Source organism: Sphingobium sp. (assembly GCF_036170395.1).
Taxonomy (GTDB): domain Bacteria; phylum Pseudomonadota; class Alphaproteobacteria; order Sphingomonadales; family Sphingomonadaceae; genus Sphingobium.
In genome coordinates this window covers 57,672-113,091 of record NZ_JAVHPD010000075.1, presented here as the reverse complement: position 1 = coordinate 113,091, position 55,420 = coordinate 57,672, and the positions used below count along the sequence as shown (strand labels likewise).

56 protein-coding genes (2 of these 56 only partly in view) are annotated in these 55,420 nt (G+C 66.7%); 29 read left to right on the top strand and 27 right to left on the bottom strand.

The features are described from left to right. Positions 1-487, top strand: the 3' portion of a protein-coding gene (locus V2B31_RS18660) for a diacylglycerol/lipid kinase family protein (RefSeq protein WP_328281483.1). The gene continues 482 nt to the left of window position 1, outside the view; only the last 487 of its 969 coding nucleotides appear in the window; its start codon lies off the left edge, out of view; its stop codon occupies positions 485-487. A gap of 411 nt (positions 488-898) precedes the next feature. Here V2B31_RS18660 and dgcA read toward each other — a convergent pair whose 3' ends face one another. Next, complete coding sequence (dgcA, locus tag V2B31_RS18655) at positions 899-1,876, bottom strand: N-acetyl-D-Glu racemase DgcA (RefSeq protein WP_328281499.1); 978 nt, start codon at positions 1,874-1,876, stop codon at positions 899-901. An 82-nt stretch (positions 1,877-1,958) separates the two neighbouring features. On the opposite strand from dgcA, the gene V2B31_RS18650 reads away from it, so the two are divergent. After that, complete coding sequence (locus V2B31_RS18650; RefSeq protein ID WP_328281481.1) at positions 1,959-3,251, top strand: class I SAM-dependent methyltransferase; 1,293 nt, start codon at positions 1,959-1,961, stop codon at positions 3,249-3,251. Between the two features lie 43 nt (positions 3,252-3,294). Further along, a complete protein-coding gene (locus V2B31_RS18645) occupies positions 3,295-5,073 on the top strand; it encodes an ABC transporter transmembrane domain-containing protein (RefSeq protein WP_328281480.1) in 1,779 nt (592 codons plus the stop codon). Between the two features lie 14 nt (positions 5,074-5,087). Here V2B31_RS18645 and V2B31_RS18640 read toward each other — a convergent pair whose 3' ends face one another. The 5 genes from V2B31_RS18640 to V2B31_RS18620 all read right to left on the bottom strand — a co-directional run bounded on the left by V2B31_RS18640 (position 5,088) and on the right by V2B31_RS18620 (position 8,155). Further along, positions 5,088-5,414 (bottom strand): PilZ domain-containing protein, encoded by a 327-nt coding sequence (locus V2B31_RS18640; RefSeq protein ID WP_328281478.1) that lies wholly within the window; start codon positions 5,412-5,414, stop codon positions 5,088-5,090. 210 nt (positions 5,415-5,624) lie between these two features. Then, positions 5,625-6,047 (bottom strand): ExbD/TolR family protein, encoded by a 423-nt coding sequence (locus V2B31_RS18635; protein WP_328281476.1) that lies wholly within the window; start codon positions 6,045-6,047, stop codon positions 5,625-5,627. A gap of 17 nt (positions 6,048-6,064) precedes the next feature. After that, positions 6,065-6,553: an ExbD/TolR family protein gene (locus V2B31_RS18630; RefSeq protein ID WP_328281474.1), complete on the bottom strand. Its 489-nt coding sequence runs from the start codon at positions 6,551-6,553 to the stop codon at positions 6,065-6,067. 123 nt (positions 6,554-6,676) lie between these two features. Continuing rightward, entirely contained in the window at positions 6,677-7,420 is a 744-nt protein-coding gene (locus tag V2B31_RS18625) for a MotA/TolQ/ExbB proton channel family protein (RefSeq protein ID WP_328281472.1), read from the bottom strand. Between the two features lie 72 nt (positions 7,421-7,492). After that, complete coding sequence (locus V2B31_RS18620) at positions 7,493-8,155, bottom strand: energy transducer TonB (RefSeq protein WP_328281470.1); 663 nt, start codon at positions 8,153-8,155, stop codon at positions 7,493-7,495. 265 nt (positions 8,156-8,420) lie between these two features. Between V2B31_RS18620 and V2B31_RS18615 the strand changes: the two genes are divergently transcribed. The 3 genes from V2B31_RS18615 to glpX all read left to right on the top strand — a co-directional run bounded on the left by V2B31_RS18615 (position 8,421) and on the right by glpX (position 11,719). Beyond that, a complete protein-coding gene (locus V2B31_RS18615; RefSeq protein ID WP_422248183.1) occupies positions 8,421-9,281 on the top strand; it encodes a hypothetical protein in 861 nt (286 codons plus the stop codon). Positions 9,282-9,360: 79 nt separating this feature from the next. Next, entirely contained in the window at positions 9,361-10,665 is a 1,305-nt protein-coding gene (locus tag V2B31_RS18610; protein WP_328281466.1) for a homoserine dehydrogenase, read from the top strand. A gap of 70 nt (positions 10,666-10,735) precedes the next feature. Further along, positions 10,736-11,719, top strand: coding sequence for a class II fructose-bisphosphatase (glpX, locus tag V2B31_RS18605; RefSeq protein WP_328281497.1), 984 nt, complete (start codon positions 10,736-10,738; stop codon positions 11,717-11,719). A gap of 11 nt (positions 11,720-11,730) precedes the next feature. On the opposite strand, the gene V2B31_RS18600 is transcribed toward glpX, so the two are convergent. From V2B31_RS18600 to V2B31_RS18580, 5 genes are all read right to left on the bottom strand, one after another. Then, entirely contained in the window at positions 11,731-12,108 is a 378-nt protein-coding gene (locus tag V2B31_RS18600; protein WP_328281464.1) for a MerC domain-containing protein, read from the bottom strand. Positions 12,109-12,187: 79 nt separating this feature from the next. Continuing rightward, positions 12,188-13,966, bottom strand: coding sequence for a sensor domain-containing diguanylate cyclase (locus V2B31_RS18595; RefSeq protein WP_328281462.1), 1,779 nt, complete (start codon positions 13,964-13,966; stop codon positions 12,188-12,190). Positions 13,967-14,053: 87 nt separating this feature from the next. Beyond that, complete coding sequence (gene clpS / locus V2B31_RS18590; RefSeq protein WP_328281460.1) at positions 14,054-14,431, bottom strand: ATP-dependent Clp protease adapter ClpS; 378 nt, start codon at positions 14,429-14,431, stop codon at positions 14,054-14,056. 146 nt (positions 14,432-14,577) lie between these two features. Continuing rightward, positions 14,578-15,435: a phasin family protein gene (locus V2B31_RS18585; protein ID WP_328281458.1), complete on the bottom strand. Its 858-nt coding sequence runs from the start codon at positions 15,433-15,435 to the stop codon at positions 14,578-14,580. Between the two features lie 141 nt (positions 15,436-15,576). After that, complete coding sequence (locus V2B31_RS18580; protein WP_328281456.1) at positions 15,577-17,316, bottom strand: PHA/PHB synthase family protein; 1,740 nt, start codon at positions 17,314-17,316, stop codon at positions 15,577-15,579. A gap of 142 nt (positions 17,317-17,458) precedes the next feature. Here V2B31_RS18580 and V2B31_RS18575 point away from each other — a divergent pair, with 142 nt between their 5' ends. The 3 genes from V2B31_RS18575 to V2B31_RS18565 all read left to right on the top strand — a co-directional run bounded on the left by V2B31_RS18575 (position 17,459) and on the right by V2B31_RS18565 (position 19,813). After that, on the top strand, positions 17,459-18,670 hold the full coding sequence (locus tag V2B31_RS18575; protein WP_328281453.1) for an LL-diaminopimelate aminotransferase: 1,212 nt from the start codon (positions 17,459-17,461) through the stop codon (positions 18,668-18,670). A 124-nt stretch (positions 18,671-18,794) separates the two neighbouring features. Beyond that, complete coding sequence (locus V2B31_RS18570; RefSeq protein ID WP_328281451.1) at positions 18,795-19,274, top strand: DUF2721 domain-containing protein; 480 nt, start codon at positions 18,795-18,797, stop codon at positions 19,272-19,274. After that, positions 19,271-19,813, top strand: coding sequence for a (2Fe-2S)-binding protein (locus tag V2B31_RS18565; protein ID WP_328281449.1), 543 nt, complete (start codon positions 19,271-19,273; stop codon positions 19,811-19,813). Before V2B31_RS18570 ends, V2B31_RS18565 begins: the two co-directional genes overlap by 4 nt. On the opposite strand, the gene V2B31_RS18560 is transcribed toward V2B31_RS18565, so the two are convergent. Together V2B31_RS18560 and V2B31_RS18555 are read right to left on the bottom strand one after the other, a co-directional pair. Next, positions 19,814-22,366: an HWE histidine kinase domain-containing protein gene (locus V2B31_RS18560; protein ID WP_328281447.1), complete on the bottom strand. Its 2,553-nt coding sequence runs from the start codon at positions 22,364-22,366 to the stop codon at positions 19,814-19,816. It abuts the gene before it with no gap. Beyond that, positions 22,359-22,898 (bottom strand): biliverdin-producing heme oxygenase, encoded by a 540-nt coding sequence (locus V2B31_RS18555; protein WP_328281445.1) that lies wholly within the window; start codon positions 22,896-22,898, stop codon positions 22,359-22,361. Before V2B31_RS18555 ends, V2B31_RS18560 begins: the two co-directional genes overlap by 8 nt. Positions 22,899-23,115: 217 nt before the next feature. On the opposite strand from V2B31_RS18555, the gene V2B31_RS18550 reads away from it, so the two are divergent. From V2B31_RS18550 to V2B31_RS18540, 3 genes are all read left to right on the top strand, one after another. Next, on the top strand, positions 23,116-24,081 hold the full coding sequence (locus V2B31_RS18550; RefSeq protein WP_328281443.1) for an RcnB family protein: 966 nt from the start codon (positions 23,116-23,118) through the stop codon (positions 24,079-24,081). Between the two features lie 132 nt (positions 24,082-24,213). Further along, positions 24,214-24,891, top strand: a complete 678-nt coding sequence (locus V2B31_RS18545) for a prolyl hydroxylase family protein (RefSeq protein WP_328281441.1) — start codon at positions 24,214-24,216, stop codon at positions 24,889-24,891. A 146-nt stretch (positions 24,892-25,037) separates the two neighbouring features. After that, positions 25,038-25,508 (top strand): RcnB family protein, encoded by a 471-nt coding sequence (locus V2B31_RS18540; protein ID WP_328281439.1) that lies wholly within the window; start codon positions 25,038-25,040, stop codon positions 25,506-25,508. A 182-nt stretch (positions 25,509-25,690) separates the two neighbouring features. On the opposite strand, the gene V2B31_RS18535 is transcribed toward V2B31_RS18540, so the two are convergent. Continuing rightward, a complete protein-coding gene (locus tag V2B31_RS18535; protein WP_328281437.1) occupies positions 25,691-27,271 on the bottom strand; it encodes a lysine--tRNA ligase in 1,581 nt (526 codons plus the stop codon). Between the two features lie 134 nt (positions 27,272-27,405). On the opposite strand from V2B31_RS18535, the gene V2B31_RS18530 reads away from it, so the two are divergent. Genes V2B31_RS18530 through V2B31_RS18520 form a run of 3 tightly spaced genes read left to right on the top strand, consistent with a single transcriptional unit; the run spans position 27,406 to position 31,100 of the window. Continuing rightward, a complete protein-coding gene (locus tag V2B31_RS18530) occupies positions 27,406-27,765 on the top strand; it encodes a PilZ domain-containing protein (RefSeq protein WP_328281435.1) in 360 nt (119 codons plus the stop codon). Positions 27,766-27,806: 41 nt separating this feature from the next. After that, the gene (locus V2B31_RS18525) at positions 27,807-30,545 is read left to right on the top strand and encodes an ATP-dependent DNA helicase (protein WP_328281433.1); all 2,739 of its coding nucleotides are present in this window, start codon (positions 27,807-27,809) and stop codon (positions 30,543-30,545) included. A 12-nt stretch (positions 30,546-30,557) separates the two neighbouring features. Continuing rightward, positions 30,558-31,100 (top strand): SixA phosphatase family protein, encoded by a 543-nt coding sequence (locus V2B31_RS18520; RefSeq protein WP_328281429.1) that lies wholly within the window; start codon positions 30,558-30,560, stop codon positions 31,098-31,100. On the opposite strand, the gene pip is transcribed toward V2B31_RS18520, so the two are convergent. Further along, a complete protein-coding gene (pip, locus tag V2B31_RS18515; protein ID WP_328281425.1) occupies positions 31,097-32,038 on the bottom strand; it encodes a prolyl aminopeptidase in 942 nt (313 codons plus the stop codon). The genes V2B31_RS18520 and pip overlap by 4 nt on opposite strands. Before the next feature lie 129 nt (positions 32,039-32,167). Between pip and V2B31_RS18510 the strand changes: the two genes are divergently transcribed. From V2B31_RS18510 to V2B31_RS18490, 5 genes are all read left to right on the top strand, one after another. Beyond that, complete coding sequence (locus V2B31_RS18510) at positions 32,168-32,344, top strand: hypothetical protein (RefSeq protein ID WP_328281422.1); 177 nt, start codon at positions 32,168-32,170, stop codon at positions 32,342-32,344. After that, positions 32,341-32,916: a methyltransferase domain-containing protein gene (locus V2B31_RS18505; protein ID WP_328281420.1), complete on the top strand. Its 576-nt coding sequence runs from the start codon at positions 32,341-32,343 to the stop codon at positions 32,914-32,916. The genes V2B31_RS18510 and V2B31_RS18505 overlap by 4 nt, the downstream gene beginning before the upstream one ends. A gap of 133 nt (positions 32,917-33,049) precedes the next feature. Next, positions 33,050-35,830 carry a TonB-dependent receptor gene (locus V2B31_RS18500; protein WP_422247891.1) on the top strand — a complete coding sequence of 927 codons (2,781 nt, stop codon included), beginning with the start codon at positions 33,050-33,052 and terminating at the stop codon, positions 35,828-35,830. A gap of 77 nt (positions 35,831-35,907) precedes the next feature. Continuing rightward, positions 35,908-36,327 carry a response regulator gene (locus V2B31_RS18495; protein WP_328281415.1) on the top strand — a complete coding sequence of 140 codons (420 nt, stop codon included), beginning with the start codon at positions 35,908-35,910 and terminating at the stop codon, positions 36,325-36,327. Positions 36,328-36,464: 137 nt separating this feature from the next. Further along, positions 36,465-37,367 carry a dienelactone hydrolase family protein gene (locus tag V2B31_RS18490; protein WP_328281412.1) on the top strand — a complete coding sequence of 301 codons (903 nt, stop codon included), beginning with the start codon at positions 36,465-36,467 and terminating at the stop codon, positions 37,365-37,367. Between the two features lie 3 nt (positions 37,368-37,370). Here V2B31_RS18490 and V2B31_RS18485 read toward each other — a convergent pair whose 3' ends face one another. After that, positions 37,371-37,901, bottom strand: coding sequence for a peroxiredoxin (locus V2B31_RS18485; protein WP_328281408.1), 531 nt, complete (start codon positions 37,899-37,901; stop codon positions 37,371-37,373). A gap of 28 nt (positions 37,902-37,929) precedes the next feature. Here V2B31_RS18485 and V2B31_RS18480 point away from each other — a divergent pair, with 28 nt between their 5' ends. The 4 genes from V2B31_RS18480 to V2B31_RS18465 all read left to right on the top strand — a co-directional run bounded on the left by V2B31_RS18480 (position 37,930) and on the right by V2B31_RS18465 (position 41,078). Beyond that, on the top strand, positions 37,930-38,502 hold the full coding sequence (locus V2B31_RS18480) for a hypothetical protein (protein WP_328281404.1): 573 nt from the start codon (positions 37,930-37,932) through the stop codon (positions 38,500-38,502). A gap of 46 nt (positions 38,503-38,548) precedes the next feature. After that, entirely contained in the window at positions 38,549-39,613 is a 1,065-nt protein-coding gene (gene recF / locus V2B31_RS18475; RefSeq protein WP_328281401.1) for a DNA replication/repair protein RecF, read from the top strand. A gap of 108 nt (positions 39,614-39,721) precedes the next feature. Further along, positions 39,722-40,255: a CHAP domain-containing protein gene (locus V2B31_RS18470; RefSeq protein ID WP_328281398.1), complete on the top strand. Its 534-nt coding sequence runs from the start codon at positions 39,722-39,724 to the stop codon at positions 40,253-40,255. A 79-nt stretch (positions 40,256-40,334) separates the two neighbouring features. Next, positions 40,335-41,078 (top strand): CHAP domain-containing protein, encoded by a 744-nt coding sequence (locus V2B31_RS18465; protein WP_328281396.1) that lies wholly within the window; start codon positions 40,335-40,337, stop codon positions 41,076-41,078. 189 nt (positions 41,079-41,267) lie between these two features. On the opposite strand, the gene V2B31_RS18460 is transcribed toward V2B31_RS18465, so the two are convergent. The 7 genes from V2B31_RS18460 to V2B31_RS18430 form a co-directional block, all read right to left on the bottom strand. After that, positions 41,268-41,543 (bottom strand): DUF3297 family protein, encoded by a 276-nt coding sequence (locus tag V2B31_RS18460; RefSeq protein ID WP_328281393.1) that lies wholly within the window; start codon positions 41,541-41,543, stop codon positions 41,268-41,270. A 53-nt stretch (positions 41,544-41,596) separates the two neighbouring features. Next, positions 41,597-42,424, bottom strand: a complete 828-nt coding sequence (locus tag V2B31_RS18455; protein WP_328281390.1) for a S1 family peptidase — start codon at positions 42,422-42,424, stop codon at positions 41,597-41,599. A 4-nt stretch (positions 42,425-42,428) separates the two neighbouring features. Further along, a complete protein-coding gene (locus V2B31_RS18450; RefSeq protein WP_328281387.1) occupies positions 42,429-42,851 on the bottom strand; it encodes a DUF350 domain-containing protein in 423 nt (140 codons plus the stop codon). Between the two features lie 93 nt (positions 42,852-42,944). Further along, entirely contained in the window at positions 42,945-43,283 is a 339-nt protein-coding gene (locus tag V2B31_RS18445) for a hypothetical protein (RefSeq protein WP_328281385.1), read from the bottom strand. Between the two features lie 105 nt (positions 43,284-43,388). After that, entirely contained in the window at positions 43,389-44,630 is a 1,242-nt protein-coding gene (locus tag V2B31_RS18440) for a cyclopropane-fatty-acyl-phospholipid synthase family protein (protein WP_328281382.1), read from the bottom strand. Positions 44,631-44,662: 32 nt separating this feature from the next. Further along, entirely contained in the window at positions 44,663-45,409 is a 747-nt protein-coding gene (locus V2B31_RS18435; RefSeq protein ID WP_328281379.1) for a molybdopterin-dependent oxidoreductase, read from the bottom strand. After that, on the bottom strand, positions 45,406-46,125 hold the full coding sequence (locus tag V2B31_RS18430; RefSeq protein WP_328281375.1) for a cytochrome b/b6 domain-containing protein: 720 nt from the start codon (positions 46,123-46,125) through the stop codon (positions 45,406-45,408). Before V2B31_RS18430 ends, V2B31_RS18435 begins: the two co-directional genes overlap by 4 nt. Before the next feature lie 324 nt (positions 46,126-46,449). On the opposite strand from V2B31_RS18430, the gene V2B31_RS18425 reads away from it, so the two are divergent. Continuing rightward, positions 46,450-46,617, top strand: coding sequence for a hypothetical protein (locus V2B31_RS18425; RefSeq protein WP_328281371.1), 168 nt, complete (start codon positions 46,450-46,452; stop codon positions 46,615-46,617). Positions 46,618-46,893: 276 nt separating this feature from the next. Continuing rightward, complete coding sequence (locus V2B31_RS18420; RefSeq protein ID WP_328281368.1) at positions 46,894-47,430, top strand: outer membrane protein; 537 nt, start codon at positions 46,894-46,896, stop codon at positions 47,428-47,430. 53 nt (positions 47,431-47,483) lie between these two features. Here the strand turns inward: V2B31_RS18420 and V2B31_RS18415 are convergent, their stop codons facing one another. The 3 genes from V2B31_RS18415 to V2B31_RS18405 form a co-directional block, all read right to left on the bottom strand. Further along, positions 47,484-47,906 (bottom strand): hypothetical protein, encoded by a 423-nt coding sequence (locus V2B31_RS18415; protein ID WP_328281364.1) that lies wholly within the window; start codon positions 47,904-47,906, stop codon positions 47,484-47,486. Between the two features lie 203 nt (positions 47,907-48,109). Next, the gene (gene rlmN / locus V2B31_RS18410; RefSeq protein ID WP_328281361.1) at positions 48,110-49,375 is read right to left on the bottom strand and encodes a 23S rRNA (adenine(2503)-C(2))-methyltransferase RlmN; all 1,266 of its coding nucleotides are present in this window, start codon (positions 49,373-49,375) and stop codon (positions 48,110-48,112) included. 47 nt (positions 49,376-49,422) lie between these two features. Next, entirely contained in the window at positions 49,423-49,920 is a 498-nt protein-coding gene (locus V2B31_RS18405) for a hypothetical protein (RefSeq protein WP_328281359.1), read from the bottom strand. A 169-nt stretch (positions 49,921-50,089) separates the two neighbouring features. On the opposite strand from V2B31_RS18405, the gene dnaN reads away from it, so the two are divergent. Both dnaN and V2B31_RS18395 read left to right on the top strand, forming a co-directional pair. Next, a complete protein-coding gene (dnaN, locus tag V2B31_RS18400; protein ID WP_328281357.1) occupies positions 50,090-51,202 on the top strand; it encodes a DNA polymerase III subunit beta in 1,113 nt (370 codons plus the stop codon). 117 nt (positions 51,203-51,319) lie between these two features. Then, positions 51,320-53,887, top strand: a complete 2,568-nt coding sequence (locus tag V2B31_RS18395; protein ID WP_328281354.1) for an EAL domain-containing protein — start codon at positions 51,320-51,322, stop codon at positions 53,885-53,887. Positions 53,888-54,130: 243 nt separating this feature from the next. Here the strand turns inward: V2B31_RS18395 and V2B31_RS18390 are convergent, their stop codons facing one another. Further along, positions 54,131-54,874 (bottom strand): TonB-dependent receptor, encoded by a 744-nt coding sequence (locus tag V2B31_RS18390; RefSeq protein WP_328281351.1) that lies wholly within the window; start codon positions 54,872-54,874, stop codon positions 54,131-54,133. Between the two features lie 212 nt (positions 54,875-55,086). On the opposite strand from V2B31_RS18390, the gene V2B31_RS18385 reads away from it, so the two are divergent. Continuing rightward, a protein-coding gene (locus tag V2B31_RS18385; RefSeq protein WP_328281349.1) for a FadR/GntR family transcriptional regulator crosses the window boundary here: on the top strand, positions 55,087-55,420 show its start. The gene runs 431 nt beyond the window's last position; only the first 334 of its 765 coding nucleotides appear in the window; the start codon lies at positions 55,087-55,089; the stop codon falls past the right edge of the window.

Genomic DNA, 55,420 nt, shown 5'->3' with positions numbered 1-55,420 from the left:
TTGCCGCAACCAGATTTATCCGCTCGGCCTCTCCAACGGCATCAGCCATTTTATCACGGCCGTCGCGGTCATCTTCTCGATGCTGTTCGGCATCCGCGCGCGCTTCCTGCCGCCATCGGGCAAGCCGGTGCGCATCTCGCTGATCCGCGACGGACAACTGGTCGGCCGTTTCGCGGTGCTGATCGTGACCACGCTGGAAAAGCTGCTGCTGGGGGTCCAGACCGGCGGCAGCCAGCGCGGCAATATGAAGCTGATGGCGGTGGACCAGAGCCTCCCCGCGCTGCTGCGGCTCGTCTGGGCCAGCGTCTTCAAGCGCGTGGGCAAGGCCAAGATGCAGGGCATCCACCTGGAACAGGGCGACGTCATCCGCATCGAGGGCGACCATAGCAGCGTTATCCTCGACGGCGAACTGTTCGAGGCATCCGAAGGCCGCCCGATCGTGCTGCGCTCGACCGACCCCGTGCCGTTCCTGCGCCTCGCAGCCTGACCCCCCTCCCCATCCTTGCCGTTCTTCGTCACCCCGGACTTGATCCGGGGTCCCGCTGCCTTCGGGGCGGCAGCGAAGAAGCGGGATCCCGGGTCGAGCCCGGGATGACGGATGAATATTCCGACCGCATATCCCGCAACGCTACCCCTTTCCTAATAGGATTTTCTCTGCTCCATCCTGACCGATGCAGCCGTCCGCCACCCCCGCCGGTACCCGACAGGCGCGTCGCTATGACCCGCCCGGCGTGTCACCGGTGCGTCATGGTGACCCGACAGTGACTCACCTGAGCCCCAATAATGACCCACCCGTGACCCGAGCGTTGCCTTGCGGAAGCGTCGCGAGCGCGTTGCAGGCGCGTCGCGGAGGCTTTTGCCCGAAAACGCCTCACGACACTGTATACTTCGCTCGCCGTTACCCAGCAGTGCCCCACAGCGTCCCCGGCGCCAGCATCCCGTCCGCCACCGCCAGCCCACCCGGCCGGTCCTCGGCCAACAGCAACGCGCCGTCAAGGTCGATCCAGTCCGCCCCCTGCGCCACCAATGCGGCCGGCGCGACGCCGAGCGAGGTGCCGAGCATACAGCCCACCATGACCCGGAACCCGCGCCGCCGCGCCTGCGCCCGCAGCGCCAGCGCCTCGGTCAGGCCGCCCGCCTTGTCGAGCTTGATGTTGACCGCATCGAACCCGCCCAGCCGGTCGAGATCGGCGCTTGTATGACAGCTTTCGTCGGCGCACAGCGGCAACGGCGCGCGCACCCCGTCGAGCCGCGCCTCCGCGCCATGGCGCACCGGCTGCTCCACCATCTCGACCCCCAGCGCCGCCAGCGCCGCCGCTTCCGCCGATATGTCCATGTCGTGCCAGCTTTCATTGGCGTCGACGATCAGCCGCGCATTCGGCGCGCCAGCCCGAACCGCCGCGACCCGATCCCGGTCGCCCGCGCCGGTCAGCTTGCATTTCAGCAGCCCGAACCCCCTCGCAGCGGCGGCCCTTGCATCGGCCTCCATCGCTGCCGGCTCGCCCAGGCTGATGGTGAAGGCGGTGGGCAGCGGCGCGGGCGGCTCCAGCCCCGCCAGCCGCCACACCGGCACCCCGGCGCGCTTCGCTTCCAGATCCCACAGCGCGCAGTCGAGCGCATTGCGCGCTGCGCCGCGCGGCATATGAGCCAGCAACGCCTGCCGCTCCAATGGCCCGGCATAGGCGGCGATCGCCGCGACGCATCCCTCCGCGCTCTCGCCCTCATAATAGATGGCCGTGCCTTCGCCCCGCCCTTCATGCACCCCGTCGCCGACGATGCAGACGACCACATCGACATGCGTCTTGGCCCCCCGACTGATGACGAACGCGCCCGCCACCGGCCAGCGTTCAACCGTCGCGGAAATTATGCGGGTCATCGGTCTTACCTGTGTCATGGATTGCGCCCTATGCGCGAAAGCCGATGACGGGCATAGCCTTTCCGATAAGGAGTTTTCCTGCGTGACATCCCGCGAGCTTACCGGTTTTCTCCCGCTCAGCGAAGCCGCGCCAGCGCAAGGCGACCTGCGCCGCAAGGCCGGCGATCTCGCCTGGCGGCTTGCATTCGGCGCAATCGGCTGGCCCTGGCTGCTCGCCAGCCTGTCGGGCGGCCGCCCGGCGGACAAGCGCGCGCTGCTCGACGAACTCGGCCTGCCGCACGACGCGCTGCCCCATTTGGGGAGCTGGAAGGCCGATGTCGGCTTCCTGCGCCACATCGTCCGCGAAATCGCCCGGCTGCGGCCCGCCCATGTGGTCGAGCTGGGCGCAGGCGCGTCCTCGCTGGTCGCGGCGCGCGCGCTGCAATTGCACGGCGGCGGGCGGCTGCACAGTTTCGACCAGCATGGCGGCTTTGTCGATGCGACGCGGCAGTGGCTCGGCGAACATGGGCTGGATGTCGATATCCGCCATGCGCCGCTGACTCAGGAGAGCGGCGACTGGCCCGGCCGCTGGTATGCGGTCGATCATCTGCCTGACCGGATCGACCTCATCATCATCGACGGCCCGCCCTGGAGCGTCCATCCGCTGGTGCGCGGCGCGGCCGACAGCCTGTTTTCGCGCCTGTCGCCTGATGGCGTGGTGCTGCTGGACGATGCCGCCCGGCCCGGCGAGCGGCTCGTCGCGCGGCGCTGGCGGCAGCGCTGGCCGCATATCGATTTCCGCCTGATGCGCGACGGGACGAAGGGCACGCTGGTCGGCCGCCGCCGCGACCCGGCGCTGCCGGTCGCCAACGATGACGACGCGGGGCGGACATGGCGGCATATGGGCCGCGCCGCCGGCATCGCGGCGCTGATCGCCACCGGGTGGATCGCGCGCGGCGCGCTGGGCGAGTTTCCGCAGCCAGCCCAAGCCAACAGCTTCCTCGATGAAGCCGCCGCCTCGCGCCGCGCCGGGCTGCTCAGGCAAAGCATGGCGTCGCAGGTCGAAAGCGCGACGCTCGACCCGCATGAGATCGAGCGGTCGACCGGCATCACCCTTCCCGCCCTCCCCGCCGGCTGGCGCGTGACCGACGTTCAGCTTTTCCCGACGGCGGACAGCAGCGCCATCGCCATCAGCCTGGTGACGCCGCAGGGCGAGCCGCTCTCCTTCTTCGCCGACCGCGCCGAAACCCCGGCCGAGGCGACCCCGCTCATGGCCCGCCGCGCCGGTGAGACAATCGCTTATTGGGAAGATGGAGCGATGGCCTATGCGCTGATCGGCAAAGCGAATGCGCGGCGGGTGATGCAGCTCGCCGGGACGATCGCGCCCGGGGGGTGAACGGCCATTGAGGGGGGACGGAGGGGCTGCTAAGCGGCCGGTCATGGACGATGTTTCCGCAACCCGCGCCGCGCCGCGACCCGCCCTTGGCAGCCTGGCGATGCTGTGGCGGTTCGCCCGCCGTTACCCCGCGCGTATCGCCGCCGCGCTCGGCGCGCTGATCGTCTCGTCGGCGGCGACGCTCGGCATCCCCAGCGGCTTCCGGCTGGTGATCGACCGGGGTTTCATGGGCGGCGGCGACATCAGCCGCTGGTTCGAGTATCTGCTGCTGATCGTAGTCGTGCTCGCCATCGCCTCGGCGCTGCGCTTCTATTTCGTCTCGACGCTGGGGGAGCGCGTCGTCGCCGACATACGCAGCGCCACCCAGGCGAACCTGCTGCGCCAGGCGCCCCGCTTCTTCGAGGAAAACCGCCCCTCCGAAATCGCGTCGCGCATGACCGCCGACACAGCGATCGTTGAAAATGTCGTGGGCTCCACCGTCTCGGTCGCGCTGCGCAATCTGGTGACGGGGATCGGCGGCCTTGCCTATCTCTTTGTCCTCGCCCCCAAGCTCGCTGCGCTGCTGCTGCTCGGCATCCCGATCATCCTCGTTGTGCTGATCGGCCTCGGCCGCCGCGTCCGGCGCCTGTCCCGCGCCAGCCAGGACCGGCTGGCGGATGTCGGCAGCGTCACCAGCGAAGTGCTGGGCGCGATGAAGATCGTCCAGGCGTTCGGCCAGGAAGCGCGCGAGGCGGCGCGCTTCGACGCGACGGTGGAGGCAGGCTTCGCCACCGCCCGCCGCCGTATCCGGCTGCGGGCGATCATGACCGCGGTGGTCATCGCGCTGGTGTTCGGATCGATCACCGCCGTCATGTGGCAGGGCGCGCTCGACGTCGCCGCCGGCCGCCTGTCGGGGGGCAGCATCGCCGCCTTCGTGCTGACTGGCGGCCTTGTCGCCGGCGCATTCGGATCGCTGTCGGAAAGCTGGGGCGACCTGTTGCGTGGCGCGGGCGCGGCGAGCCGGCTCGACGAACTGATGCGGGCGGAACCCGATATCCATCCGCCCGCCGATCCAGTGCCAATTCCGGCCTCGGCCGCCGGGGCGCGGCTGGAGTTCGAGGCGGTGCATTTCCATTATCCGACTCGCCCCGATCAGGCGGCGCTGCACGGCGTCAGCTTTGGGGTGGAGCCGGGCGAGACGGTCGCCATCGTTGGCCCGTCGGGCGCGGGCAAATCGACCATCATCCAGCTGGCGCTGCGCTTCTATGATGCCGATGCCGGCACGGTGCGGCTGAACGGGGTCGCCCTGCCCGATGCTGACCCCGCGGCGCTGCGCGGCATGACCGCGATGGTGCCACAGGACAGCGTGATCTTCGCCGCGTCCGCGCGCGACAATCTGCGCTATGGCTGCTGGGACGCGAGCGACGATCGTATCTGGGAGGCAGCGCGTGCGGCCAATGCGGAAGGCTTCCTCCGCGCCCTGCCTCAGGGGCTCGACACCTATCTCGGCGAAGGCGGCGCGCGCCTCTCCGGCGGGCAGCGCCAGCGCATCGCCATCGCCCGCGCGCTGCTGCGCGACGCCCCGCTGCTGCTGCTGGACGAAGCGACCTCGGCGCTCGATGCCGAGTCCGAGCGGCTGGTGCAGGAAGCGCTCGCCCGGCTGATGCAGGGGCGCACCACCATCGTCATCGCCCACCGGCTGGCGACGGTGCGCGCGGCGGACCGCATATTAGTGATGGACGAAGGCCGCATCGTCGAGCAGGGCGATCATGCCGCGCTGGTGGCGCAGGGCGGCCTCTATGCCCGGCTCGCCAGCCTGCAATTTCAGGATGCCGTCGCCTGAGCGGCACGCGGCGCTCAGCGCACTTTGGCGAGGCTCAGCCGAACGATATGATCGAGGATAGCGGGGTGCAGCGGGCGCTCGAAGGCGCAGCCCGATTCATGCGCCTGCACCCATGTCACGCGCGCGCGCCGGCCTTCAAACCCTGGCAGCATGATCCAGATGTCGCTGCCCACGATCAGTTTCATGAAGCTTTGCAGGCGAAAGCCGCTGATCGACACATCGGTGATGCGGCTGGTGAACCAGCTTTCGCCGGGCCGCCGCACCTTGACCGCGATCTGCACATGGCGCCGCTCGGCCGCCCGCGCTTTCCGGTCATATTCTAGAAGTCGTTCCGCACCCATGGCCTGTCGATCGCGTCGCTTGCGACGGTATGATCGGCCATGGAGGTAAGCAAAAGGTTAAATGCCGCGCCGACCATGCCGTGGGCGCAACGAAAAAGGGCCGCCATGGAAGGCGGCCCGTTGTCTTAGGGCATGATCGGAACGGGTCCGGTCCACAATCCCGGCGAAGCGGGAAGTCTTGGCGCCGGTGCGGCGCGGACCCGTCAGCGATCAGAAATTGCCATATTGTTCGTTGCCGACGAAACCCAGCTTGGTCACGCCCGCGCGCTTGATCTCCGCCAGCACCTCGTCAACGACGACATAGCGGGTCTGCGCGTCCGGCTGGAACTGGAGTTCCGGCTCGACCGGCAGGCGCAGCGACTGCTGCAGATATTGACGCAGGGTCAGAAGGTCGATCGGTGACCCGTTCCAGGTGATGACGCCACCGGCGTCGATCGCGACCTTGTTCTTGACCGGGTCGACGACGCTGTCGGTCGGCGGCGCGTTCTGCGGCAGGTCGATCTTCACCGCATGGGTCTGGATCGGGATGGTGATGATGAACATGATGAGGAGAACGAGCATGACGTCGATCAGCGGCGTCGTGTTCATTTCCACCATCGGTTCGCCGTCATCGCGGCCGGCACTCATTGCCATGGGAGACTACTCCTAGATTAAAGCCGCTGGACGCCCTGGCCCGGCTCCGGCTCGGAGATGAATCCGACCTTGGGGAAACCGGCCCGCTGCATCGTGTAGATGGTGCCGCCGATGCAACGATAGGGGACGTTGATGTCGCCGCGGATATGCACTTCGGGCAGATCCTCGGGCGTCATATTCTCGACCCCGCCCGCCTTCTTGATGTCCGCTTCCAGCTTGGCGACGGCGCGATCGAGCAGTTCGCTCGAATTGACCGGCGTCATGCCCCAGAAGACCGCGCAGCTGCCGTCGCCGGCCGCTGTCACCGAAAGCGACACATTTTCCGGCTTCGTCGTGGTCGGCTCGAACGCCACCTTGGGAAGCTGCAGATCGACCGACTGAACGACGACCGGGACCGCGATGAGAAAGATGATGAGCAACACCAGCATGACGTCGACGAGCGGCGTCGTGTTGATGTCGGACATCGGCTTGTCGTCACCGCCGTCAGAGCCAACACTCATTGCCATTGATATTATCCTAACCTTGGTGTCGATGGCGCCCCGTCATGGGTAGCGCGGGGGCCATGGTCGGCGGGGAACCGGGCGGTCGCAGCCGCCGCCCGGTTCCTTACGCCGGCGTCAAGAGACCGATCAGGCCTTGGTCGGCGCGGCGGCCGGCTTGGCGGCAGGCGCAGCCGGGGCCGGCTTCACGGCGCCGTCCGAGACCAGATAGGCCAGCAGATCGACGGTGAAGCCGTTGAGCTGCTCGGCGATCGCCTTGTTGCGGCGCTGCAGGAAGTTGTAGGCAAGCACCGCAGGAACCGCGACCGCAAGGCCGAGCGCGGTCATGATGAGCGCTTCACCGACCGGGCCGGCGACCGCGTCGATCGATGCCTGCCCTGCCGCACCGATCTTGATGAGCGCGCGATAGATGCCGATAACCGTACCGAACAGACCGATGAACGGCGAGGTCGAACCAACGGTCGCGAGGAAAGCGAGACCGCCGTTCAGCGACGAGTTGATCGCGCCTTCCGAACGGGCGAGCGAGCCGTGCAGCCAGTCATGCGCTTCGACCGGATCCTTCAGCTTGCCATGCTCTTCCTGGGCCTTGATGCCGTCGTCGACGATCTGCTTGTAGGCCGAGTTCTTCTCGAGCTTGGCCGACGCTTCCTTGAGCGAAGCGGCGCGCCAGAAGGTCGCGCGGACCTTCTTGCCCTGGTTGATTACCTTCTGCTGCTCGATCAGCTTGGTGAACAGGATGTAGAAGGTGCCGACCGACATGCCGACCAGGATGATGAAGACGGTCCAGGCGATGGTGCCGCCCTGCTCCAGGGCTTCCATGAGACCATAGGGGTTTTCCGGCTTGGGGGCCGCAGCTGCGAGATACATCAACATGTTCAAGACTTCCCTCTCAATAAGATCGTGCGGGGGGAAGGCGGCGGGGAGCGCCTGCCTTCCCGTTAAGGATTATTCCGGCAGACGCCACGTGATCCGGCCGTTGTACGTGTCCGCCATCGGCTGACCATCGCTGCCGACAGCCGCCTTGAAGCGCGCGCGACGCGGCAGCAGGCGACAGGTCGCTTCATCGAGGTCGGCATGGCCGGTCGATGAGGTGATGGTGCAGTTGGTGACGCGCCCGTCAGGCCCGATTTCCAGGCGGAAACCGGCCGTGCCCGAGCGTTCCTCGCGCTGCGCGCGGCTCGGATAGTCCGCGTCGCTGAGCCAGCTGCCTGGTGCGCCACGCGGCGCGGCGCGCTGCGCGGCCTGGGGCGGCGGCGGGGGCGCGGGCGGCGGCGGCGGGGGAGCGGCGACCGGAACCGGGTTGAACACCGGAGGCGGTGTCCGCACGGTCTGGATCGGCGGGGCCGGAGCCGGCGTCTGGACGATCGGCGGCGGGGCGACGACCGGCGGCGGCTCGACCGGCTGGTCTGGCGGCGGCGGCGGCGGTTCCTCGTCCGGTGGTGGCGGTTCCTCCTTCACGTCGATCACGTTCAACTGTTCCGCCGCCTTTTTGACATATTTCATGCCAAGACCGGTGACGAAGGCATAGCCGAGAACAGCGTGAATCAGGGCGACGATGATGATCGATATCGTGCGACTCGATCCTTGCGAGTGGTCAGCATAGGCCATTCGGCAACGACACTCCTTAACTCATCTTACCAGTGGTTTATACAAATCAGCCAAAAACGACCCTAGCTGGCCGGGCTGTCCCGGTCACCTTTGGCCCCTATCCGTCCATTTGCTACCGCGCAAACTCCTATCGCGGCGCATCGTGGCACGCAAACGCTTTATCGATATCTTCACTTGCGTTTACCAATCGGTGGCGGAAAGACTTGCCTGTGACATGATTGCCACGGGCTGAAACAATAGGACGAAGCAGAAAATGAAACCCTCCATGCGCTTTGCGACCCTTGGCGCGCTGTGCCTCATTTCAGCCGCATATCCCGCGGTTTTCCCTGCTTCGGCGCAACGCAGTGCAATGGTACCGTCATCATCGCCGCTGCCGCAAGCCCTCTCCTATGCCGACCTGGTGGACCTCGCCGAACATGCGCCGCTGGTCGCCAATGTGCGGATTCGCAACATCATCGCGCTCAAGCCCGAGCAGGCGCCCGGCGTCGCGCCCGGGCACCGCCGGCTGTTCATGGAAGCCGATGTGATCGGGTTGATTCGCGGCGAAGGGGGGATCAGCCCGTCCGTGGCCTATCTCTATGACGCCCCGCTCGACGCGCGCGGCAAGCCGCCCAAGCTCAAAAAGGCGCAGCTGATCCTCTTCGCCCACGCCGGCGCGCGGCCGGGCGACATCCAGCTGATCGCCCCCGACGCGCAGATCCCCGCCACCCCGGACAGCGTCGCGCGCGTCAAGGCCGTGCTCTCCAGCCTGGTCGCGCCGGACGCGCCGCCGCGCATATTGGGTCTGGGCGACGCCTTCCATGTCGCCGGCACGATCGCGGGCGAGGGCGAGACGCAGATTTTCCTGCGGACCGAAAATGGCGACCCGGTCTCGCTTTCCATCCTGCGCCGGCCCGGCCAGCCGCCGCGCTGGGCCGTCGCGCTCGGCGAGATCGTGGATGAGGCGGCCCGCCCGCCCGAGCCCGGCAGCCTGCTCTGGTATCGGCTCGCCTGTGCCCTGCCGCCGACTTTGCCGGCAAGTTCGGTCCGTTCCCTGCCAGTGCTGGACGCGGAAGCGGCGCGGGCGGACTATGCTGTGGTGGTCCAGGCGCTCGGCCCGTGCGGGCGCACTCGCAAGGCAGGTTGACGCTGTTTTCCTTGGACAGGGCCGCGCCGCCCGCTATCAGCGCGCTCACCCAGAGAACCGCCAGGGAAGTGAAGCCGCCATGTCCAATCTCCACCGCCATGCCCCGCTGCGCGTTGCGCTTGTCGGTCTGGGAACAGTGGGCGGCGGCGTCATCCGGCTGCTGGAGACCAACGGCGACCTGATCGCCCGCCGCGCCGGCTGCCCGATCCAGATCGTCGCCATTTCGGCGCGCGACCGCAACAAGGATCGTGGCGTCGACCTCACCTCCTATGAATGGGTGGACGACATGACGACGCTGGCGACGCGCGACGATGTCGATGTCGTGGTCGAGCTGATCGGCGGGTCGGACGGGCCAGCGCTGACTCTCGCGCGCCAGTGCCTGACGGTGGGCAAGCCCTTCGTCACGGCGAACAAGGCGATGCTGGCGCATCACGGCCTAGACCTCGCCCGCCTGGCCGAGCAGGGCGGCATCGCGCTCAAATATGAGGCGGCGGTCGCAGGCGGCATCCCGGTCATCAAGGGAATGCGCGAAGGCGCGGCCGCCAACGAGATTTCCCGCGTCTACGGCATCCTCAACGGCACCTGTAACTACATCCTGACCACGATGGAAAAGGAAGGCCGCGACTTTGCCGAGGTGCTGAAGGAAGCACAGGAGCTGGGCTATGCCGAGGCCGATCCGAGCTTCGACATCGACGGGGTGGACGCCGCGCACAAGCTCAGCATTCTCGCCAGCCTCGCCTTCGGCACCGAGCTGGATTTCGGCGCGGTGGCGACCACCGGCATCCGCCATGTCATCGCCGCCGACATCGCCGAAGCGGCCGCATTGGGCTTCCGCATTCGCCTCGTCGGCATGGCGCAAAATGGGCCGGAAGGCTTGTTCCAGCGCGTCCACCCGATGCTGGTGCCCTTCGACCATCCGCTCGCCCATGTCGATGGATCATTGAACGCCGTCGTCGCGGAGGGGAATTTCGTCGGCCGGCTCTTCTTCCAGGGGCGCGGCGCGGGCGATGGACCGACCGCCTCGGCGGTGGTCGCCGACCTGATCGACGTGGCGCGGGACGAATATGGCGACGCCTTCGCCATGCCGGTCGCCGCGCTGCTGCCCCAGCATAGCGCGGACGCCGGCGCGCGGATCGGCCGCGCCTATCTGCGCTTCAAGGTGCAGGACCGCCCCGGCGTGCTGGCGGAGATCGCTGCCGCCACCCGCGACGCGGGCGTTTCGATCGAATCGATGATTCAGCGCGGTGCGAGCCAGGCCGATGGCGTGCTGGTCGCGATCGTGACCCATGCCGGGCAGGAACGATGCGTGCGCGACACGCTCGACCGGCTCGCCGGATCGGACAGCCTGCTCGACACGCCGATGGTGATGCACATTCTCGACTGACCGCCACGCGCCTCGACATGGCGGGGGCAAACGCCTATCCGCTGCCGCATAACGAAGGCAGGGGACGATGATGGTGCAGGCAAGTTCGACGCTCGACCGCGTGCTGGTGCTGGAGATGGTCCGCGTCACCGAAGCGGCCGCCATCGCCGCCTCCCGCTTGATCGGCCGCGGCGACGAAAAGGCCGCCGATGCCGCCGCGGTCGAAGCGATGCGCCTCGCCTTCAACGATCTCTACATGGACGGCACCGTGGTCATCGGCGAGGGCGAGCGCGACGAGGCGCCGATGCTCTATATCGGCGAGAAGGTCGGCAATGCGATCGGCACCGGGCCAAGGATCGACATCGCGCTCGATCCGCTGGAGGGTACGACCATCACCGCCAAGGCCGGGCCGAACGCGCTCGCCGTGCTTGCCATATCAGAGGAAGGCGGGCTGCTGAACGCGCCCGACGTCTATATGGAGAAGCTCGCCATCGGGCCGGGCTATCCCGAAGGAACGATCGACCTCACCCGCTCGGTGCGCGACAATGTGGAGGCGGTTGCGGCGGCGAAGGGCGTCGATCCGCACGACCTCATCGTCTGCGTCCTGGATCGGCCCCGGCACGAGCGGCTGATCGCCGAGTTGCGCGCGATCGGCTGCGGCATCATGCTGATCCCCGATGGCGATGTGGCGGGCGTAATTGCGACCAGCGATCCCGAGACGACGATCGACATCTATATGGGGTCGGGCGGCGCACCCGAAGGGGTGCTCGCCTGCGCGGCGCTGCGCTGCGTCGGCGGACAGTTCAAGGGCAAGCTGCTGTTCCGCAACGATGCCGAAAAGGCGCGCGCCCGCAAATGGGGCATCGCCGACCTCGACAAGATATACGACCTCAAGGAACTGGCGAAGGGCGACTGCATCTTCGCCGCGACGGGCGTGACGGACGGGTCGCTGCTCGACGGGGTGAAGCGGGTGCCCGGCGGTCGGCTGACCACGCACAGCGTCGTCATGCGCGCCAGCACCGGGACGGTGCGCTGGGTCAAGGGCGAGCATCGGCTCGACCATAAGGGCGTCTGAAAGGAGCGGCTTTACCGTCCGGCGCGATGGTTGAGATCGTGGCCCAGCGCCAATATGCCGACGCCGATCAGCGTATAGACGCTTTCCTGCCAGCCATGGTCCATGGTGAGCGCGCCCGCCATGACGCCCAGGCCCAGCGATCCGATCGCCGCCGGCATCATATAGCCATGGACAATCGCCCCGTGTCCGAGCGCTACCGCGCCGAGCAGGATCGCCAGCACCAGTCCCGCCTCATGAAAGAGCGGGCTCTCGAAAATGCCGCCGGCCGACGCCAGCAGGCCAAGGATGACGGCGGTAGCGAAGCAATGGGCGACGCACAGCCCTGACAGCGCGATCGCCATTCGATCGATCCGGCCGGTCATCAGCGCATGGCGGAGCGTAAGCTTCATCGTGGGCGGTACATAGGCCAGCCCATCTGAAGTTACAACATATCATTGCAAATAAAGACAGGCGGCAAGCCTCGCGGGCTCAGGCGGCGAGGCGCAGGCAGTTGCGGCCGCTATGCTTGGCCCGGTAGAGCGCCTTGTCCGCGGCTTCGAGCAGCGCCGAGCGGGTCGATCCGCCATCCAGCGCCACCAGCCCCGCGCTGAAGGTCACGAACACCGCTTCGCCCTCCCCTACTGGAACCGGATCGGCGAGGCGCGCCCGCAACCGCTCGCACAGCGCGCTCGACCGGTCGATGTCGCTATCGACCAGAAGGATGGCAAACTCCTCGCCGCCCAGCCGGCCGATGCTGTCGCCGGTGCGCAGACCCGGCCGCAACCGCTCGACAAAGGCGCTCAGCACGCGGTCGCCGGCGCCATGGCCGTAACGGTCGTTGACCGACTTGAAATGATCGAGGTCGATGAGCAGCAGGCAGGAGCGCGCGCCGGTGCCGGCCCTCTCGATCTCGCGATCCAGCTTCTCGAGGAACGCGCGGCGGCTGTCCGCGCCGGTCAGCGAATCGCGGGCGGCGACCTGCTGAAGGACGCGCTGGCGCGCTTTGTGTTTGGATATGTCCCGCACCGTGCTGACGACCCCGGACGGACGGCCGCGTTCGTCCACCATCGCGCGCGTGACGATCTCGCACCATTCGGTGTCGCTGGAGGATATGAGCGGGCGGAACTCGACCCGGTGCGTGCTGCCTGGCCGGGCGAGCGCGCTGCGATGCGCCAGGATGACGGCGGCGCGATCCTGCGGATCGACCAGATTGGCGGCCGGCTGCCCCACCAGCAGGTCCGGCGCGCAGCCGATCTGCTCATGCGCGGAGGGCGAGGCATAGAGGATCGTGCCGTCGATACTGAGATTGAGCACAATGTCGCCGCTATGCTCGGCGATCGCCCGGAACCGGTTCTCGCTATCGGCCAGCATCTCGAACAGCCGCCGCCGCATGGTGAGTTCGGCCGCGACCGGCATGCAGAGCAGAAAACTGAGCGCAACATAGAATTGGAAGAACTGCACCCGCTGACCCACATTCTCGCCGATCAGCATCAGCGGCCCTTCGCCCGCCATCGTCGCAGCGCCGCCCACCATCGCGAGGATGATGACGGCTGCGGCCGTCCCCATCTGCCCGACACGGAAGGCGATCAGCACCAGCGGGAGGAGCGGCGCGAACAGCAGCGGGTAACGCGCCCAGAAGAAGACATGGACAGCGGCCAGCGAGAAGAACAGCAGCAGCGCTGCTGCCTCCGCCTTGCGTGCAGTCGGGCTTTCGCGCCACCAGCGACCCGCTTCGCCCTGGAGTATCATGATGAGGATGGGCGTGCAGATGAGGCCACCGAGCACATGGCCGCTATACCATTGCAGGAAGGAGGGACCAAAGCCGACCGGCGTCAGCAGCGCGGCCACGCTCGCCGCCAGCACCCCCGCCACGACATTGGCGACGCCGCACAGCGCGACGATGAAGATCAGCAGCGGACGGATCGATCCCGTTACGCGATGATCCGGGACAAAGCGGCGGCAGAGGATCGCGACGATCAGCGCCTCCAATATGTTGATCGCCGCCATCGGGACGGCGGCCAGCGGCCCCATGCCCAGCAGCGCCGTCGCGGCCGCGCTGGCCGGGGCGCAGGCTAGCAGCGCGCGCGGCCAGTGCCGCCGCCGCGATGTCAGCAGTTCGGCCATCAGAAAGGCGTTGGCGCCCCAGATGAACGCCAGCCCGCCCTCAAAGCGCGACACCGCAAGCGCGGCGCAGGCGGCCACGAAATAGATGATCCCGATCGCGATTGGCGACAGGGAAGAGGGATGACGAAGAGCGACCCGCGGCATAGGCGGCGAGTGTTATGCCGCTATCCTTAATATTTGCTCACGATCAGCGCGCTTGCGCGCCACAAGCTCCGCGCGGCCTGCCCGCCTTCAGGCCTTTTCCAGCGTGCATTGCAGCGGATGCTGGTTCTGCCGGGCGAAGTCCATCACCTGATTGACCTTCGTCTCGGCGACTTCATAGCTGAAAATGCCGCATACGCCGACGCCGCGCTGATGGACGTGCAGCATCACCCGAGTCGCTTCCTCCATGTCCATGCGGAAGAAGCTCTGGAGAACATGGACGACGAACTCCATCGGCGTATAGTCGTCGTTCAGCATCAGCACCTTGTAGAGCGAGGGCTTCTTGGTGCGAGTGCGGGTGCGCGTGGCGATGCCGACGCCCGGACCGCCGGGGCTGTCGCCCTGATCGTCCTGATCCCGGTCCGCCATCAGCACGGGCCATCCATATGGGTGCGCTTCATCGGTCATGATGGACGAGAATATGGCGATTCTGCTCGCCAAGGCAAGGGGCCTGCCGCCTCCGCTCGTCGCTGCGCGCGGCCGGCGCAAAAGACGAAGGGCGCCCCTCCTGCCGGAGGGACGCCCCTTGCTATCGTGATCCTGACGGCAGGCGATCAGGCCGCCAGCGACTTCACCTTGTCGGTGACCAGCGTCACGCGCGCGGTGAGCGGCTGGGCGACGTCGCCCGCCAGCTTGACCATCGCTTCGCTATGCTTGGCGGCTTCCTTGGTGAAGTCGTCGAAGCTGGCCGAGAGCATCTGGCTCTGCAGCTGGAAGAATTCGGTCGGGGTCTTGACGGTCGAGAAGCTCTTGAACGAGGCGGTGGCCTTCTCGAAGCTCTTGCGGGTGTAATCGACCGCTTCCTGGCCGAGCACTTCCATGCCCTTGGCGGCGATCTTGCCGGCTTCGACCATCGCTTCGACATTGCCCTTGGCGATGTCGCTCATTTCCTCGATCGCCTTGGTCGACTTTTCGACATGGGCCTTGGTCTTCTCGTTGAAGTCGGCATAGGCGGTTTCAAACTTGGCCTTGGTGTCCTCGGCGAACTTCTTTCCGGTTTCGATCACTTCGTTCATCATCGTGGTTCCTTCTAATGCGGGCAGGGGCACTGCGTCTTCGATTGCCGTTTCCGGCAGGCTTTTGCTGGTTCCGGGAAGCGGTGCTTCCAGTTCGGCTTCAGGTTCGGGCGCCGCGTCCACCGCCGTGGTCGCTGCGATCACCGCCACCTGATCCGTCGGCGGGGGTGGCGGCGGCGTTTCCTTGGGCTCTTCCGGCGCGGGCGCGGGCGCCTTGCGCGACGGATTGGTATCGATCGGCTTCACCGCCGCCTGTACCGGCTTGCGCGCAGGCTTGGGGGCAGCGGGTGGCGTGATCGCGGTTTCCGCAGCTTTGAGCACTTCACTGGCCGACAAGGTCGGAGACGCCGCTTTCGGACGTCCGGGGCCCCTGCCGGTTTTCGGGGTTTCGGCCATCACCTTCCTCCGTTTGTTGCACTGCACAATATAGTAAAGCGCAGCCCGTTACAAGGGATTTTGTGCAGTGCAACAAAAATGCCATAGACGACTGGCCGCAGGCCGCGTGCACTTCATCGCAAGTTGAGGAAAATGCTGTCTTTACCTGCTCTTGACATAGCGGCCTGGCGCATCCTCGATCGCCTTCAGCCGACCGCCGCCCGGCACTCGCGCGCCCTTTACCCGCACGGCGCGCGAATCGATGCTTTCGATCCAGGCGCGCCAGTCGGGCCACCAGCTTCCCTTGGTCTCCTTCGCCGCCGACAGGAACGCCTCCAGCGTCGGCTGCGGCGCGTCGCAGGACCAATATTGATATTTCATCGCCGCGGGTGGATTGACGACGCCGGCGATATGCCCCGATCCGGCGAGCAGAAAGCGGGTCGGCCCGGCGAAATGCTCGGTCAGCTTCCATACGCTTTCCAGCGGCGCGATATGGTCTTCCCGCCCCGCCTGCACATAGGCGGGGGTTTTGACCTGACCAAGGTCGATCGACGTCCCCGCGACGCTGATCGCGCCCGGCACCACCAGCAGATTGTCGCGATAGAGCTGAGTCAGATAATCGCGGTGCCAGCGCGCGGGCAGATTGGTGGTGTCGCCATTCCAGTAGAGCAGGTCGAAAGGCGGGTAATCCTGCCCCAGCAGATAATTATTGACCACATAGTTCCAAATGAGGTCGCGCCCGCGCAACAGGTTGAAGGTCGCGGCCATATAGCGCCCGTCGAGGAAACCGCCGGCCGATAGCTGCTCGACCAGCTTCATCTGTTCATCGTCGACGAACAGCGTCAGGTCGCCCGCCTGGCTGAAATCGACCTGCGCAGTGAAGAAGGTCGCGCTCGCCACCCGGTCGGCCTCGCCCCGCGCGGCGAGCAAGGCCAGCGTCGCGGCAAGAGTGGTGCCCGCAACGCAATAGCCGATCGTATGGACGCTCTCCACGCCCAAGAGGTCGCGCACCGTGTCGATCGCATCGATCTGCCCGTTCAGGATATAATCGTCCCAGACCAGATCCTTCATCGAGGCGTCGGCCGACTTCCAGGACACGAGGAACACGCTCAGCCCCTGATCCACCGCCCATTTGACGAAGCTCTTTTCCGGCGACAGGTCGAGAATATAGAAGCGATTGATCCAGGGCGGGAAGATGAGGAGCGGCGTTGCCAGCACCTCCTCCGTGCTCGGCGCATAATGGATGAGCTGATAGAGCGGCGTCTCATGGATCACCTTGCCGGGCGTCGAGGCGATGTTGCGGCCCAGCTCGAAGGCGGTGCCATCGGTATGGGTGAGCTGGCCCTTCTCCATGTCGGCCAGCATATGGTTGAGCCCCTTCACCAGATTCTCGCCGCCGCTCTCGATCGTCTTCTGCACGACCTGGGGGTTAGTCAGCGGGAAATTACTCGGCGAGATCGCGTCGAGCAGGCCCGTCGTGGCGAAGCGCAGCTTGGCCTTCTGCTTGGGATCGACGCCATCGACCGCATCGGCCATCTTCATGAGATAGTCCGAAAGCAGCAAGTAGCTCTGGCGAATGAGGTCGTAGAAGGGATGCTCGGTCCAGGCGGGATCGGCAAAGCGCCGGTCCTTGCGCGCGGCGGGGCTGTCCGCCGGGGCGGGTTCCGGCCGGTCGCGCAGCAGCCCGCCCGAATCGAGGAAGCGCTGCCACAGCGCCAGCCCTTCGTCGGCGAAGCTGCTCTGGATGCGGGCAACGATCTCCGGGTCGAAGGGCGGCGTCTGGCCAGTGACGCCGGCAGCCTGTTCCAGCATCAATTGCTGGGCACGGCCGATCACCTGCGTCCATTGCTGCATTTCGGTGAGGGTCGGCAGCCGAGGTTCCAGAATGTCGTTCTGTGCCATAGCCACTGTCCTTCTCCTGGCATCGCCATGCGAACCGCTTTTTCTGGCGCGCCATCCAAGGGCGGGTTATAGCCCGAATGTGACGCGCAAGCGGCGCGTAACGCACTATTCCCTACCGCGAGCTTTCAGGAAAGCCCCAATAATGTCCGAAGAATTTTACCGCATGAAGCGCCTGCCGCCCTATGTCATCGCAGAAGTCAATGCGATGCGGGCCGCCGCGCGGGCCGCGGGGGAGGACATTATCGACCTTGGCATGGGCAATCCCGACCTGCCGCCGCCCGACCATGTCATCCAGAAGCTGATAGAGGTGGCGCAGAAGCCGAGCGCGCACGGCTATTCGCAGTCGCGCGGCATTCCGGGACTCCGCAAGGCGCAGGCCAATTATTATGGTCGCCGCTTCGGCGTGGATATCGATCCGGAAACCGAGGTCGTCGTGACGATGGGATCGAAGGAGGGGCTCGCCAGCCTTGCGACGGCGATCACCGAGCCGGGCGACGTGGTGCTGGCCCCCAATCCGAGCTACCCGATCCACACCTTCGGCTTCATCATCGCCGGCGCGACGATCCGGTCGGTGCCGACGACGCCGGACGAGAATTATTTCCGCTCGTTGGATCGCGCCATGGCATTCACCGTACCGCGGCCCTCGATCCTGGTCGTCAACTATCCGTCGAACCCTACGGCGGAGACGGTGGATCTCGCTTTCTACGAGCGGCTGGTCGCCTGGGCGAAGGAGAACAAGGTCTGGATACTCTCCGACCTTGCCTATTCCGAGCTTTATTATGACGGCAACCCGACCCCCTCGATCCTCCAGGTGCCGGGCGCGAAGGATGTCGCGATCGAATTCACCTCGCTGTCCAAGACCTATTCGATGGCCGGCTGGCGCATGGGCTTTGCCGTGGGCAACCGCAAGCTGATCGCGGCAATGACCCGGGTGAAATCCTATCTCGATTATGGCGCGTTCACGCCGATTCAGGCCGCCGCCTGCGCTGCGCTCAACGGACCGCAGGACATTGTCGAGAAGAACCGCCAGCTCTACCACAAGCGCCGCGACGTGCTGGTGGAGAGTTTCGGCCGCGCGGGGTGGGACATTCCGCCGGCGCGCGCCTCGATGTTCTGCTGGGCGCCCTTGCCGCCCGCGCTCAAGGACATGGGGTCGCTGGAATTCTCCAAACAACTCCTGACCCATGCCAAGGTCGCGGTCGCGCCGGGCGTGGGCTATGGCGAGGATGGCGAGGGCTTCGTGCGCATCGCCATGGTCGAAAATGAGCAGCGGCTGCGGCAGGCGGCGCGCAACATCAAGGCGTATCTCAAGTCCATGGGCGTCAATACGCCCTCCTCGAAGGGCGCTGCTTGATTTCTTCGCCTGCGTCTGCCCTTCTGTTCCCCGGCGAAGGCCGGGGTTCAGTTGCAAGGGTGGGACTGGACCCCGGCCTTCGCCGGGGAACAAGCAGAAGAAGCGGCGCTCCTAAGCCATGACCATGATCCCGCTGCCCCAGGTCAGCCAGGTCGCGCAGACCATCCAGCTCGCGCTCGCGCCGGTGTTCCTGCTGGCGGGTATCGGCGCGTTCCTCAATGTCTGCGTCGGCCGGCTCGCGCGGATCATCGATCGCGCGCGGACGGTGGAGGAGCTGGTGCTTTCCACGCGCGGCAAGGAACATGACCGGATGGTCGCCGAAATCCAGGTGCTCGACCGGCGGATGAGCGTGGTGAATGCGTCCATCTTCCTGTCGGTCGCCTCCGCCTGCGCGGTCTGCCTCGTCGTCATCCTGCTGTTCGCCGGCAATCTGCTCGACGCGCACCTCGGAAGCGCGATCGCGATCCTGTTCAGCCTGTCGATGCTGCTGCAGGCGGGCGGCTTTGCGACCTTCATCCTGGAAATCCGGCTGGGGTCGAAGATCATCCATGTCCGCAACGAAGTCCTCTACCACAAGGCCGAGGAGGAAGAGGGGGCGGGATGACGAAGTTCACGGTCAATGACCGGCCGGTCCATTATCGCATGGATCCGGAGACGCCCCTGCTCTGGGCGCTGCGCGATGCGTCGAACCTTACCGGCACCAAATTTGGCTGCGGCACGGGCGATTGCGGCGCGTGCACGGTGGACATCGATGGCGAGGCGGTTCGATCCTGCCAGGTGACGATCGGCAAGACCGAGGGCCGCTTCGTCACCACGATCGAGGCGCTCTCGCCCGATCGCGGCCATCCGCTGCAACAGGCGTTCGCGGCGGACAATGTCTCGCAATGCGGTTATTGCATCCCCGGCATCATCATGGCGGCGTCGGTGCTGCTGCGCCGGACCAATGATCCGTCCGACGAGGATATCGACGGCGCGATCACCAATATCTGCCGCTGCGGCGTCTATCCCCGGCTGCGCGGCGCGATCAAACGCGCGGGGCGGATCATGCGCGGCGAGGAACAGGTGGCCGCCGCCCCGCCGCCCGGCATCACGCCGCAGGACGCCGCGCGCACCGTGCCGGCGCTCGGCCGGCCCAAACCCTAGTCAGCCGTCAATCAGCGGCGCGAGCGCCTGCGCCAGGGTCGCGCCCGAATAGGGCTTCTTGACCAGCGCGATATGCTCGAAGCGCGCCGGCAGCTCCAGCCCATCGCCATAGCCGGTGGCGAAGATGAACGGCACGCCGCGCTCGGCCAGCAGGTCGGCGACCGGCAGGCTGGTCTCGCTGCCAAGGTTGAAGTCCAGCACCGCCAGATCGACCGGCCCCAGCGCGATCGCCTCCCGCGCGCGGCCGACGCTGGCGGCGGTCAGCACCTCCGCGCCCAGATCGCGCAGCGCGTCCTCGCCATCCATGGCGATAATCATATTATCCTCGACCAGCAGCACGTGGCGATCGTTCAGCAGCCCCGGCATCGCTACCGCCACCGCCTTCACCCGCTCGCCCTCGATCAGGTCGGGCAGCACGGCGACGACATGGCGCGACGGGATGCAGAAATGCGCCTCGATCCCCGCCAGCCGATAGTTGATCTCGGCATCGCCCCCCAGATCGTAAGGAATGGACCGCTCGATCACGGTCGATCCGAAACCGCGCCGCGTCGGCGCGACCACCGCCGGGCCGCCGCTCTCGGTCCAGTCGAGCAGCAGACTGCCATCCTCATCCACCCGCCACGCGATCGTCACCGTCCCGCTGTCCGACAGGGCGCCATATTTCGCCGCGTTGGTGAGCATCTCGTGGATCACCAGCGCCATCACCGTGAAGCAGCCGGGGGTAAGCAGCACATTGGGGCCGGACAATTGCACCCGGTCGCGCTTCTCGCCCAGATAGGCGCCCGCCTCCACCTCTATGAGGTCATAGAGCCGCGCCGGGCTCCAGCGGTCGGCCGTGATCTGGTCATGCGCGCGCGCGAGCGCGTGGATCCGGCTTTCGAGCGTGCCGATAAACTCCTCGACCGAACGCGCGCTGTCGCGCGTCTGCGAGAGCAGCCCCCGGATCAGCGACAAGATGTTGCGCACCCGATGGTTGAGTTCGGCGATCAGCAATTCCTGCTTCTCATGCGCGCGCTGCCGCTCCGCATCGACCGAATCGGACAGGCGCAGCACCACTTCGAGCAAAGCCGTGCGCAGCGCCTCCGCCACGCGCAGTTCGGCCGGCGAGAAGGGCACGGCAGTGCCCTTCACCAGCTGCGACCAGGCAGCGAAGCTCTTGCGCGGGCTGAGGCGCGGACCGTCCGGCCCCTCCTCCACATGCTTGTCCTGCTGCCCCGCCCAGCGCACCGCGCGCAGCTGCTCGGCGCGGAACAGCAGCACATAGTCGCGCGGCCGGCGCGACAGCGGAATAGCCAGCACGCCCGCCGCGCGATCGGCATAGGCGGCGGCGTCAGGCAGGATGCCGCTCAGGCAATCGGTGGTGTAGACTTGGCTCGCCGCGACCCGGTTCATCATGTTGACGATGGCGGCGAAGGCGGTCTCGTCGGGCGTCAGGCCCGACAGCGTCATCTGCCCGTCGATATAGACGCCCACGCCATCGGCCGGGATGGTGTCGAAGATGATGTCGCCCAGCCAGCCGGCATTGTGCAGCAATTCGCTGTCCTGCGCCACGGCGGCGAGCAGCCGATCGGCGACCTGCCGCGCCTTCCCTTCATAGTCGGCGGTTTCGGCGCGCTCGCGGCTTTCGAGCATCATCGAGAAGATCTGGCCGAACAGTTCGGCGGCGCTGCGCTGCGCGAAGGTCGGCAGGCGCGGGGCATAATGGTGGCAGGCGAACAGCCCCCAGAGCTTCCCCTGCACGATGATCGAGATGGAGAGCGACGCGCCTACGCCCATGTTGCGCAGATATTCGATATGGATCGGCGACACCGCGCGCGTCAGGCACAGCGACATGTCGAGCGCCGCCCCGGCTGGATCAAGCTGCGGCACCACCGGCACCGGCGGCGCATCGACATCGGCGATCACCCGGAAGATGTTGCGGAGGTAGAGCGCGCGCGCCTGCTGCGGAATGTCGGACGCGGGATAATGGAGGCCGAAGAAACTCTCGATCCCCGGCCGCAGCGCTTCGGCGACCACCTCGCCATCGCCGCCCTGGGCGAAGCGATAGACCATCACCCGGTCGAACCCGGTCAGCGCGCGCACCTGCCGGGCGCCGTCGCGCAGGAAAGCCGCCATGCTGTCGGTCTGCGCCAGCCGCGAGACCATCGAGCGGACGGTGCTGCTCGCCTCCATCTCGTCCTGGCTGGCGCGCTCGGCCTCGATCACCACCAGCGCGCCGGAGAAATGGACCGCCACGTCGAACAGCGGGCCGCCCTCCAACAGCTGGAGCGAGAAGAGCCGCTCCACGGCATCCGGCCCGCGCAGCAGGGTGATGCGGTTGCGCAGCGAATGCAGCGCCTCGTTGGACATGATCGCTGCGATCGGCTTGCCCAGCAGCGCTTCGGGCGGCAGGCCGATATAGTCGGCGCTATTGGCCGACACGCGCGCCACCAGCCAGTCGGCGGTCAGCGCGATCAGGAAGCCGAAGGGCTGGATCGTCCCCAGCACATGGATCGGCTCGCGATCGCAATTGGTGAGATCGACCGCAAAGCCGCTGCCGTCATCCTCAGCCATGGACGGTCTCCATCCCGGCTTCGCCGGCTAACGCGAACAGGGCGAAGGCCGCGCGCGCACCCTGCACGGCTTGGTCAAGCCAATGTCCGTCGCCCGCGGCCGCCGCTTTGTCCATCTCGCGCTGGAACTGCGCCCATTCCCCTTTGCCATGCGCGGCGGACAGATAGGCTTTGGGCAGCCCTTCGCCCACCCGACGCGCCAGCATCGCGCCTCCCAGGCGCGATCCTTCAAGCGCATAGCGCAGCCCCCAGACGAAGCCCGGCGCGGTGGACAGGGCGACCGGCAAGGCGGGCGGAAAAGGCGCGCCGAGCGCCGCCAGATCATCCCGCAACAGCGGCAGGCGCGGCGCAGCCGGGGCGGCCAAAGCCTCCAGCGCGCCAACGGCACGGGCATGCGCGGTCAGGAACGCGCGATAGTCCGACGCCGAATCGAGGTTGTAGCGCCCATAGACCGCATCCACCCGCTCATGGTCGTCTGTCGTCGCTTCGCGCAGGGCCTGGCGAATCCGGCCAGCATCGGGGGCTGTTCTCACGCGATGGTCCTACGGGCAACGCAACGGCAGCGCTCTGATCTACATCAAGGATTCAGGCTTGAACCGGCGGCAATCCGTCATTCGGTCCGTTTTTCGGGGAAGAGGAAGGGGAAAAGCTTTCGGAAGGCTGACGGGCAGGTTCAGCCGAACGACATCGCCGCCATCGTAGAAGATGGGCATAAGGGAGCGATCGGCTCTCGACCGAAGGACGACGACGATGATCTTGAGGAAGATGATGCTGGCGGGGCTGATGACCGCGACCGTGCTGGGCGGGATCGCCCCAGCCTATGCCCAGAGCGATCCGGGTCAAAATGGCTGGCGCGGCGAACGCGCGCGCGGCGGCGAACGCGCCGCTGGTGGCGAGCGGGGCGACCGTGGCGCACGCTGGCGCAATGATGCCGCCGCACAGCCGCGCGCGCAGGCGCCGGCGCAACGCTGGCAGCGCACCCCCGACCGGCCCGCCGGCGGCATGGCGCCGCCGCGCCCCGACCCCAACTGGCGCGGCGACCCGATGCTGCCGCAGAATCGCGCGGTCGAAGAGCAGGTGCGCCAGCGTCAGGAACAACGTCAGGACCAGCGGCGCGACTGGCGGCAGGACCGGCGCGACTGGCGCGCGGATCGGCAGGACGACCGCCGCGACTGGCGCAGCGAGCGCGCCGACGGACGCCGGGACTGGCGCGAGGATCGCCGGGATGACCGGCAGGACTGGCGCAACACTGATCGTCGCTGGGACGATCAGCGTGGCCGCCAGCGCGACTGGAGCGACAATCGCCGCTGGGACGGGCGCGGCGCGGAGGGACGCAACTGGAATGGGCGCAACTGGAATGACGGCCGCCGCTTCGACGATCGCACCCGCTGGAGCACGCAGCGCCGTTGGGACAATCGCTGGCGGCAGGACCGGCGCTATGACTGGAACAGCTATCGCAGATCCTATGGCGACCGCTACCGCATCGGCCGCTATTATGCCCCGCGCGGCTGGGATTATGGCTATCGGCGCTTTTCGACCGGGATTTTCCTGAACAGCCTGCTCTTCTCCAACAGCTACTGGATCAACGATCCCTATCAATATCGCCTGCCGCCCTCCTACGGCACGCTGCGCTGGGTCCGCTATTATGACGACGCGCTGCTGGTCGATATCCGCGACGGCTATGTGGTCGATGTGATCCACGACTTCTTTTGGTGAGCGGTGCCGGCCATGCGCGAGAGCGCATCAAAGAATCTCCCTCCCTGAACTGGCCTTCAGGAGTGACTGGCCCCGGAGCGGCGACGCTTCGGGGTCTTTTCATGCAAGCAGCCTTCGTGGCAGGAGGGCGGCATGACCGATCTTCCCGATGATGGCGGCATCGCCTCCCCCGCCCGCGCCGCGATCGGCGAGGGCGTGCGCGCGCGGCTTGACCGCAACCCGATGGTGAGCCGCATCGATGCGCCCCATCTCGATATCTACGGCCGCCAGAATTTCCTGAGCACGGAGGAATGCGCCGGGCTGCGCGCCCTGATCGACGCGAGCGCCAAACCCTCCTCGCTCTTTTCGGGCAGCGCCAACGCCGACTATCGCACCAGCCATAGCGGCAATCTCAGCCCCTGGAATCCGCTGGTGGAGGCGGTGACTACCCGCATCTGCGCGCTTACCGGCCTGCCGCCCGCCCATGGCGAGACCTTGCAGGGGCAACGCTATACGGCGGGGCAGGAATATAAGGTCCATTGCGACTATTTTCCGGTGACAGCCGATTATTGGCAGGCGATGCGTCCGACGGGCGGGCAGCGCACCTGGACCGCGATGATCTATCTGTCGCAGGTCGAAGCGGGCGGGGAGACGCATTTTCCCCATTGCGAATTCATGGTGCCGCCGGTGGAGGGGATGATCCTCATCTGGAACAATATGGACCGCGACGGCGCACCCAACCGCTTCAGCCTGCACGCCGCCCGACCGGTCGAGCGCGGCGTCAAATATGTCGTCACCAAATGGTTTCGCGAACGGCCTTGGACGGCCTGACCGCGCGGCCCGGCGCGATACAATTTGCGACATAAATGACTGGAATCTGACTGCCGCATTCCCGATCGGTTCAGCGGACCGGGCGCATAGATGCTCTCGTGGCGATGCTCCGAAAAGGCGTCGCCGCCCAAATCGGGAGATGAGACATGCGTAAATTTGTCATTCTGGGCCTGCTGGCCGCCACCCTCGCCCCCAGCATCGCTTCGGCGCAATCCTATGGCGAAGTCCGCCGCAGCCAACGCGACCTGCGCGAAGAGCAGCGCGAGCTGCGCCAGGCGCAGCGCTATGGCGACCGTCGCGACATTCGCGAGGAGCGCCGCGATGTGGCCGACGCGCGCCGCGAAGTGCGCGAGGACTGGCGCGACTATCGCCGCACCCATCGCGACGTCTATCGCGGCGGCCGCTGGAACGCGCCGTTCCGCTACAATCAGTGGAACACCGGCGCGCGGCTCCGCCCGGTCTATTACCAGCCGCGCTATTATGTCGCCGACCCCTATCGCTATCGCCTGCCCCGTCCGGGCTGGAACCAGCGCTGGGTGCGCCACTATAATGACGTGCTGCTGGTGGATACGCGCAGCGGCCGCGTGATCGCGGCACATCGCGGCTTCTTCTGGTAAGCAAAAAGCGGCTCCGGCGCTGCACCGCCGGGGCCGCTTGACTATTGACTACCCCACTTGGCCGCGCCGCCCGTCTCCGGGCGCACGCGGCCGATAGCGCGCGCGAGGCGCGCCACCAGTCCGAAAGGGGGGTGGACCGCTGCCATAACGTGCGGCACGCTTCTTTGTTCCGTCGCGCCGCGTCAGGCGGCGAGCGCCTGCGCGATCAGCCGGCGGCTATTCTCGATCCCGTAGAGCGCGATGAAGCTGCCCATCCGCGGCCCTTGGTCAGCGCCCAGCAGCGTCTGGTAGAGCGCCTTGAACCAGTCGCGCAGCTCCGCAAAGCCGAACGCCTCGTCCTTGCCGATGGCATAGACGATATTCTGGATGTCCTCGGCTGACGCATCGGCGGGCAGCGCCGCCAGCTCCGCGTCCAGTCGCCGGAGCGCCGCCGCCTCGTTCGCGTCCGGCGCACGGCGCTGAAGCGTCGGCGCGACGAAATCGCGATGATAGGCGAGGGCGTGGCCGATCAGCGCATCGAGTTCGGGATAGGTCTCCGCGCTCGCGCCCGGCACATAATTTTGGAGATAGCCCCACACCTGGTCGCGGGTCGCGTCGCCCATCACGCCCACAAGGTTCAGCAGCAGCCCGAACGTCACCGGCAGTTCGCCCTGCGGCAGCTTGCCGTCATGGATATGGTGGACGGGATTGCCGAGCTGCTGCTCGACGGCCTGCTTGGGATAGTTCACGCGGAACTGCCAATATTCGTCCACGGCGCGCGGGATGACGCCCATGTGCAGCTGCTTCGCCTTCTTCGGCTCGCGATAGGCGTAGAAGGCCAGACTCTCCTGCGGACCATAGGTCAGCCATTGTTCGAGGCTGAGGCCGTTGCCCTTGGACTTGGAGATTTTCTCGCCCTTTTCATCGAGAAACATCTCGTAATTGAAGCCCTCGGGCGGACGGCCGCCCAGCGCGCGGCAGATCTTCGACGATTGCGTCACCGAATCGATCAGATCCTTGCCCGCCATCTCATAATCGACGCCGAGCGCATACCAGCGCATCGCCCAGTCGACCTTCCATTGCAGCTTCGCCCCGCCCGACAGGATCGACTGCTCGATCGCCTCGCCCTCATCCTCGAAGCGAACAATGCCGGCTTCGGCGTCGATCACCACGACCGGCACCTGAAGCACGATGCCGCTCCTGGGGCTGATCGGCAGGACGGGCGAATAGGTCGCCTGCCGCTCCTTACGCAGCGTCGGCAGCATGATGTCCATGATCGCCTGATAACGGCGCAGCACCTGCCGTAACGCCTCGTCGAAGGCGCCGGCGCGGTACTGCTCGGTCGCCGACACGAACTCATAATCGAACCCGAAACGGTCGAGAAATTCGCGCAGCATGGCGTTATTATGGTGCGCGAAACTCTCATGCGTCCCGAACGGATCGGGCACCTGCGTCAGCGGCTTGCCCAGATGCTCAGCCAGCATCGCCTGGTTGGGCACATTGTCCGGCACCTTGCGCAGCCCGTCCATATCGTCGCTGAACGCCACCAGCCGCGTCGGCACGTCCGACAGCGCATGGAAGGCGTTGCGGACCATTGTCGTCCGCAGCACTTCGTTGAAGGTGCCGATATGCGGCAGGCCCGAGGGACCATAGCCGGTCTCGAACAGGATATGTCCCTTGTCAGGCGCACCATCTGGATAGCGCTTGAGCAGCTTGCGCGCCTCTTCATAGGGCCAGGCCTTGGATGCGAGAGCGGCGTTGCGGAGCGTGTCGGTGACAGTCATGATGGCAAGCCCCCTAACCCCGGATCGGCCGAAAGAAAACGGCTTTTGCCCCCGTTCATATTGATGACAATCATTCGCAAGGTAGGAATTCATTAACCCTATCCGCTGATAATGAGCGAACGAAGGGACTGACCATGCAGATCAAACGCAGCCGGGAGCGCATTACCGTCGACATCCCGATCGTGGTGACGACAGTATTGGACAGCCTGGAAGGCGCGATCGTCGACCTCAGCGAAGGCGGCGCGCAGGTCGTCGGCTGCTCGCTGCCGCCCAAGTCGCAATGCCAGCTCGACTTCGACGGCTATGTCACCTTCGGCACGGTGCAATGGTCCGAGGAGGACCGGATGGGCATCCGTTTCCCCTATGAGCTGAGCGACGGCCCGTTGTTCGAGCGGCTGGAAATGGCCCGCGCCGCCAAGCGCGCGCCCGCCGCTTTCCATCCCCGCTTCGGGGCTGCCGCCGGCGCGGGAGGATTTGGCCGCCGCACCGCCTGAAATCGGTTTCCCTTTTGTTCCCATTACTCTAACCGGGACGGGTGATCGACCCCGCCGACCTGCCCGCGCTCCACGCCAGCCATGGCGGCATCTGGCTCCGCGAGGGTGATCGCACCCATGGCCTTGCCAAGGGGCAGGCGATCGGCCGCGCGGCTGAAACCCCGGTGCTGCTGCTGAACGCGCCGCTGACCGGCCAGCGGCTCGGCTATCCTGAACTCAACGGCCTCGACCTGCTCGAACTCTGGGCTTTCATCCACCCCGCGCGCTTTCTGGTGCCGACGCCCAAAGGGCTGGCGGAAGCGCTCGGCCTGCCAGCGCCGACGCAGGAGGGCGACATTCCCGCGCTGCTGCAACAGGCGACGGCGGCTTTGCTCGCGCGGCTGGAGGCGGCGGACTGGGCGGAGCGGGAAGGCGCCTGGACCGCCGCCCATTCGCTCCACCGCCTGCGCTGGGCCTGGTCGCCGCTCGTCGCGCCCCGCATCGCCCGCCCGCGCGAGGCGGAGCGCTGGCTCTTCACCAAATTGCCCGAATGGGAGGAGGCGCAGCCCCGCCCCGCCCCGCGCACTGTTTCTCTGACCGAACCGCAGGTGCTCGCCCGGCTCGACAGCCTGACCGGCGTGGGCGCGGAGCCGCGCCCCGGCCAACGCGCCTATGCCGCCGCGGCGTCCGCCGCCTTCCGCCCGCGCGCCTATCGCGACCAGCCCAACATGCTGCTCGCCGAAGCCGGCACCGGCATCGGCAAGACGCTGGGTTATCTCGCCCCCGCCTCGCTCTGGGCAGGGGAGGCGCAGGGGACGGTGTGGGTCTCCACCTATACCAAGGCGCTGCAACGTCAGCTCGATCGCGAATCGCTGCGCCTCTTCCCCGATCCCGCGCTGGCCGCAAAGCGGGTGGTGGTGCGCAAGGGACGCGAAAATTACCTCTGCCTCCTCAATCTGGAGGATGCGCTGCAAGGCGGCTTTACCGGCCGCGCCGCTATATTGGCGCAGCTTGTCGCGCGCTGGGCCGCCTTCACCAAGGATGGCGACATGGTGGGCGGCGACCTGCCCGGATGGCTGCCGACCCTGTTCCGCCGCAACGGCTCGACCGCGCTCACCGACCGGCGCGGCGAGTGCATCTATGCAGGCTGCCCGCATTATCGCAAATGCTTCATCGAACGCTCGGCGCGGGCGAGCGCGGACGCCGACATCGTCATCGCCAACCACGCCCTCGTCATGATTAACGCCGCGCGCGGGCGGGAGACCGGCCAGCGGCCGCAGCGCATCATCTTCGACGAAGGCCATCATCTGTTCGATGCCGCCGATTCGACCTTCTCGGTCGCCCTGTCGGGGCAGGAAGCGATCGAGCTGCGGCGCTGGATCATGGGGCCGGAGGGCGGATCGCGCGGGCGGCGGCGGGGTCTTGCCGCGCGCCTCTCCGACCTTGCCAGCTATGACGAGGAAGGCGGCCAGGCGATCCGCGCGGCGATCGACGCGGCGCAGGCGCTGCCCGCCGACGAATGGCTCAAGCGCGTGGTCGCTGGCGAGCCGTTCGGGCCGCTGGAGGCGCTGCTCGCGGCCGTGCGCGGCACCGTCTATGCCCGCGCCGCCGACGCGGGCGAGGCGGATGCAGGCTACGGCCTCGAAACCGAACTCGCCGAACCCGACGGCGCGCTGGTCGAGGCGGCGCAGGAAGCCGCCCTCGCCCTCGACGCGCTCATCAAGCCGCTGGTCCGCCTCGCCCGCCGGTTGGAGGCGGTGATCGAGGATGCGCCCGACTGGCTCGACGGCGCGGCGCGGGCGCGGATCGAGGGGGCGCTCGCCTCGCTCGGCTGGCGGCGCGATCTGATCGCGGCCTGGCTGGCCTTGCTGGCGCGCATCGGCGGGCCGGCCGATCCCGACTATGTCGACTGGATGACGGTCGATCGGGTCGAGGGCCGCGAATATGACATCGGTATCCACCGCCACTGGCTCGACCCCACCCGCCCGCTTGCCGAAACCGTGCTGAAGCCGGCACAGGGCGTCATCGTCACCTCCGCGACGCTGAAGGGCGGCGGCGAGTGGGACAATGCGGAGTCGCGCAGCGGCGCCGCGCACCTCCCCCACGGCGCGGAGCGTTTCGAGGCGGCGAGCCCCTTCGACTATCCCGGCCGCGCCGAAGTGCTGATCGTCACCGACATCAAGCGGGGCGACATCGCCGCGCTGTCGGGCGCTTATGCCCGTCTGATCGAAGCGGCCGGCGGCGGCACGCTCGGCCTCTTTACCGCGATCCGCCGCCTGCGCGCGGTCCATGCGCGTATCGCCGACCGCCTCGCCCGCGCCGGCTTGCCGCTCTACGCCCAGCATGTCGATCCGATGGACACCGGCACTTTGGTCGACATTTTCCGCGATGATCCGCGCGCCTCGCTGCTCGGCACCGATGCCTTGCGCGACGGCGTGGACGTGCCCGGCCATTCGCTGCGGCTGGTGGTGATGGAGGGCGTGCCCTGGTCCAAGCCCACGGTGCTCCACGCCGCGCGGCGGCTGGCGGGCGGCGGCAATGCCTATGACGATCGCCTCATCCGCGCCCGCCTCGCCCAGGCGTTCGGCCGCCTGATCCGCCGGGCGGAAGATCGCGGTCAGTTCGTCATCCTCTCCGCCGCGATGCCGAGCCGACTGCTGAGCGCTTTCCCCCCCGGAACCACGGTCCGCCGCCTCACCCTCGATGAAGCGATCATCGCCGTCAGCGGCCAGGCGCAGCATCTCGCTCTTGGCGCGGCCCCCGCTTTGGGGCATCAGGGTCACGAATCCGGCCTGCCGTGACGGGAGAGACTAGTGAAGCGCCTGACCCTGTTGCGCCACGCCAAATCGGATTGGGACGATCCGGTGCCGCGCGACTTCGATCGGCCGCTCAACAAGCGCGGGGAGAAAGCGGCCAGACTGATGGGGGAATATGCCGCCAAGCGCGGCATGCGCTTCGACCTGCTCGTCGCCTCGCCCGCCGTGCGGGTGGTGCAGACGCTGGAGACGTTTTTCGAGGGCTATGGCGAGACACTGGAGGCGCGCTGGGACCGGCGCATCTATCTCGCCTCCGCGCCGACCCTGTGCGACGTCGTGCGCGACCTTCCCGACAGCGCGAACAATGTGCTGATGGCGGGGCATAATCCGGGCTTCGAGGAACTGATCCTGGAGTTGGTGCCCGACGATGGCGCAAGCCCCCTGCGCGACGACGTGGAAACCAAGTTCCCGACCGCCAGCCTCGCCGTCCTCGACCTTCCCATCGACCGCTGGGCCGACGCCCGCGCCAGCATCGCCACGCTGACCAGCTTCACCCGCCCCCGCGACCTCGACCCTGCGCTGGGGCCGAGCGCGCGCTAACCGGCGAACCCATCCGTCGCGCGAATGAGCGCGTCCAATATGCCCGGCTCATTATAGGCATGGCCCGCGCCCTCGATCATCTCGAACCGCGCCTGCGGCCAGGCGCGATGCAGCGCCCAGGCGGTTTCGGCCGGGCAGGCCATGTCATAGCGGCCCTGCACGATCACGCCGGGAATATCCGCAAGCCGCCCGGCGTCGCGCAGCAACTGCCCGTCCTCCAGCCAGCCGCCATGGGTGAAATAATGATTTTCGATCCGCGCGAAGGCGAGCGCGAAATCGTCCGCGTCATGGGTCGCCGACAGCGCGGGATCGGGCAGCAGCCGGATCGTCTCGCCCTCCCACACGCTCCACGCCCGCGCCGCCGCAAGCTGTGCCGCCCGATCCTCGCCGGTCAGGATGCGACGATAGGCAGCGACCAGATCGTGGCGCTGCTCCGGCGAGATCGGAGCAACGAACCGCTCCCATTTGTCGGGATAGATGCGGCTCGCACCCTCCTGATAATACCAGTCGATCTCCCCCCTGCGCACCGTGAAGATGCCGCGCAGCACCAGTTCGCTCACCCGCTCGACATGCGCTTGCGCATAGGCGAGCGCCAGCGTCGAACCCCAGCTGCCGCCGAACACCAGCCATTTCTCCACCCCCATCATCTCGCGCAGCCGCTCGATATCGGCGACGAGGTGCCAGGTCGTGTTCGCCTCCAGCGAGGCGTGGGGCGTCGATCGCCCGCAGCCGCGCTGGTCGAACAGCAGCAGGTCATAGCGCGCCGGATCGAACAGCCGGCGATGATCGGGCGAAATTCCCCCGCCCGGTCCGCCGTGCAGGAACACCGCCGGCTTCGCGCCAGGCGTCCCGACCCGCTCCCAATAGACATGGTGGCCATCCCCGACATCGAGATGGCCGGCGGCATAGGGCAGGATCAGGGGATAGAGGGTCCGCATGGGCTCCATATCTATCCCGCGCGGCGGCTTTCGACCAGCGACTTGGGGGCTCGATGATCGACGCGCTTCGCGCTTGAGCCGGCCCGCTCTCCAACGCATCATCGCGCGCGACAGGAGGAGTCTTCACCCATGCGCATCATGATCGCCCTCGCCGCCCTGATCGCCCTCGCGCCCCCCGCACTCGCCGCCGCGCCCGATTATGCCGCAGCGGTCGCCGACGCCAAGCGCCCAGCCGACGCCGCGCCTTGGACGAAAGCCGCAAGCCCGCCGAAACACTCGCATTCCTTGGCCTCAAGCCCGGCATGAAGGCCGCCGACATCATGACCGGATCGGGCTATTGGGCGGAGATCATGGCCGATGTGGTCGGCGCCAAGGGCAAGGTGACGGCGTTCGAGCCGAACCAATTCTACACCGCGCCCGAGGAGCAGGCGAAGTGGAAAGCGCTGACCGAGCGGCGGCCGGAGGTCAACTGGGTCCGCTACCCGTTCGAGGCGTTCAGCGCGCCTGCGAACAGCTTCGACTTCACGATCATCAATTTGAGCTATCACGATCTCTACTGGCAGTCGGAGCAATATCGCATCCCCCGCAGCGATCCCGCCGCTTTCGTGAAAACCCTCTATGCGGCGACCAAGCCCGGCGGCATCGTGGGGATCATCGACCATGTCGGCATCGGCAGCGACACGCGCGCGCTGGTCGACAAACTCCATCGCATCGACCCTGCCGTGGTGAAGGCCGATTTCGCCGCCGCCGGCTTCGTGCTGGAGGCGGAAAGCCCGCTGCTCGCCAACCCGGCTGACGATCATGTCAAGCTGGTGTTCGACCCGGCGGTGCGCGGCAAGACCGACCGCTTCCTCTACCGCTTCCGCAAGCCGCGCTGACGCGGCGGCGCCCACGGTCCATCCCCGGTTCAGCCGCCCCCGTTACCATTTGCGACAAATTTGGCCGGTTCCTGCCGGATGTTTGCGACAGATGCGCGCTAAATCTCCAGGGACAAGGGTTCCAATCCGTCCCATGGGGGTATTCGTGCGTCGTTCCGCAAGCGTCATCCTGTTGCCTTTTCTCGCCAGCGCCGCCCCCGCCGCGCTGATGGCGCAGGAGCCGCCGCGCGGGGCGGCCGCGCCCCAGGCAGGCGAGGAGGAAGGCGAGGAAATCATCGTCACCGGCCAACCGCAGCGCGGCGCGGTGATGGGCGAGGTCGAGCCGGAGCAACAACTCTCCGCCGCCGATGTGCGCGCGCTCGGCGTCACCTCGATCGCAGAGCTGGTGACCGAATTGTCGCCGCAGACCAACGGCACGCCGATCATCCTGCTCAACGGCAAGCGCATATCGAGCTTCGCCGAAATCCGCGACATCCCTTCCGAAGCGGTGGCGCGGATCGACATTTTGCCCGAGCAGGTCGCGCTCTCCTACGGCTATGCGCCGACGCAGAAGGTGATGAACGTCGTGCTGCGCCAGCGCTTCCGCGCCGAAACGGGCGAGCTGGAACTGGGCACGACGACGCAGGGCGGCCGCGAGACGGGCGAGGCGGAGGCCGGGCTGCTCCGCATCCGCGGCGACAATCGCTTCACCCTCAATCTTCAATATGAGCGCGCCGCGAACCTGCTGGAAAGCGAGCGCGGCATCGTCAACGATGGCAGCGGCCGCATCACGGCGGCGGCGCGCGGGCAGGAGATCGACCCGGCCCTGTCCGCCCTCGCCGGCGCACCGCTGACGCAGGTCGGCGTGCCCGCCATCGCCGCGACCCGCGCGCCGACCCTTGCCGACTTCGTGCCCGGCGCGGGCGCGACCGATAGCGTCGACCTCACCCCCTATCGCACGCTCAGCCCCGCGACCGAGAATTTTTCCGCCAATGCAACGCTCGCCCGGGCACTCGGCGGCGTGTCGGCCAGCCTCAACGGCCGGCTGGAACGCAGCGAGAGCGACAGCCTCCAGGGGCTGACCCGCGCGCAATATGACCTGCCGGCGGGCAGCCCCTTCTCCCCCTTCGCCAATGATGTGACGGTCAACCGCTATCTGGCGCAGGGCGGCGCACTGGCGCAGCAGGTGCGCGGCACCACCGCGCATGTCGGGCTGACGCTGAACGGCGGCCTCGGCGGCAAGTGGCAATGGTCCTTCACCGCCAATGGCGACCTGTCGGTCACGCGCACCCGCACCGACCGGGGCGTCGCGAGCGATCCGGTCCAAGGCGCGATCGACGCCGGCGACCCCTCGGTCAATCCGTTCGGCGCCCTGCCCGACACGCTGCTGGCGACCCGCACGACCGACCGCGCTCGGGCGAAAAGCCAGGCGCTTCAGGGCGACCTGCTGCTCAGCGGCCCGCTCTTTACCCTGCCGGCGGGCGCGGTCATGACCTCGGTGCGGGTCGGCGCGTCCGCCAACGGCTTCGATAGCTGGTCGATCCGCTCGGGTGTAGAACGAGAAGCCGACTACAGCCGCGAGATTGCGAGCGGGCAGATCAGCCTCGACCTCCCGATCACCAGCCGGTCGAAGGGGGTGCTCGGCGCAGTCGGCGACATCGGCATCAACCTCAACGCCGCCGCGCAGCATTATTCCGACTTCGGCACCCTCTCGACGCTCGGCTACGGTCTGCGCTGGCAGCCGGTGAAGGCGGTGCAGATCCTCGCCTCCGCCAATCAGGATCGCGCCGCCCCCACCGGCACGCAGATCACCGACCCGCTGATCGCCACGCCCAACGTGCCCATATTCGACTATGCGACCGGCCAGACCGCGCTGGTGACCCAGCTGTCGGGCGGCAACAGCGCCCTTCGGGAAAGCGTGCGCGACCAGTTTCGCCTGAGCGCGCGGGTCAAGCCGTTCGACAAGCCCGACCTGACGCTGACCGCCACCTATCTCAACAGCCGCACCCGCAATCCGATCGCAGCCTTCCCCACGCCCACGCCGGCGCTCGAAGCGGCCTTCCCCCAGCGCTTCCTGCGCGACGCGGACGGCAACCTGCTTCAGATCGACGCACGCCCGCTCAATTTCCTGCGCGCGCAAAGCGAGCAGCTGCGCTGGGGCTTCGACCTGTCGATCCCCTTGAAGTCGCACATCCAGAAGGTGATCGAAGCGTGGCGCGCATCCGGGTCGAAGCCCGAGGAGCGCCCCAAGGAGCTGGACGACATCCGCGCCGCCTTCGCCCGCAACCGCCCCGAAGGCCGGGAGGGAGGACCGCTGCCCGGCGAAGGGCCGCCGCGCGAGGGCGCGCGCGAAGGACGACCCGGCGGCGGCTATCGCGGGCCGGGCGGCGGCTTTGGCGGCGGAGGGGGCGGCCGTGGCGGCGGGCGGCTGGTCGTCAGCCTCTATCACACCTGGCATTTCGCCGAGAATATCCTGATCGCGCCCGGCCTTGCCCCGCTCGACCTGCTGGATGGCGACGCGACCGGATCGTCGGGCGGCCAGCCCCGCCACGAAATCCAGGCGCGGCTCGGCTACACCAACAACGGCCTCGGGGCGCGGCTCGGCGTCAACTGGGAAAACGGCACCCATGTCGATGGCGCGCTCGGCGGCGCGTCGCGCCTCAACTTCAGCAGCCTCGCCACCGCCAATCTGCGCCTGTTCGCCAATTTCGGGCAGATGCCCTCGCTGGTGAAGGACATGCCCTTCCTGCGCGGCGCGCGCCTGTCGATCGGCATCGACAATCTCTTCAACCAGCGGCGCGAGGTCACCGACGCGACCGGCGCGACGCCGATCCGCTATCAGCCCGGCTACCTCGACCCGCAAGGGCGCACCATCTCGATAAGTTTCCGCAAGCTGTTCTCCCCCAATTTCGGCGGACGCCGCCCGCGTGGTTAAATCGTCATTAGCTACGTCTAAAGCTTCTCGTTCCCCTGCCGTTATGATGCTTCGTGATGGCCTGGGGAGTGAAAGCCATGAAGCCTGTCAGAATAGTGGTGGTCGATGATTCGCTGACCATCCGTGCGATGATCGAGACGCTGCTGGAGCGCGACCGTCGCGTCGAGGTTGTGGGCATCGCCCGCGACGGCGCGGAGGCGCTGGAAATGATCCGGCTGGAAAAGCCCGATGTGGTGACGCTCGACATCGCCATGCCCGGCAAGGACGGCATGGCGATCCTGGACGAGATCATGGAGATCGAGCCCTGCCCCGTCATCATGCTGTCGAGCCTGATGCGCGACGGCGCGCCGATCGTCGCCGAGGCGATGGACCGGGGCGCGGCCGCCTGCTTTAACAAGGCGATGATCGCGCGCGAAGCCGCCCGCTTCATCACTTTGGTGCGCGAAGTCGGCCGTGGCCTCCTACCGGCGCAGGACGGGGTGGCGATCGCCGCCTGAACAAGATTTCCGTGGGGACGGAGGAAAGGGGAGGCCGGGGACGCCTCCCCTTTTTTTGTCCGTGCGCCGCTCTTCCCTTTCCCGATCCTTGCATTAGGCTGCGCGGCCGGGGAGCCATGGCAAGGAGCGTGCAGCATATGAGCAAGGAGAGCGATGTCGGTTCCGGGCGGTTGCCCGAGGACCGCAACTGGGTCCGCACCACCGGCCTTGAGCGCCGGCATGTGCTGGCGGGCGGCGCCTTCGCCGCCGGCTTCGCCGCCGCCTGCCGCCCTGTGGCGAGCAGCGCGGTGCAGACATCGAGCGATGGCCTGAAGGAAGAGAGCGTCTCCTTCCCCGCGAGCGACGGCTTCGCCCTGCCCGCCTTCGTCGCCCGACCGGCAAGCGGCAAGCCCGCGCCGGTCATCGTCGTCGTGCATGAGATTTTCGGCGTGCATGAATGGATTCGCGACATCTGCCGCCGCTTCGCCAAGGCGGGCTATTACGCCATCGCGCCCGATCTGTTCGCGCGCCACGGCGACGCGACCAAGATTTCCGACTTCAAGCAACTGATCGGCACCATCGTATCGAAAGCGCCCGATGCGCAGGTGCTGACCGACATCGACACGACCTATGCCTTTGCCGGCAGCCATGGCGGCGATGGCAAGCGGCGCGGCATCACCGGCTTCTGCTGGGGCGGCCGGGTCGTGTGGCTCTACGCCGCCCACAGTGCGCAGCTTGACGCCGGCGTCGCTTATTATGGCCGGCTGGTGAGCGAAAAGACCGCGCTCCAGCCACTGAGCGCGATCGAGGAAGTCGCCAAGCTCAAGGCCCCGGTGCTCGGCCAATATGGCGAACTCGACAAGGGCATCCCGCTTACCGACGTGGAGGCGATGCGGGCCGCGCTGGTCAAGGCGGGCAAGTCGCCGCCCGACAGCATCACCGTCCATGCCGGCGCGGACCATGGCTTCATGGCCGACTATCGCCCCAGCTACAACGAAGCCGCCGCCAAGGCCGCGTGGGACGCAACGCTCGGGTGGTTCGGCAGATATGTGAAGGGATGAAGGCTATTTCGCCTTCATCGCCTCCACGGCGGCGAGCGTGCTCTTCACATGCCCCGCATAGTTCATCTCGCTATGAACAAAAGCGATCCGGCCCGACGGCGCGATGACATAGGAGGTGCGGTCGGTCATGCCCGGCCGCATCTTGAGCGCAACGTCATAGCCGCTGACGATGCCCGGCCCGGCCGAAGCGACCGCGAATTTGCCCGCGCATTCCTTGGTCGAGAAGGCGACGAGATCGTCGACCGGATCGGCCGACATGCCGATGACGGTCGCGCCCGCCGCCTTGAACTTGTCGATATTCTCGGCAAACTCGCGCGCCTCGGCCGAGCAGCCCGGCGTGAACGCCTTGGGGAAGAAATAGAGCACCACCGGCCCGCGCTTCAGCTGGTGCGACAGGGTCAGAGTGAAGGTCTTGCCCGCCTGCGCCCCGCGCGTGGTGAAGTCCGGCGCTTTCGCGCCCACGGCGAGCGCGGCCATGGCGCTGGCCGGCAAGGACAGGGCGGCGGCGGCGAGGAGGAGAGGGAGGCGCTTCATCGACGGAACTCCTTGGGAGCGGAGGGGGATGCGCCTGTCTAGGCGGCCTTCCGCCCTGCCGCAATATGGCCGCTGGAACCGGGGACGGCGCGGTGGGGTTGGTCAGGCGATGCGGACGCTCTGCCCTCTCCTGCCCCTGCTGTTGATAGCGGCCTGCGACAATGGCAAGCAGAGCGCCGAGCAGCCCGGCGTCGTCGCGAACATCATGGACCAGGCGCTGCCCAACGCGCAGCAGCCCGCCCCGCCCGCCAATGCCATCACCCCGGTCGAACCACCGCCCGCGATCGACCCGCCCGCTCTCACCCCCACCGGCCAAATTCCCGCCGCCCTGCAAGGCCGCTGGACCGGCCCGGCCGACCGCTGCGGCGACCGTAGCGCCGATCTCGAACTCACCATCACGCCCGACCAACTGCTGTTCCACGAAAGCGTCGGCGAGGTGCGCGCAGCCAAAGCGACCAATGGCGGCACCCTGTCGGTCGAAGCCGCCTTCACCGGCGAGGGCCAGAGCTGGACCCGCACGCTGCTTCTCAAACCCTCGGCCGATGGCAGAACACTGACCATCGTCAACGACGGCGCGGCCGTGACCCGCAAGCGCTGCTGAACGCTCCGCGCTTCCCTGACCGGCCCCGTCCCGCTACAGCCGCGCGATGATCGGCCGCCTGACCTTAAGCGATTTCCGCAACCATGCGGACGCGCTGATCCTGCCCGATCATGCCTTCATCCTGCTGACCGGCGACAATGGCGCAGGCAAGACCAACATATTGGAGGCGGTCTCGATGCTCGCGCCCGGACGCGGCCTGCGCGGCGCGCCGCTCTCCGCCATGGCGCGGCAGGATGGGCCGGGCGGCTTCGGCATCGCGGCCGAGGTGGACGGGGTGATGCTGGGCACCGGCGTAGCCCCCACCGCGCCCGACCGGCGGCAGGTGCGGATCGGCGGGGTCGCCTCCTCCGCCAATGCGCTCGCCGATCATCTCTCGATCGTCTGGCTGACCCCGGCGATGGACCGGCTGTTCCTCGACAGTCCCGGCGGGCGGCGGCGCTTTCTCGACCGGCTGACGCTGGCGCTGCATCCCGCCCACGCCGCGCACAGCGCGCGCTACGAAGCGGCGATGCGGGCGCGCAACCGGCTGCTCACCGATCCGCGCCGCGCCGATCCCGCCTGGCTGACCGCGCTGGAGGCGCAGATGAGCGACCATGGCACGGCGCTGCAGCAGGCCCGCACCGATCTCGTCGCCCGCCTCAACACGGCGCTTGTAGATCAGCCCGACGAACCCTTCGCCCGGCCTCTGGTCGCGATCGCGGGCCAGGAGGACGGCCCGCTCGCTCGACTGCTGGCGCAGAACCGGCGGCGCGACGCGGCGGCGGGCCGAACGCTGAGCGGCCCGCACCGCCACGACCTCGCCGTCACGCATATCACTAAGAATCAGCCCGCCGCGCTTTGCTCCACCGGCGAGCAGAAGGCGCTTTTGCTCTCGATCCTCCTCGCCCACGCCGCGCTGGTCGCGGCCGATCGCGGCCAACCCCCGGTGTTGCTGCTCGACGAGGTGGCCGCGCATCTCGATCCGTCGCGACGGGACGCTCTGTTCGACCGTTTGCGGCGAACCGGCGGGCAGGTGTGGATGACCGGGACGGAAGAAAGCCTTTTCAACGGCTTGAGCGATGCAACCCGGCTTACTGTAACCGCCGGGCATGTTTTTCGTTCCGCAACATAACGCATCGACAAAACGACTCGTCGCCCCGCTCTTTTCATGGGTATCGGCGTCTGGCCTAACACCGTTATCGGGGTTCAAGCCTTCCAATAAGTCGGGGTCGCATTTCACATGGTTGCTGCTTTTCGCGCGTTTTTCGCGACGCTCCTTGTTGCGCTCTCGACATTGGCAGTTTCTCCCGCGTCGGCCGGCACGCTCCAGTGCGCGCCCTATGCCCGTCAGGTCTCGGGCATCGACATTCACGGCAACGCCAACACCTGGTGGGGCCAGGCCGAAGGGCGCTACGATCGCGGCCATGAACCCCGCGTCGGCGCGGTGCTTGCCTTCTCGTCCAGCCGGTCCATGCCGGTCGGCCATGTGGCGATGGTGAGCAAGGTCGTGAGCCAGCGCGAAGTGCTGCTGACGCACGCCAATTGGTCCTATCGCGGCGGCATCGAGCGCGACGTGCGCGCGATCGACGTGTCGGCGAACAACGACTGGACCGATGTGCGCGTCTGGTATGGCCCGATCAAGGATCTGGGCCTGCGCTCTAATCCGGCCAAGGGCTTCATCTATGCGAGCGCGCCCAAGCCCGTCGAACCCGCCCCGGTGCTGATCGCGTCGGCCGACACGACGGGCGCTTCCGCCCTGCGCGCTGCTTTCTAAGCCTTTAACCTTTCCCAAAGAATCCGGCAGCTAGGGTCGTTCCCGGTGGGGCGATTCTTGACGGTTCGGGATCGCATAGATGATTCGGAAAGCATTCTGGGCGGCGGCATCGCTGCTGTCCGGGCTGATGGCCGTGCCGGCGTTTGGCGCGGGCGTGCTGCAATGCGTGCCCTATGCCCGCATCGTGTCGGGCGTGGCGATACGCGGCGATGCGCTCAGTTGGTGGGACCAGGCGGACGGCCAGTATAAGCGCGGGCAGAAGCCCAAAAAAGGCGCGGTGCTGGCGTTCAAACCCTATGGCCCGATGACGCTCGGCCATGTCGCGGTGGTAAGCCGCATTCTCGACGATCGCCGCATTCTCATCCGCCACGCCAACTGGTCGGTCCCCGGCGCGATCGAGGAGGATGTGCTGGCGATCGACGTGTCGGAGGCCGGCGACTGGAGCCAGGTCCGCGTCTGGCACAGCCCTACGGCGCAGATGGGCGCGCGCACCAACCCGACCTGGGGCTTCATCTACCCGGCCAAGGCCAAGCTGCACGACTTCACGCCCGACCCGGCGCTGGGCACGAGCATCCGCTTTGCCAAGCTCGATCGCGATGTCTGGGACGAAAAGGCGATGCCAGCGGTGATGCGGCCCGCGCCCGCCGCGCCGCGCGAACCAGTGATCGCCTCGGCCCGCACCACCAGCCAGCCCCGCGCCTCGCGCAAACCGCCCCGGCTGGAGGCCGATCCCTTCATCGTCGAATATGCCGACGCCGCGCCGGCGAGCCGCAGCCTCAGCGCCATCATCGCTGAGGTGAAGCGCGAAGCGGTGCTGAACTGAGCGCGCGAGGTATATCGACGCAGCTACCTGTGCGTCTTTACCCGTCACCCCGGACTTGCTCCGGGGTCCCGCTTCCTTCTGGCGGGGCATAGAAAAGCGGGACCCCGGGTCAAGCCCGGGGTGACGATGTTGTAGCCACTGGTATGCCTTATGAAAGGCGGAGATGCTATCCCGCCACAAACCGAGGGCTTACTCCCCCTCGCCCGCCTTGTCCGCATCACCCTCGGCCGGCGTTTCATACCATGCCTCGACCTCGCCGGTCAGCTTGATCGTCAGCGGGTTGCCGTGGCGGTCGCGGGTCTTGCCGGCGGCGACGCGAATCCAGCCTTCGGAAATGCAATATTCCTCCACATCCTTGCGCTCGCGCCCTTTGAAACGGATGCCGATGCCGCGCTGGAGCACGTCCATGTCGAAATGCGGGCTTTTGGGGTTGGTCGAAAGATGGTCGGGGGGCGTGTCGCTCATGATGCTATCCCTGAAAAAGCTGCGCCGCGCCTAGCGCCTGCCAGCCATCCGCGTCAACCGCCGCCCGCCGCGTCCACATCGCAGAAGATGCGGCGGATGACGCCTTCGTCCAGCCAGGCGGCAAAGCGCGCCTGCGCGTCGGCGAGGCCAGCGATGGGATAGGCCACCGGCCGCTCGTCCACCGCGCGCGACGCGGCGGTCAGGCGCAGCATGGCGTCGGGTGCAGTCGTCAGGATGCGGCCGCGTCGGTCGGTCGCCGCGCTGTTGACGCCCACGACATGCCCATCCTCGGCGAAGGTCGGTCCGCCGCTGATGCCCGACAGCGTCCCCTCTCCCGCCGGCACCCGGTCGCGCTCGGCCCAGGCGAGAATCGGCTGGGTCAGCTCGGTGCGGCCGCGCCGGGCGCTCGCCTCGCCGATCAGCTCGGAGCGAACAAGCGTCGGCTCGCCCGCCGGAAAGCCCATATGATAGCCCGGCGTCCCCGGTTGCGGCACCCGGCGGGACAGTGGCAGCGCGGTCGGGCTGCGCAAACTGTCGGTCACGATCGCGGCGTCCGCCTCACGGCTTTCGATCACCCGCGCCACCGGGCGGGCGAAGCGGCCATCCTCCAGCCCCACCCGTGCGCAGCCATGGGTGACATGCTCGGCGGTCAGCCAGGCCCCGTCGCTGTCAACGGCGAAGGCGGTGCCCATCGAATCGGCGCGCTCGCCCGGCTCATCCTCGATGACGAACTGCTCGCCCCAGTCGGGCAGCGGCCGGCGCGGCGAGCGCGGATCATATTGCTCGACCTGCAACGGCGGCGCGCTGTCCTGCCCGAACCAGGCGATCAGCAGGATGCCGCCCAGCACGAACGGCAGGCAGCCGCAGCCGCGGTTCGCCACCGGCTCAGCCCGCCACCGCCGCGGCGGTCAGGCAGGCGATGGCGGCTTTCACCATGGCGAGGAAGATGGCGGCGGAGCGCTCATTCGCCTCGATCCGCGCGGAGAGCGACCCCAGCACCCAATCGACGAGGCGGAAGGCGATGAGTTGCAGCACCAGCGTGACGCTGCCCCAGATCACCACGTCCCAGACATTGACCGATCCGGCGAGGCAGAAGCCGAGCGGCACCGCCAGCCCGATCGCCGCGCCGCCCAGCGATATGGCGGCGGCTTCGTTGCCGGCGCGGATCAGCGTGAACTCGTCGTGCGGGGTGATCCAGAGATAGAGGGCAAGCGCCGCGAGCCACACGATCGTCGCGGTGGCAAGATGCAGCAGCAGGACGGGCAGGCCCGCAAACAGGCTGTGGAGCACGGGCATCGGATCGGTCATGCCGCCACAATGCCGCAACCGGGCCTGCGGTTCAATCGAGCGGCTTCGATCGGCCGCCTCCGCCCGGCGGGACGGGCGGAGGCAAGCCTTGGCTCAGCGGCAGACGCGCACGCGAACGTTGCGGTCGCGATAGGGGTTGTAGGCCCACTCGGTCCAGCAGCGCTGGCGATAGCCATAATAGCCCCGGTCATACCCGCGATAGCCACGGTGGTAGCCCCGATCGCCCCGCCAGTTGCTACGCCAACGGCGGCGCTCCCAGCGGCGGCGGTCTTCCCAGCGCCGGCGATTATCCCAGCCGCGATTGTCCCAGCGATCGCCCCGCCAGCCATAACCGTTACCGCCATAATATTGCGCCTGCGCCGGTACGCTCGCCGCGCCGAGGCCGGCGACGGTCAGCGCCAGCGCCGCCGCGCCTTTCCAGATCAGCTTCATCTCTTCTCTCCTCTTCCCCTCGCGCCGATGCGCGAGACAAGGACAAGAATGTCGCAAGCCGACTGAACGATCCGGGAATGGCGCTGTCAGGCGCGGTTCAGCCGCTCAGCGTCCGCGCAGCGCCGCCTCGCCCTCCAGCATATAGTCGCGCGTGATCGGGAGCGCACGGCGGTCGCGCACATATTGGACCTGATAATTCACCATGCCGCCATGCTCGAACACCGTCGCCGCGCCGGCGAGGTAGAAGGTCCAGAGGCGGAAGAATCGCTCGTCATAGAGGGCTACGATATCGGCCTTGTGCGCCAGCGTGCGCTTATACCATTCGCGGATGGTGAGGCCGTAGTGAATCCGCAGCACCTCGACATCGGTCACCATCAGCCGCGTGCCCTCGCTGCCCTGGATCATCTCGGACAGGGCCGGGATATAGCCGCCGGGGAATATATATTTCTGGGTAAAGGCGTCAGTGATGCCCGGCCCTTCAACCCGCCCGATGGTGTGGACCAGCATCACCCCGTCGGGCGCCAGCAGATCGCGGCACTTGTTGAAGAAGGTGCGGAAATGGGCTGTGCCGACATGCTCGAACATGCCGACCGACACGATCCGGTCGAACGGCCCCGTCATGTCGCGATAGTCGATCAGCTCGAACCGGACATGGTCGGCGACGCCCGCTTCCTCCGCCCGCTGCCGCGCGACCTTGAGCTGCTCTTCCGACAAAGTGATGCCGGTCACATCGACCCCGCAGGTCCGGTGCAGATAAAGCGCCATCCCGCCCCAGCCGCAGCCAATATCCAGCACCTTCATGCCCGGCTTCAGATGCAGCTTGGCGGCGATATGCGCCTTCTTGTCCTCCTGCGCCTGCTCCAGGCTGATGCCCGCCTCGTTGGTCGCGTCGGGGAAATAGGCGCAGCTATACTGGCGGTCGCGGTCGAGGAAGAGCGCGTAGAGCGCGCCCGACAGGTCGTAATGATGGGCGACATTCGCCTTCGATCGCTTTTTGTGGTTCAGGCGCCAGAATTTCTGCCGCGCGCTCTTGATCCCCCGGCTCAGGCGACTCTTCGTGTCGATCGACCGGCCGCTTTCCCAAGGGTTATTGGCGCGGATCATCGAGACGAACTCCATGATCCCGCCGCCCTCGATCGTGACCCGGCCGTCGATCCAGGCTTCCGCCATGCCAAGGCGCGGATCGCGGATGATGTCGACGGGCACCCGCCCATCGAGCAAGCGCAGCGCCAGATCGGGAAAGGCCGGGTCGGGCCGCCCGACGGTGAAGCGGCTGCCATTGGCATAATGGACCGTCAACTGACCGCGCGTGACCAAACGCCTCAAAACACGTTCGAAAATCTTCATGCCGGGCTTCCTGTCACGTCGTTACGCAGGCGTCAAATGCCCGCATACCAATCATAGCCCGCATAGTCTTCCCAATAGCCGCCCTTGCCCCGGCCGATCGCACCAAGGCTGTCCACCGCCTCGATCCGCATCAGATATTTGGCCTGCTTGTAGCCCAGCTGCCGTTCGACCCGCAGGCGCAGCGGCGCGCCGTTGGCGACCGACAACGGCTTGTCATTCAGCGCGAAGGCGAGGATCGTCTGCGGGTGGAAGGCGTCGATCAGATCGATGCTCTCATAATAGGGCGCGCCGCCGCCCATCCGGTCGGCGCAATGAAAGACGATATAGCGCGCGCCTGACCGTAGTCCCGCCGCGTCGAGCAGCAGCTTCAACGGCACCCCGCGCCACTTGCCGATCGCGCTCCACCCTTCGACGCAATCATGCCGCGTGATCTGCTCGCGGTGCGGCAGGCTGTGCAAGTGAGACAGCGAAAGAGACAGGTGTTTAGCGACCATCCCGTCGATCCGCAGTCGCCAGTCGGCAAAGCCCGTCCGCCAGATCGCCTTATAGTCCGGCGTATTGGGATTGGACGTGCCGTTGGCGCGGAAGATGGGGGAAATCTGGTCGGGGCGGAATTCATGCGCCAGAGCGTCGCGCGCCATCAGCCCACGCTGCGCCCATTTGTGGAAATTCTCCGCCGAAAAGAGCGCGTTGCGCACGCTTTCCTGCTGCGCCAGGCGATCGCAGCCAGCCAGCGTCGCGGCCGCCCCGAGCAGCAGCGAGCGGCGGCCGAGGATCATGGCCGCGCCGCCGGCACGCGGTAGCGCCCGGTAATCATCGACCGCACTTCATTGAGCGGCCCTGCCAGCACGACCATCAGCAGATGCACCACTACGAAACCGACCAGCACGAAAGCGGCGATGAAATGGATCGATCGCGCCGACTGCCGCCCGCCGAACACATCCACCAGCCAGGGCCAGGCCGCATTCATCCCCGGCGACATGGTGAGCCCCGTCAGGATCACCAGCGGCAGCGCGACGAAGATCACGCCGATATAGCTCGCCTTCTGCAACACATTGTAGCGCAGCGCCGCGTCCCCGGTCGGAAAGCGCAGCCGCGCATGATCCTTGATGTCCTGCCATATATGGCGCGGCGCAAGTTCCCCCCGGCGGAAGGCAAGGTCGCGGCCGACATGCCGGTTGGCGAGGCTCCAGAGCATATAGCCAAGCAGCGCGAAGGCGAAGACGGGCGCTGCGGCCAGATGCCAGTGGCGCGACATCGCCAGGCTGTAATGGGCGGGCAGAGTGATCCAGCTTCCGAACCGCTCAAGCTCCAGCCAGGGCCGGTCGAAATTCGCGCCATATTGCCCCCAATAGAGGCGCGGATGCGCGTTGAAGATGCCAAGGCCGCTGGTGAAGAGGATGTAGAGGAGCAGCGCGTTCAGCCAATGCCATAGCCGCGTCGAGAGGCGATGCCGCTTGACGATCCTGTCCCCGCTCTGGAACTGGCTGCCCATGGCGGCGATCCTACGTCAGCGGCGAGCGCCTGTATAGCAGGAACAGGGGCAGAGCAGAGGAAGTTACAGGATCGCAACGGCCTTTTTTTTCGTCAGCGCAGGACGGAGCGACGTCGTTGGCGACGTCTTGGGTGTCGTTGGTCGAACGGTCATGGAAATGTCATAACCACGCGACCAATGGCGAGCCCGCAAGGGAACAACCAGTCGAAATACTCTCGAAGCCAACAGAAAATAACATAAGTTTGTCCGTCCTTCGACGGCAGCAACAACAGGTCGCCTGTCATTCGGAACATGCTTCGACGCATTGGAATGGATAGGTCTACAATGAAGAATTTGACGATTTTCTTGGCCTCTTCGGTCATCTGCTTTTTGTCGTCTCCGGCCTTTGCGCATCGCATTGCGCCAACGATCGAGGAAGACAGCAGCGATCAGGAGCCCGTGGCCGCGCGTCCGTTGGACCCGATGCCGGCCGAGCCGACCCGCATCGCCTGAGCGATCGGCAGCGGCCGCTCGTTCCGCTGCTGTATCAGAATTACAACACGGTAGAGCAAATGCGCTGATCGACAGCTAATGGCTCTTTGCAACAGGACAATCGAAACCTACATGCCTCCTCGCACGGCAACTATGCAGGTCGTGATGATCTATCTCTATAACGGGAAGGTCATAGCAGGAGCATATAGTCAGAGTTATCTTTGCTATAGCGCATAATTTATGTGTGATCGCTGGCTTCGCCGGCGCAAGATCATGAACAATAAAATTGAGGACTTTATGAAGACTGTGATTTTCGCAGCGATCGCTGCTGCCGCCATTGCCACCCCTGCCTTCGCACAGGACGACGCAACCTTCACCGGCCCGCGCGCCGAAGTGCTGGTTGGCTATGACAAGCTCGACACCAATGGCAGCGGCATCGGCAACCCGGACGGCCTGCTCTACGGCATTGGCCTTGGCTATGATTTCCAGGCGGGCGGCGCTGTCGCCGGCATCGAGGCCGAAATCTCCGATTCCACCGCCAATGTCGACGTCGGCGGTGTCGATGTCGATGCAGCCCGCGACCTCTACATCGGCGCGCGCGCCGGCTTTCTGGTCAGCCCGGTGGCGCTCGCCTATATCAAGGCCGGCTACACCAATGCCCGCATCAAGACCGAAGGCTTCGGCGGCGACAATGGCGATGGCGTGCGCGTCGGCGCGGGCCTCGAATACAAGCTCGGCGGCCAGCTCTTCCTGAAGGGCGAGTATCGTTATTCCAACTATGAAGCCGACGTCGAACGGCACCAGATCGTCGGCGGCCTCGGCATCCGTTTCTGATCCCTCTCGATCGGAACCAAGGGAAAGGGCGGTCCGTCACGGGCCGCCCTTTTTCATGCGGGCAGGGGCTCAAGGTCCGGTTCCACCCACGCCCGCCGCGCCTGCGCGCTCATCAGCCGCTCGCGCGACCAGTAGGCAAACAGCCAGTCCTTGTCGCCCAGCGGCGACGCCATCAGCGCCGCAAAAGCCGCCGACGGCATCACCCCCTCGGGCTGCGCCGCCAGCACATGCCGCGCCATGCGCAGCGATGCCTGGGTGATGGTTTCATGATAGCCGCTCATGTCGCTGTTCACCCCGCCCACGCTCTCGTTATAGCGGCGGATCAGCCCCGGCATGTCGCGCTCCGGCACGATATCGGGCCGGCGCAGGATCAGCCACAACGCCGTCGCGAAATGCGCGCCATGGGTCCATCGTTCCTTGGGCAAGGTACAGGCGACAAAGGCGTCCGCAAGGTCGCCGATCTCGGCATCGGTCATCGAACTCCCCCTCTTTCATCCTCCCCTTGCAGGGGAGGTGTCGCGCGCGGAGCGCGTGACGGAGGGGTGTCCCACTATCGAGAGGGTCGATCAGGTCGGTCATGCCCGCGGCGTGACCTTCAACTGCCGGGGGCAGTTGAACCTGATCGAACCCCTCCGTCAATCCTTCGGATTGCCAGCTCCCCTCCAGGGGAGGATGGTAGCTACGCCGACCCCAACGCCGCCTGCTTCTCCTCGGCCAGCCGACGCAGCTCGGCCTTGCTCTTCTTCTCGCTCGCCGACTTCAATTGCCCGCACGCCGCCATGATGTCGCGCCCGCGCGGGGTCCGCACCGGCGCGCTGATCCCGCCCTCGAACACGATATCGGAAAAGCGCTTGATCCGCTCGGGCGTCGAGCATTCATAGTCGGTGCCCGGCCAGGGATTGAACGGGATGAGGTTCACCTTCGCCGGCAGCTTATAGTGGCGCAGCAACCGGACCAGCTCGCGCGCGTCGGCGTCACTGTCATTCTTGTCCCTAATCATCACATATTCGAAGGTGATGCGCCGCGCATTGTTCGCGCCGGGATAGGCGGCGCAGGCGGCGAGCAGTTCGTCGATCCCGAACTTCTTGTTCAGCGGCACCAGCTCGTCGCGGACCTCCTTGGTCACGCCATGCAGAGAGACAGCCAGGTTGACGCCGATCTCCTCCCCCGCGCGCGCCATCATCGGGATGACGCCGCTGGTGGAAAGCGTGATGCGCCGCTTCGACAGAGCCAGCCCGTCGCCGTCCATCACGACCTTCAGCGCATCGCGCACATGGTCGAAATTATAGAGCGGCTCGCCCATGCCCATCATGACGATATTGGTCAGCATCCGCCCGTCCGACGTGTAGTGGGACGCCTCGTCGCTCTCGTCGTCATTGGCCGACGCCATGTTTCCGCGCGGCCATTCACCCAGCGCATCGCGCGCCAGCATCACCTGCCCGACGATCTCGCCCGGCGTCAGGTTGCGGACGAGGCGCATCGTGCCGGTGTGGCAGAAGGAGCAATTCAAGGTGCAGCCGACCTGGCTCGACACGCACAGCGTGCCCCGGTCCGCGTCGGGAATGAACACCATCTCATAATCCTGCCCGTCGTCCGAGCGGAGCAGCCATTTGCGCGTGCCGTCGCTCGACACCTGCGCCTCCACCACCTCCGGCCGGCCGACGACGAACCGCTCCGCCATCCATCCGCGCATCGGCTTGGCAAGATCGGTCATCGCTTCGAAATCGGTGACGCCCCGATGATAGAGCCAGTGAAACACTTGCTTGGAGCGCAGCTTTGCGGCCTTGACGTCAAGCCCTGCTTCCTCGAACACGCCTTTGATCTGCTGGCGCGACAGGCCCATCAGGTCGGTGCGCCCGTCTTCGCGCGGCGTTACGGCGCGCGGCACGGGAACAGGGTCGATGGGGCCGGGGATCGGCATGAGCGGGCTGGCGGCTGTCTGCATGGCCGCGCACATAGTCGCTTTTCGGGCATTTTTAAAGCCATGTCGGCCTACCGCCCCCGCGCGCACCCCAGCGCCGCCGCATCGATCGCGGTCGCCGCGCCGCGCAGCGCGTAGCTGTCGGCAAAGCCGCGCCCGTTGGCGCCCACGCTCGCAACGCTCATGCCGGCGGCCGCGCGCATCGCTGCAACGATCTGCGCGTCCATGCGCGCGTCGGCGGCCCAGGCGTCGACCTGGCCCGCGACTAAAGTGAACCGACGCTCGCCGACCTTGAGCAGCACCGGCGCGTCGGCCGCGCGCGGGCCGCTGAGGCGGATGTGGAGCTGCCCCCGCACCCGCGCGCGCGGCCAGGTGCCGACCGACGCGAAGCCGCGCGGGCTCTGCCCCCGTCGCACGACCGGCTGCGCGATAGCGTAGCAGCGCGGTCCCTTTGCCCCGCCAGGATCGCGAAACGCGCCCCAACTCTCGAAAATACCCAGGGAATCGCGCGCGATGGCGGGCGTCGCGCCCGACAGCAGGACCAGCAGAACGGCAGACAGGCGGCGCATCCCCAAGGCAAAGCCGATGCTAAACCCTTTTGCAACCCTCCGCCGGCCAAAAGCCGATGCCCCGCTTGCAGGGACCGCAACAGCGGTTATGAAGAAGCATCCATCCTTGTCGGCGGGATTCGACCGAACCCCGCAGCACATGCAGAAAAGAAACGGACAGACCAGGGACATGAAGGCCACCATCGAACGCGCAACGCTCCTCAAGAGCCTGAGCCACGTCCAGTCGGTGGTCGAGCGGCGGAACACCATCCCCATCCTGTCCAACGTGCTGATCGAGGCATCGGCCGACGGCGCGATCAAGCTGATGGCGACCGACCTCGATCTTCAGGTGGTCGAAAGCGTATCGGCGCAGGTGGAGCAGCCTGGCGCGACCACCATCTCCGCCCACACTTTGTTCGACATCGCGCGCAAGCTGCCCGAGGGAAGCCAGGTCTCGATCCACGCCGCCGAGGGCAAGATGCTGATCCAGGCCGGCCGCGCGCGCTTCAACCTGTCGACCCTGCCGCGCGACGACTTCCCCGTGATCGCCGAGGGTGACCTGCCGACCAAATTCGAATTGCCGGCCGAAACGCTGAAGCAGATCATCGACAAGACCCGCTTCGCCATCTCGACCGAAGAGACGCGCTATTATCTGAACGGCATCTATTTCCATGTGTCGGAAGAAGCCGATCCGGTGTTGAAGGCCGCGGCGACCGACGGCCACCGTCTCGCTCGCGTCACCGTCCCCCGTCCCGACGGTGCGGAGGGGATGCCGGGCATCATCGTGCCGCGCAAATGCATCGGCGAACTGCGCAAGCTGCTGGACGAGGTCGACGGATCGGTCGAAATCAGTCTGTCCGCCAGCAAGATCCGCTTTGGCCTGGGCAGCGCGATCCTCACCAGCAAGCTGATCGACGGCACTTTCCCCGATTATAGCCGCGTCATCCCGACCGCGAACGACAAGCTCTTGAAGATCGATCCCCGCAGCTTCGAAGATGGTGTCGATCGTGTCGCCACTATCGCCACGGAAAAGACCCGCGCGGTCAAGATGAGCCTCGACAAGGACAAGATCACCCTGTCGGTCACCAGCCCGGAAAATGGCACGGCGGCCGAGGAGGTATCGGGCACGTTCCAGGGCGAAGGCTTCGACATCGGCTTCAACGCCCGCTATTTGCTGGATATTTTGGGGCAGATCGACAGCGACACGGTCGAACTGCATCTCGCCGATGCCGCCGCGCCGACGCTGATCCGCGAGAAGGATGACAGTCCCGCCCTCTATGTCCTGATGCCGATGCGCGTCTGATATTAAGGCTGTTCTTTGCTGCCATTCCGGTTCGGTAGTAAGGGGTTGGCAAGGACTATAGGCTAGGCGTAGCGCATGTCGTTGCGCGCCAATCTTTCCGATGTTCAGCCCCGATCCATGACCCTGATGGTCGCGCTCGGCCTGGCGGAAAGCGGGACCGAGGTGTCGGCGTCGTGGATTTCGGGCGCCTTCGTCCATATCGCCCGGCTCTGGCCGCTGATCCTGATCGCGAAGATCAGCATGATCCTGCTGCTCGGCCTGCCGTTCACGGGCGGCGGCAAGAGCGGCGCCGCGCTTCTGGCGGCGATGATCGCGATCGACCTTATGCTGACCTTCCTGCCGCGCCAGGCGCTGTTCCGCCAGCGTATGCCGCATGTCCAGAACTGGCTGATGCTGCCGATGGTGTTCCTGTCGGCGCTCTCCTTCAGCCTCTGGCTCGGCACCCAGCCGCGCGCGGCGACCGACACGCTGTTCCTTGCCGCCGTGCCCGAACTGGCGGTGGCGCTGCTCGCGGTCAGCATCTTCGGCGACCGCCGGCTGCTCGGCGTCAGCTATTTCCTCGGCGCGCTGATGGTGTCGGTCGTCGAAAGGACGGGACTGGCGCAGGTGGGCATGATGGCGAGCTGCGTGTTCGTGATGCTGCTCGCGACGCTCCGCCAGGCGACGGCGGATCGCGACCGGGCGATCGCCCGCCACCAGCAGGATCTGCGCGCGCAGCGATCCGACCGGCTGCTCCAGGAGCATGAGCGCACCGGGCGCGGCTGGTTCTGGGAAACCGACCGGCAGGGCTGCCTCACCTATATTTCCGACACGCTGGCGCAGTCGCTGAACCTGAAGGCCGACGCGCTGATCGGCCGGCCGATCACCGATATCGTCAAGCCTGGCGACAGGAAGCAGGGCGATGGCGAGCGCACACTCGGCTTCCATTTGTCGGCGCGCACCGGCTTCTCCGACATCGCGGTTTGCGCCGCCATGGCGAAGGAAGAGCGCTGGTGGTCGATCTCGGGTCAGCCGGTGTTCAACGAATATGGCCAGTTTCACGGCTTTCGCGGATCGGGCACCGACCTTACCGAAATGCGCCGCAGCCAGGCGGAGGTGACCCGCCTCGCCCAGTTCGATTCGCTGACCGGCCTCGCCAACCGCATCCAGATGCTGCGTTCGCTGGAACAGGCGGTGGCCGATCGCCATGGCAAGCCGGGCGAATGCACGCTGATGATGCTCGACCTCGACCGGTTCAAGAGCGTCAACGACACGCTCGGCCATCCCGCCGGCGACGCGCTGCTGCGGCAGGTGAGCCAGCGGCTGCAGCGCGTGGTGGGCGAGCGCGGCCTCGTCGGACGGCAGGGCGGCGACGAGTTCAAGATTTTGCTGCCCGGCCGCCACGATCAGGCGATGCTGGCGCATCTGGCGCAGGCGATCATCAGCGCCGTGTCGCAGCCCTATTCGATCGAGGGGACTGCGGTCGTCATCGGCGTGTCGATCGGCATTTCCGCCTGCCCGCAGGATGGCGTTACCGCCGACGCGCTGATCCGCAACGCCGACCTGGCGCTCTACGCGGCCAAGGGCGACGGGCGCGGCGTCCACCGCTTCTATTCGTCGGAAATGCACGCCGATGCGGAGGATCGCCGCCAGCTGGAGGAGGATCTGCGCCGCGCCCTCGCCGCCGATGGCCTCCACCTCGTCTATCAGCCGGTGGTCTCGTCCAAGACCGAGACGGTCACGGGCTATGAGGCACTGCTGCGCTGGACGCATCCGGTGCGCGGGCCGATATCGCCTGCGCTCTTCATCCCGATCGCCGAGGATACGGGGCTCATCGCCCAGATCGGCGACTGGGTGATGCGCACCGCCTGCCTCGACGCGGCAAAATGGCCGGAAGAGGTGCGGGTCGCCGTCAACGTCTCGCCGACGCAATTCGCCAATCCCGGCTTCCCGTCCACCGTCATGAGCGCGCTCGCTGCCGCCCAGCTCGCGCCCGAACGGCTGGAGCTGGAGATTACCGAAAGCGTCTTCCTGAACGACGACGACGGCACCGATTCGATGTTCGCGCGGCTGAAATCCATCGGCGTGCGGCTCGCGCTCGACGATTTCGGCACGGGCTATTCCTCGCTCGGCTATCTCAAGAAAGCGCCCTTCGACAAGATCAAGATCGACCAGAGCTTCGTGCGCGGCGCATCGATCAAGGGCAACCGCAACAGCGCCATCATCAAGGCGATCGTCAGTCTGGCCGAAGCGCTGGGCATGGACACGACCGCCGAGGGTGCGGAGACGCAGGACGAACTGGCGCTGATCCGGCAATTGGGGTGCAGCCATATCCAGGGCTATATCTATGGCCGGCCGATGCTGTTCGAGGATGTGATGGTCCGCCACCGCACGATCGGCACCGCCGCTTCGGCCAACGGCTTCAAATCCAGCCGGCCCGAACGCAAGACGATGCTGCGGACGGTCGCGATCCATCATGACGGCCATGTCTATGCAGGGCGCATCCGCAACATCTCGCCCACCGGCGCGCTGGTCGAAGGGCTGTGGAACGTCCCGCCCGGCACCTTGTTCGCGATCGAGATCGCCGAAAACCAGCTGGTGAACGCCACCTCGCGCTGGTCGAAGGACGACCGCATGGGCGTGGAATTCGCTAGCGCGGTGGACATGGTCGCCCTCCGCAGCCCGCCGAAGTCGATGGCCTCCTGACGGGCGTTAATGCCCTCGCCCGCCTCCCTAACTGGTCCCCGGCGCAGGCCGGCGTCCGGTTTCAGACTGGACGAGGTCACGATCTACGCAGACAGGCGCCTGGTTCGTCTCGGATCGCGCCAGAAGCCCGGACCGAAGGCCATGTTCCCCCACGGCAACCGTCCCCCTCCCCCGGGCGCGCAGCGGCTGACCGGATGCTCGACAACCCGCCCAACCTCCGATGCGGCCCGGTGAGCTTGGTGGTCAGAAGCGGAAGCCGACCTCGACGCCGTAGGTGCGCGGAGGCGAATAGAGGCCGCCAAAGCCGGTATCGCCGGGCACCGCGATCACATAGGTCAGCGTTTCCTTGTCGAAGATGTTCTTGATCCAAGCCGTCACCCGGGCGCGGCTGTCGCCTACCGGGATGTTGGCGAGACTGAGCTGTGCATTCCACACATTACGGGTCACCTTCGGGGCGTTGGCCGGCGTGAAAGCGCCCACGTCATAGCCCGACGAGATGTTCCAATCGACATGGCCCATCAGCTTGCCGAAGCCACGGTCGAAAAGGACATAGTCGACGGCGGCCGTTCCCTGATGCTCGGGCGTGAGCGGCAAGCCGGGATCGCGCAGGGCGCCGAGCACGCGCACCAGCGGCCGTTTGGAATCGGCGAAGCCATAACCGGCGTTGAGCGTCAGCCCGTCGATCGGCGTCACCGACGCTTCGATCTCCAGCCCCCAAACGCGTGTAGTGCCGGGCGAGTTGATCGTGTCGACTTCGCCCGGGTTGAACGCGCTGGTCTGGACAGCGAGTTGCCTGCCGCTGATCCAGTTGTGATATGCCGCGCCGTTGACCCGGACCCGGCGGTCGGCGCTCTCGAACTTCGCGCCGACTTCGAGCGAGCGGTTCACTTCCTCGTCATATTCGTTGAACGTGGCCGAACGGACCGCCGCGCCGCCGGGCCGGCGCGGCTCGATCTGCCCGCCCTCAAGGCGCACTTCACCGCGCAAGGCGTCGCCGTGCAGAAGACTCCCGAGTTTCTGGCGCTGGTGGACGACTTCCCGCGCACGCCGATGGGCAAAATCCACAAAGGCAGGCTTGCCGATTTGCTTTTCGGCTCGGCGGATTGAATTCGGGTCTCGCAAGAGCTTGGTATTGCCGGATTGTCGCTGCTAATACGGCAGATTATTTAGACACTGTTTGTTGAAGGATAGGAGCGGCCGTGGAGATTGTTTCGCAGAATGTGCGGGTACCGAAGGCCGCCGAACTCGTCGCGAACAATTTGCGCAATCAGATTGTCAAAGGACAGCTTAAAGAAGGCGAGCCGCTGCCGCTGGAGTCGGAAATGCTCGTGCAGTTCGGGGTTTCGCGCCCAACGCTGCGCGAGGCATGCCGGATTCTCGAGTCTGAAGGGCTAATCAGCATCTCGCGCGGAACCCGTGGCGCGCGCGTCCACCTGCCCAAGACTGAGCTTGCCGCGCGCTATTTGGGACTGATCCTGCAATCGAACGGTGTGATGGTGAGCGATGTCTATTATGCGCGCGTGCTGATGGAGC

Coding starts and splice junctions, on each gene's coding strand:
- dgcA (WP_328281499.1), bottom strand. CDS start 1,876: ATGACCCGCATAATTTCCGCGACGGTTGAACGCTGGCCGGTGGCGGGC.
- V2B31_RS18645 (WP_328281480.1), top strand. CDS start 3,295: ATGGACGATGTTTCCGCAACCCGCGCCGCGCCGCGACCCGCCCTTGGC.
- V2B31_RS18640 (WP_328281478.1), bottom strand. CDS start 5,414: ATGGGTGCGGAACGACTTCTAGAATATGACCGGAAAGCGCGGGCGGCC.
- V2B31_RS18635 (WP_328281476.1), bottom strand. CDS start 6,047: ATGGCAATGAGTGCCGGCCGCGATGACGGCGAACCGATGGTGGAAATG.
- V2B31_RS18630 (WP_328281474.1), bottom strand. CDS start 6,553: ATGGCAATGAGTGTTGGCTCTGACGGCGGTGACGACAAGCCGATGTCC.
- V2B31_RS18625 (WP_328281472.1), bottom strand. CDS start 7,420: ATGTTGATGTATCTCGCAGCTGCGGCCCCCAAGCCGGAAAACCCCTAT.
- V2B31_RS18620 (WP_328281470.1), bottom strand. CDS start 8,155: ATGGCCTATGCTGACCACTCGCAAGGATCGAGTCGCACGATATCGATC.
- V2B31_RS18615 (WP_422248183.1), top strand. CDS start 8,421: ATGCGCTTTGCGACCCTTGGCGCGCTGTGCCTCATTTCAGCCGCATAT.
- V2B31_RS18610 (WP_328281466.1), top strand. CDS start 9,361: ATGTCCAATCTCCACCGCCATGCCCCGCTGCGCGTTGCGCTTGTCGGT.
- glpX (WP_328281497.1), top strand. CDS start 10,736: ATGGTGCAGGCAAGTTCGACGCTCGACCGCGTGCTGGTGCTGGAGATG.
- V2B31_RS18600 (WP_328281464.1), bottom strand. CDS start 12,108: ATGAAGCTTACGCTCCGCCATGCGCTGATGACCGGCCGGATCGATCGA.
- V2B31_RS18595 (WP_328281462.1), bottom strand. CDS start 13,966: ATGCCGCGGGTCGCTCTTCGTCATCCCTCTTCCCTGTCGCCAATCGCG.
- clpS (WP_328281460.1), bottom strand. CDS start 14,431: ATGACCGATGAAGCGCACCCATATGGATGGCCCGTGCTGATGGCGGAC.
- V2B31_RS18585 (WP_328281458.1), bottom strand. CDS start 15,435: ATGGCCGAAACCCCGAAAACCGGCAGGGGCCCCGGACGTCCGAAAGCG.
- V2B31_RS18580 (WP_328281456.1), bottom strand. CDS start 17,316: ATGGCACAGAACGACATTCTGGAACCTCGGCTGCCGACCCTCACCGAA.
- V2B31_RS18575 (WP_328281453.1), top strand. CDS start 17,459: ATGTCCGAAGAATTTTACCGCATGAAGCGCCTGCCGCCCTATGTCATC.
- V2B31_RS18570 (WP_328281451.1), top strand. CDS start 18,795: ATGATCCCGCTGCCCCAGGTCAGCCAGGTCGCGCAGACCATCCAGCTC.
- V2B31_RS18565 (WP_328281449.1), top strand. CDS start 19,271: ATGACGAAGTTCACGGTCAATGACCGGCCGGTCCATTATCGCATGGAT.
- V2B31_RS18560 (WP_328281447.1), bottom strand. CDS start 22,366: ATGGCTGAGGATGACGGCAGCGGCTTTGCGGTCGATCTCACCAATTGC.
- V2B31_RS18550 (WP_328281443.1), top strand. CDS start 23,116: ATGATCTTGAGGAAGATGATGCTGGCGGGGCTGATGACCGCGACCGTG.
- V2B31_RS18545 (WP_328281441.1), top strand. CDS start 24,214: ATGACCGATCTTCCCGATGATGGCGGCATCGCCTCCCCCGCCCGCGCC.
- V2B31_RS18540 (WP_328281439.1), top strand. CDS start 25,038: ATGCGTAAATTTGTCATTCTGGGCCTGCTGGCCGCCACCCTCGCCCCC.
- V2B31_RS18535 (WP_328281437.1), bottom strand. CDS start 27,271: ATGACTGTCACCGACACGCTCCGCAACGCCGCTCTCGCATCCAAGGCC.
- V2B31_RS18530 (WP_328281435.1), top strand. CDS start 27,406: ATGCAGATCAAACGCAGCCGGGAGCGCATTACCGTCGACATCCCGATC.
- pip (WP_328281425.1), bottom strand. CDS start 32,038: ATGCGGACCCTCTATCCCCTGATCCTGCCCTATGCCGCCGGCCATCTC.
- V2B31_RS18510 (WP_328281422.1), top strand. CDS start 32,168: ATGCGCATCATGATCGCCCTCGCCGCCCTGATCGCCCTCGCGCCCCCC.
- V2B31_RS18505 (WP_328281420.1), top strand. CDS start 32,341: ATGAAGGCCGCCGACATCATGACCGGATCGGGCTATTGGGCGGAGATC.
- V2B31_RS18500 (WP_422247891.1), top strand. CDS start 33,050: ATGGGGGTATTCGTGCGTCGTTCCGCAAGCGTCATCCTGTTGCCTTTT.
- V2B31_RS18495 (WP_328281415.1), top strand. CDS start 35,908: ATGAAGCCTGTCAGAATAGTGGTGGTCGATGATTCGCTGACCATCCGT.
- V2B31_RS18490 (WP_328281412.1), top strand. CDS start 36,465: ATGAGCAAGGAGAGCGATGTCGGTTCCGGGCGGTTGCCCGAGGACCGC.
- V2B31_RS18485 (WP_328281408.1), bottom strand. CDS start 37,901: ATGAAGCGCCTCCCTCTCCTCCTCGCCGCCGCCGCCCTGTCCTTGCCG.
- V2B31_RS18480 (WP_328281404.1), top strand. CDS start 37,930: ATGCGCCTGTCTAGGCGGCCTTCCGCCCTGCCGCAATATGGCCGCTGG.
- recF (WP_328281401.1), top strand. CDS start 38,549: ATGATCGGCCGCCTGACCTTAAGCGATTTCCGCAACCATGCGGACGCG.
- V2B31_RS18470 (WP_328281398.1), top strand. CDS start 39,722: ATGGTTGCTGCTTTTCGCGCGTTTTTCGCGACGCTCCTTGTTGCGCTC.
- V2B31_RS18465 (WP_328281396.1), top strand. CDS start 40,335: ATGATTCGGAAAGCATTCTGGGCGGCGGCATCGCTGCTGTCCGGGCTG.
- V2B31_RS18460 (WP_328281393.1), bottom strand. CDS start 41,543: ATGAGCGACACGCCCCCCGACCATCTTTCGACCAACCCCAAAAGCCCG.
- V2B31_RS18450 (WP_328281387.1), bottom strand. CDS start 42,851: ATGACCGATCCGATGCCCGTGCTCCACAGCCTGTTTGCGGGCCTGCCC.
- V2B31_RS18445 (WP_328281385.1), bottom strand. CDS start 43,283: ATGAAGCTGATCTGGAAAGGCGCGGCGGCGCTGGCGCTGACCGTCGCC.
- V2B31_RS18440 (WP_328281382.1), bottom strand. CDS start 44,630: ATGAAGATTTTCGAACGTGTTTTGAGGCGTTTGGTCACGCGCGGTCAG.
- V2B31_RS18435 (WP_328281379.1), bottom strand. CDS start 45,409: ATGATCCTCGGCCGCCGCTCGCTGCTGCTCGGGGCGGCCGCGACGCTG.
- V2B31_RS18430 (WP_328281375.1), bottom strand. CDS start 46,125: ATGGGCAGCCAGTTCCAGAGCGGGGACAGGATCGTCAAGCGGCATCGC.
- V2B31_RS18425 (WP_328281371.1), top strand. CDS start 46,450: ATGAAGAATTTGACGATTTTCTTGGCCTCTTCGGTCATCTGCTTTTTG.
- V2B31_RS18420 (WP_328281368.1), top strand. CDS start 46,894: ATGAAGACTGTGATTTTCGCAGCGATCGCTGCTGCCGCCATTGCCACC.
- V2B31_RS18415 (WP_328281364.1), bottom strand. CDS start 47,906: ATGACCGATGCCGAGATCGGCGACCTTGCGGACGCCTTTGTCGCCTGT.
- rlmN (WP_328281361.1), bottom strand. CDS start 49,375: ATGCAGACAGCCGCCAGCCCGCTCATGCCGATCCCCGGCCCCATCGAC.
- V2B31_RS18405 (WP_328281359.1), bottom strand. CDS start 49,920: ATGCGCCGCCTGTCTGCCGTTCTGCTGGTCCTGCTGTCGGGCGCGACG.
- dnaN (WP_328281357.1), top strand. CDS start 50,090: ATGAAGGCCACCATCGAACGCGCAACGCTCCTCAAGAGCCTGAGCCAC.
- V2B31_RS18395 (WP_328281354.1), top strand. CDS start 51,320: ATGACCCTGATGGTCGCGCTCGGCCTGGCGGAAAGCGGGACCGAGGTG.